Consider the following 53,899-nt stretch of genomic DNA (forward strand, 5'->3'; position numbering starts at 1 on the left):
GCGGGAGCGTCGGGGTTGTATAGGAGCCCGCCCCCCGCCGGTCTCAGTGGACTACCAGCAGCGCGAGAGCCCGCCGCCCTCCCACAAGTGACGGTGCTGGGCCGGCCCGTCGTCTACAGCCGGCCCAGTGCCAGTCGCACGTTTGATGTCACCTCGGCACATCACGATCCAACCTCGCCCACCCCGGCATCGGGGCCGCGACCTCGTCGACGGGCACGTCGGGGCGAGCACTTGGTGGCGTCTCTTATTCGTCACAGTCAAAGATCCCGTGGTGTCCCGGGCGCCCGTCACTGCGCGAGCAGAAGTCACACGGGGGCGCGTCTGTGATCGCATCTCCAAGCGACCCGCAGTGAACAGCTCTCGGCTCGTGCCATTCCAGCGCGCGACCGTCGCGACACGGTCACCTGCACGAGTGGGTGGAGCACCCGACTGGCCCTGCGGATCCACTCGCATGGCGTAGAGACCGCCGTCACGGCCACCTCTAGGTTCGAAGGTGCGGGTGAAATCACCAGGGACGACAGGCCGCTGGGATCACCCCATCAGCAAGGGGGAACTAATGCAGGTTCGAAAGTCCGTCGGCGCTGTTGCCGCCGTCGTCGCTCTGCTTCTCACATCGGCCGCCGGCGCGTCGGCTGCCCCGTCCACCGGTGCGCCGCCGACTGCCGGGCCGACGGTGGTCCCGAGCGAGCTCAAGGTCGGCGACATCCTGCCCGAGTCGGACGGCACGATCTCCGTCACGAGCGGGCCGGTGGGCGTCCCCGTGAACCCGGCGAGCGCTTCGCTCAACGCCGACGACCCCATCATCTCCCCCCTGTACACCCGCACGTGGGCGTTCACGGGCGACTTCAAGGCCTCGCTGCAGAGCTCGAAGTTCGACAACTCGAACAACGGAGAAATTCGGGTCGGTGGCGTGAACGTCACCAACTGCACGTCGGGGTACGGATCCATCAACATCCAGCTCATCCGCGTGAACTCGCTCAACGTGATCACGTGGACCGGCTCGAACGTCAACTTCCCGTGCAACGGGTCGTACGGCTACAGCTGGGGCGCCCAGCCCAACGCCGGCTACAAGCTCTACTTCTCCCGCACCGGGCCGACCGGAACCGACGAGAACACCAAGCACGTGACGGGCACGGTCTACTACGCCTGAGACCGCTGATAGGCCCCGTGGCGCCCCGGCTGCCCGTCCTGGAGACGGCGCAGCCGGGGCGTCACCGTCTTCAGGCCGATCTTGGCGCCGGCATAGGCGCCGAGCGTGTTCAGCAGCACGTCGTCGATCGTCGATGCTCGACCGCTGTTACTCACGTACTGCAGTACCTCGATGCCGACCGAGATCCCGGCGGCGAGCAGCACAACTTTCCAAGAGGGCCACGGCCGTCGTGCAAGGGCCGGCATCAGGATCCCGATCCAGGAGAGCAACAGAGCATTGCCGGTCAGCTGCACGAGGGTCGTCGCAGTGGGATCGGCCAGTGCGGCGAACGTAGAGAACGGGACGAGGTCGACCACACGCCCCCGGGCCAACATTGGGAACAACGTCAGTACGTAGACCGCGGCGGCGCACGTGCTCGCGAGGACCCACGCCACACCGCGCACCGTCGTTGTGGAGAATCGCCGCCCGCGGCGAGCAGCGATGACCGCGGCGACCACCGCGATGGTCGCCGCGACGAGCGCGATGAGCGCGAGCAACACGGCAAACCCGCCGTAGATGCGGATGTACTGAACCATCGATTCCCCCAGCTCGTCGGTGTCTGCCCAGCGTCCTCCCTGGGCACAGTCCAGCAGGCCACTTTCCTCGGTGTGTCCCCCGACTGCCCGGCACGAAGCCCGGTGCGGTTCCACTTTGACGTCGCACCCGAAGGCAAGTAGCCACCGTCGGGGGCCGCACCCACCTAGGCCGATAGCGGGGGCGGCGTCACTTCGACGACGGGGATGTCTGGACGGGCACCTGGCGGCGTCCCATATTCGCCGCCGACGGTATTCGTGGGGGTGCGCCTACCGGTGGGCTTACCGCGGTCGAAGATCGAGACGTCGCAGCAGCTGGGCGTTGAGCGCGACGACGATCGTGGAGATGGACATCAGGATCGCTCCGACTGACATCGGCATCACGAACCCGATCGGCGCCAGCACGCCGGCTGCGAGCGGGACGGCGACGAGGTTGTAGCCCGCTGCCCACCACAGGTTCTGCTTCATCTTGCGGTAGCTGGCGGCCGACAGGTCGATGACGGAGACCACGGAGCGCGGGTCGTCGCTGGCGAGGATGACGCCGGCGGAGGCGATAGCGACGTCGGTGCCGGCGCCGATCGCGATGCCGACGTCAGCCTGGGCGAGCGCAGGAGCGTCGTTGACGCCGTCGCCGACCATCGCGACGGTCTGACCCTCGCGCTGGAGCTCGGCGACCTTGGCGGACTTGTCCTCGGGGCGCACACCAGCGAAGACCCGGTCGATGCCGATCTCGGTGGCGACTGTGCGGGCGACGGCCTCGGCGTCGCCGGTGATCATGACAACGTCGACGCCGCGGTCGTGCAGCTCGCGGACGGCGGCGCGCGACTCCTCGCGGATCTCGTCGGCGAGCTTCAGGGCGCCGGCGAGGTGCCCGTCGACCAGGACGTGCAGGATGATCGCGCCCTCGGCGCGCCACTGCTCGACGCCGTCGAGCTCGGTGACGCCGTGCTCGTGGAGCAGGTTCGGGCCGCCGACCTCGACGGTGCGTCCGCTGACCCGGGCGCGGACGCCGACGGCCGGTGACGAGGTGAAGTCGGCGGCTGTCGGGACCGAGAGGTGCGCTGCGGCGGTGACGATGGCGCGGGCGAGCGGGTGCTCGCTGTCGGCTTCCGCCGCGGCGGCCATCGTCAGGACGTCGTCGTGCGGGAAGCCGGCGGCGGGGCGCACCTCGGTGACCGTGGGCTGGCCCTTGGTCAGGGTGCCGGTCTTGTCGAACACGACGGTGCCGACGGTTCGCATGCTCTCCAAGGCGAGGCGGTCCTTGACCAGGATGCCGCCGCGCGCGGCGCGCTCGGTGGCGATGGACACAACCAGGGGGATGGCCAGGCCGAGAGCGTGGGGGCAGGCGATCACCAGGACGGTGATGGTGCGGATCACGGCGTCGTCGGGCATCCCGACGATGGACCAGACGAGCGCGGTGACGGCGGCGGCGCCGAGTGCGAACCAGAACAGCAGGGCAGCGGCGCTGTCGGCCAGGCGCTGGGCGCGTGAGGACGAGCTCTGCGCCTCGAGGACGAGCCGCTGGATGCCCGCGAGGGCGGTGTCGTCACCGACGGCGGTCACGCGGAGCCGCAGTGCTGAGTCGGTCGCGACTGTGCCGGCGACGACCCGGTCCCCGGTGGCACGGCGCACGGTGCGGGACTCCCCGGTGACCATGGACTCGTCCATCTCGGCGGCGCCGTCGATGATCGCGCCGTCGGCGGGGACGCGAGCCCCGGGCCGCACGAGGACGATGTCGTCGACGGTGAGGTCAGCGGGGGCCACCCGCACGACGTCGTTGCCTTCGATGCGCTCGGCCTCGTCAGGCAAGAGCGCTGCCAGTGAGTCGAGGGCTGAGGTGGTCTGGGCGAGGGACCGCATCTCGATCCAGTGCCCGAGCAGCATGATCACGATGAGCAGCGCGAGCTCCCACCAGAAGTCGAGCTCGTGCGCGACGACCCCGAGGGTCGCAAGCCAGGAGGCGACGAACGCGACGCTGATCGCCAAAGCGATGAGCAGCATCATCCCGGGGCGCCGGGACCTCAGCTCCTCGGCGGCGCCGGTGAGGAAGGGCGCGCCGCCCCAGGCGAACATCACCGTGCCGAGCACGGGCGAGACCCATGACAGCCACACGAGGTCGGGCAGCTCGTAGCCGAGCAGCATCGCGAACATCCCGCTGGTCGCCACGACCGGGATCGCGAGCACGAGCATGACCCAGAACAGCCGCCGGAACTTCTCGACATGACCCGCGTGGCCGCCGTGCCCGGCGTGACCACCGTGTCCCGCGTGGGCGTCGTGGCCGGCGTGGGCGTCGTGGCCAGCGTCGGCGCCGTGCTCGGTGTGCGAGGTCTTCGGCTGGGGCGCGGTCATGACGTGCCCGTGGTGCTCGTCGTGCGGCAGGGCGGCCACGTCTTCCCGCATCCGCTGGGCTGCCTGCGGGTGTCCGGCGTGTCCGTCGCCCGGTGTCGCCGGGTGGTCCCCGGTGTGGTGGTCGCGGCTCATGTCAGTGGCCCCTCTCGTCGACGTGGTCCACGTGGTGCTTGTCCTCGACGCGCTGTAACCGCATACCCCCCGGGGGTATTCCCTCGGGTGGTGAAAGCGGGTCCAGGTCAGCTCACGTGGCCGAAGACGTTGTGCAGCTGAGCGATCCCGTGCAGCTGGCTCGATCGCCTCGCGTGGCGCCGGCGGGGTTCCTGCCACACCGGCATCGCCCGCGAGTGCCTCACGGCGTCAGGCGATCGCGGTGAGCAGGTCGCGGCACGCAGCCTCGCAGTCACGGCAAGCCTCGGCGCAGATGCGGCAGTGCTCGTGCATCCCGGCGTGCTGCTCGCACTCGTTCGCGCACGCGGTGCAGGCGGCGAGGCACGCCTCGAGGTGGACTCGGGTGATGTCAGCGTCGTCTCCGGTGTGCCGCGACAGGATGCGTGCGGTCGTGGCGCAGCTGTCCGCGCAGTCGAGGTTGGTGCGTACGCACCTGCGCAGCTCGGCGACCATCTCCTCGCCGAGGCAGGCGTCGGCGCATGCTGTGCACGCTTGGGAGCACGCCGTGAGCGTGTCGATCACGCGCGCGAGCAGCTCGGTGTCGAGGCTGATGGTGCCTGGATAGGTCCGGAGCATCTCGGTCGTCTTCATGGCAGTCCCCGTTCATCTCTCGCCGGCGGGGGTTCGTCGGCGTTTTCGACGCTAGAAGGGCGCCGTTGGCGCTGCACGCGCTGCGGGGCCGCCAACGGTGAAGTTTCGATCAAGCCTGGCGACCGGTCCTCTGCCGGAGCGGCGGCGGCTACTTGCCACCCGACAGCGCCATGCCGTCGCCCGTGGCGGTAGCGCTGCCATCTGCCCCGTGCTGCGCGCGTTCGTTGGTCCCGGGCGTGGGCGCTCCGGGTCCGTGGCCGTGCCCGCGGCCCATGACGAGCATCATCGCGGCCATGCCCAACGGGCAGGCGAGCAGGGCCGCCCACCGCAGGGCTGCTGCGAGATCGACGCCGAACGCGAGAAGCAACGCCAGGACTGCCGCTGCTCCGATGGCCATGTGCTTGAGGTGGTGCCTGATCACGGGGTGCTCCGTCTGCTCGGTGGGATCTGTGTCGTTCCCATGCTCGACGTGCTCGATGGAGGGAGCCGCTCCTTGCTGGTGAAGGGTCGATGAAGCGATCTGGCGTGCTGTGGACAAGGCAACGCCACCGGCACGGGGGATGCACCGGTGGCGTTGCGGTCGTGGCGGTGTCACATCTCGGCGAGCAGCTGCTCCATCGTGTCGATCTCAGCGGTCTGGTCGGCGACGATCTTGCCGGCCAGCTCGAGGGCGTCCTGGTTGAGGCCGTTGGCCTGCTCCTCCTCGGACATGGTGATCGCGCCCTGGTGGTGCACGATCATCATCTCGAGGAACATGCGGTCGAACTCGGAGCCGGCGTCCTCCAGTTGCTGCATCTGGTCGTCGTCGGCCATGCCGGTGTGCCCACCGGAGTGGTCCATGCCGTCCATGTCGTCCTCGGCGCTGGGCGACTCCTCGCCCCAGGTCTCCAGCCACGACGTCATCAGGTCGATCTCGGGCTGCTGCGCGAACTGGATGTCGCTGGCGAGCTGCTGCACCTCTTCGCTCTGCGCGCGGCCCTCGGCCAGGACGGCCATCTCCAGGGCGCCCTGGTGGTGCAGGATCATCATCTGCGCGAACTCGACGTCAGCGTCGTTGTGCTCCTCCGAGGTCGCGGCAGCGGACTCCGACTGGCTCGAGGTCGGCTGGTCCTCAGCTGTGTCTGCGCCGTTCGAGCAGGCGCTGAGCACGACTCCCAGAGCGAGCGACGCCGCCACGGCAGCGAACGCGCGGCTCTTCTTCGGGGACATGGGGTAACTCCTTTGGTCGGCTGTGATCGTCGCGACTCTCGTCAGGCGACGCTCTCGCTCGTCTCGGCGGCCGGGCTGGTCGTGGCGTCCTTGTCGTGGTCGGCGCACTGTTCTTGCCCGCCGCAGCAGTCCGTCATCTCGTCCTCGTCGGTCAGGGTGAACTGGCAGCACTGATCGCTCATGGTTGGTGTTCCTTCGGTTGGTCTTATGCGGGGAGGTTGGCCTGCGCCTGCTTGAGGAGCTCGTCGGGAGCGAGCCACATGGACGGGTAGTTGCCCGACCAGCGCCGGACCCCGTCGGCGTCGACGAGCACGAAGCTGTGGCCGGGAAGTCCTTCGTGCATCCCGGTGCCGAGGGTTCCGTACTGCTCGGACACGGTGCCGTCGTCCAGCAGGAACGGAGTCGTCACGCCGTAGGTGCTCATGTCCGCGGTGATCTGCTCGGCGGTGTTCATGACGATCGGCAGAACGGTGATGCCGGCCTCGGCGAACGCCGGGTCCTTCTCGATCTCGCCCATCTGCTGCAGGCAGGACCCGCACCCGGCGCCCTCGTTGAAGTAGAGGATGACCGGCGAGCCCCGGAAGTCGGAGAGGCGGACGGTGTCCCCGGCGGTGGTCTGCAGGGTGAAGTCGGGTGCGGGGCCGGCGTCTGTGGAGGTCACCTCGCGTGAAGTCAGCAGCGCCACGGTGACGACGGCAGCGACCAGGACGATCAGGAACGCGGAAGCGCTGGTCATGATGACCTTGCGTCGGCGTTCGTGCTGACGCTGGTCGTGGCGGACCTTGGCGAGGGCTGCGGCGCGCTGCTTACGGGCTGCCGTGGCGGACGTCATCGCGTTGCTCCTTCGTTGTGGTGCTCGTGGCAGCTCGCCTCGCTCGCGGGCGCACCGTCGGGCTCTGCTGCGTCGGGCCGCGCTCGGTGGGTGCGTCGACGCTCGGAGAGCGTCCCCCAGACGAACAGTGCTGCCACCGCCACCAGGGCGAGTCCGAGCAGCGGCTCGGGAACGGGCGCTGTCCAGTCCTCGAAGCGGGCGAAGATCTGCGTAAGGGTGCGCCCGATAGCCGCCTGCGCCTCGGTGCCGCGGGTCATGTCGGGGCTCCCGGCCAGGAGGATGACGGCGATGCCCATGACCGTGAACCCGATGGCAACAGCGATGTTCAGCGTGTTGGTGACCAGCGTCCGGCCGGCCACGCGCAGGCGCACGAGCCGCGGGTTCATCCACGTGCGGTCACGTAGGCGTGCCTTGTCCCAGACCAGCGCCATGACGAACAGGGGGAACACCATGCCGAAGACGTACGCGAGCCCGAGCAGCAGTCCCCCGGCGGCCGACCCGGAGAGCGCTGACAGGGTCATCACTCCAGCCAGGACGGGCGCGCAGCAGCTCGATGCGATCCCTGAGAACACGCCGAGCGCGAAGAAGCTGCCGGTGTCGCCACGTCGGGTGTCCGGTGTACGCAGTGCGCTGGGCAGCGACCACATGCGTCCCGACAGGGCGAGCGCCGCCAGACCCAGCATGAGCGCACCACCGGCGTAGTACAGCGGGGCGTGGTAGCGCGCGATCGCCCCGGCGACCATGCTGACGCCGAGCGTGATCGGGAGGAGCACGGTCGCCAGCCCGGCGGCGAACACGAAGGTGAGGGGCAGGAGCCGCCAGCGCCGGTTCTTGACCGCTCCGGCGAGATAGCTGGGCGCGAGGAATACGATGCAGCACGGCGCGAACAGCGCGACCCCGCCAGCGAAGAAGGCCGCGAGCACGCTTCCGGTGGTCAGGAGCTGCGAGCCCACGTCACTGCACCGCCACGAGCGGTACCACGACGCCTCTTTGGCGCAGGAGGTCGAGCAGGCGCCCCGCGCGCAACCGACCCGAGCTGACGAACTGCCCGTCCAGCAACACCAGCGGGCTCATCGGGGGCCGGTGTTCGGCGACCAAGCGCGCTCCTTCGTCGGAGCGGACCTCGAGGACGTCGATCGTCAGCGGCGTGTGCTCGCTGAGGCGCGCCAGGATCTGCAGAGCGTCGTCGCACAGGTGGCAAGCGGGAGATCGTACGACCGTGATGACGGGGAGGGCGTCGCTCAACGGGGCGCCGGGCGTGCTGGGCATGGTTCCACTTTCACGCCCGCTGCCTGCGCGATTGATCACGCGATCATGGAGTTTCGATGAAGTCCAGTCCGCTGGTCAGCCCTGGTGCAGTTCGGGCGGTGCGGCAGGCAGTGACACCGTGAACTGCGCCCCGCGGCCGGTGCCGTCGCTGCGCGCATGGATCGTGCCGCTGTGCGCCTGCACGAGGGCCCGGCAGATGGCGAGTCCCACACCGGATCCCCCGTGGCCCCGGTCACGGGCGCTGTCGACGCGGTAGAACCGCTCGAACACGTGGGGAAGGTGCTCGGCGGGGATGCCCTCGCCGGTGTCGTTGACGGTGAAGTCCACGGTCCCCGTCGGGGCGGTGGTAGCGCCGACGGTGACCTGCCCGTCGGGCGGGGTGTGTCGGATGGCGTTGACGATCAGGTTGTCGAGCACCTGGGCCATCCGGACCCGATCGACCCGTACTCGCGCCCGCTCGTGGACGTCGCCGGCCTGCAGGATGACGCCTGCCGCCTCGGCCTTCTTCCGTGCGGCGAGCACGGCAGCGTCGACGAGCTCGCCGGCGGCGACATCCGCTAGCTGCAGCTCCAGGTCGCCGCTCTCGGCGCGGGTGACCGCGGCCAGGTCTCGGGAGAGTCGGGTGAGCCGCTGGGCCTGATCGTTGAGGACCCCGATGGTCTCGGCGTCCATGACGCGCACGCCGTCCTCGATGGCCTCCATGTACGCCACGATCGTCGCGGCCGGGGTGCGCAGCTCGTGTGCGACGTCGGTCAGCAGCCGCTCGCGCAGGTGCGCGTCGCCCTCCAGGCGAGCGGCCATCGCGTTGAAGGAGTGCGCGAGCTCGTCGAACTCCAGGCCGATCCCGGGCAGCGGGACTCGCGCGTCGAAGCGACCCGCCCCGACCTGGTGGGCTGCCCGGGACATCTGCGCGACCGATCGCCCGATCCTGCGGGTCAGCACGACGCTGACGGCCAGGGCGGTGATACCGGCGACAACCATGGCCAGCGCGAGCGCGATCGTACTGGCGGACTGGAACGCCTCCTCGATGTGCAGGTCCGCGAGCTCGTGGTCCTGGATGTTCGCGCGGACGAGGTGCTCGTGGAACAGGGCTGGCCCGACGACGGTCGCGACCACCCACGCGGTGGTGGCCGCGGCGACCAGGACCAGGACGATCGAGATCAGCAGACGTCGGCCGAGACTTCCCGGGCCGACGGTGTCGCGGGCCCTCATCCCGGACCCATGCGATAGCCGATGCCGCGAACTGTCCGTACGAATCGCTGCTGCTGGGCGGTGTCACCGAGCTTGCGCCGCACGTGAAGGACGTGGACGTCGACGAGGTGCTCGTCGCCCACCCAGCCCTCGCCCCACACGGCGCGGATCAGCGCCGCGCGCGAGAACACCACCCCGGGGCGGGAGGCGAGCGCGGCGAGCACGTCGAACTCCAACCGGGTGAGCGAGATCGGTTCGCCGTCGACGTGGGCCTCGCGCGCGTCGAGGTTCAGGGTCAGACCGCCGACCACGACGGTGCGAGTCGCGTCGGGCACATCCGCGGGGACTGCCCCGGCCGAGCGCCGAGGTCGGCGCAGCATGACGCGGATGCGAGCCACGAGTTCGCGGGGGCTGAACGGCTTGGTCATGTAGTCGTCGGCTCCCACCGACAGCCCGATGAGCGTGTCGACCTCGTCGCTGCGCGCGGTGAGCATCACGACGTAGCAGTCGGAGAACGTGCGCAGCTGGCGGCAGACCTCCACACCGTCGATCCCGGGCAGGCCGAGGTCGAGGACGACGACGTCGGGGTCGACCTCCCGCAGCAGTGCAACGGCCGCGCTGCCGTCGTGGCACAGAGCGACCTCGAAGCCTTCCCGTTCCAGGTACCCACCGACAACCGAGGCGAGCGCCTGCTCGTCGTCCACGACGACCGCACGCAACGCGACAGCGGGTGGGGTCATGCGGACATTGTGCGGAGTCGCAGACGACAGCACGAGCGTTCGACGTGCCACTTCATCGAATCTTGATCGTCGGTCGCGGCCTGAGTCGGCTGCTTCTTCACTGAACTGCAACGGGAGTCATGCGCCGCGCTTCATCCGCGGGCAGGACGCTGACCAGGCCGTCGACCGGCGGTGTCACTCGACGAACGGAACCGACGTGCGCCCCGTGCTGTTCAGCTTGTTCGGCATCGACGTGCAGACCTACGGGGTCAGCAAGGCCGGTGCCGCGCTGCTCGCCGCCCATCTCCTGGGACGCGAGTTCACGCGTCTGGGACTCAAGCGCGAGTCAGCACATGCCCTGGTGTTCTGGGCGACGGTGTGGGGATTCGTGGGCGCGAAGGTGTACTTCGTGCTGGAGAACCTCGACGACCTGACGTGGCACCACCTGGGTGGCATGGGGTTCACCTGGTATGGCGGTCTCATCGCCGGGGTGATCGCTGCGCTCGTGGTGATCCGCCGCCACGGCCTTCCGCTCGGCACGACTGCCGGGGCTGCCGCCATCCCGCTCAGCGTGGCGTACGGCGTAGGTCGCCTCGGGTGCTTCTTCGCGGGGGACGGGACCTACGGCAAGCCGTCGGACCTGCCATGGGCGATGACGTTCGCTGACGGCGCGGTGCCCACGAACGTCCCGGTGCACCCGACCCAGCTGTACGAGACGCTCGCGGCGTTCGTGATCGCGGGTGTGCTGTGGTGGGCCCGCAAGCGCGTCCCGGGTTCAGCGTTGTTCGGGGCCTACCTGGTCCTGAGCGGGCTCGCGCGGTTCCAGGTCGAGTTCCTGCGGACCAACAGCCCGCTCGTCGCTTGGCTGACGCAGCCGCAGCTGTGGTCGCTGGCGAGCATCGGTGCAGGTCTGGTCGTCATCGTCCTCGTCGCCTCCAGACCACACGACGTCGGAGGGCACGCGATGTCCCCGGCGTCGTTCCCGAGCCGGACGGTCGACGCCTGAGCTCAGCCAGTCACACGCGCGTCAGGCGCCGTGGTGATGGCCGTGGCCTCCGTACCTGTGCCGGGGGCGTGGCACACCGTCCCCGGTGGCCGTGACCATCACCACGGCGATCGCCGTCGTGAGGGGGATCGCGAGCACCAGGCCGATGGAGGAAACGGCCGTGCGGACGATCTCCGCGGCGAACTGGCCGCTCGTGAGCGTGGAAGCCAGCGGAAGTTGGTAGATCAGCAGCAGCAGCAGGACGGGCAGCGACGCGCCCGTGTAGGCGAACGCGATGGTGTACACGGTCGAGGCGATGTGGTCACGGCCGATGCGCATCCCGCCGCGGAACAGCTCGGTTCGCGTCGCGGCCGGGGAGGCTGCCCTCAGCTCCCACACGGCCGACGCCTGCGTGATCGTGACGTCGTTGAGAACGCCTACCCGGCGAGGACGAGTCCGGCGAGGAAGAGGCTCCTGAGCGACACCGCGCCCACATCTCCAAGCAGCTGGGCGAGTCTGTAGTCGTCCTCGGTGGTGACTCCCGACAGATGTGCCCAGCGGGCGCCGGCCGCGCCGAGACCCGTCGTGAGCGCGAGCCCGGCGAGCGTGCCGATCAGCGCGGTCGAGGTCCGTAGCGACAGGCCGTGAGCCAGGTACAGCACTGCGGTCATGATCACAGTGGAGGCGGCCAGCGCCACGACCACGGCGTTCTCACCAGCGAGCAACGCTGGAAGGACGTACAACCCGATCACGACGAACGCCGCCCCGAGCCCGACGAGAGCCCTGAGACCACGCCGGCCGGCGACGGCAACGATCGACGCGCCGAAAGCGAGTGCCAGCGCGCCAAGTGGGATAGTGCGCTGGAAGTCGTGCCATGCCCACACCTCGCGGTCTGCATCGGTAGCGGGATACCACTCGAGGACTACGCGCGTACCGGCACGCACCTCCGCTGGGGTCAACGTGGCGGTCGCCCACACCCGCACGGTGCGTCCGGCCTCGGAGCCGGTGGTGACGTCCACCGTGACACGCATGCAGGTGACCGTCTCCGGGATGCTGCCGTCCGAGCGTTGGTCCTCGACGGTCCCCTCGCACCGTTCCTGCGAAGTGCTGGTGACCACGCCAGAGGGGTACTGCACCTCGACGGGTTCGATGATGCGAGCGGTCGGACGCCGCTCAGTCGGCCAGGTGATGATCATCGCTGCGACGGCCAGCACGAGCATCGGAACGAGGGCGCCGGAGACGATGAACGTCAGCCGGCCAGGACGACGGCCCAACACGGGGATCCCTTGCTCCTAGCGGGTGCAGCGCCTCAGGGCGCGGCAGCCAGCGCGCGACCAGAGGGCGCGGCGGCGGGCACACGGTAGGAACCAGGAGATCGGGGGACCCCATGTCGTTGGTCCCGACCGCCCGTATCTTGATCGAAACTTCATCGTTCAACCGTGGAGACTTGACGCCCCGACCGCAGTCTTGACGTCATGCGAGGCGTCGAAGGCGGTCACCGGTTGAGGGGCTCATGGGCATGTGGTGCCAGATGAGCTCCGCCGGGTGGCTCTTCATGACTACCGCGTGGCTAGCGGTCATAGCCCTGGCCGTGTGGGGCGTCTCGCGGCTGTTCCCTGCCCGTCGCTCCAGCAGCCCGCGCGCCGCCCTGGACGAGTGGCTTGCCTCGGGTGACATCGACACCGACCTCTACCGCCGGCTGCGAGCCGACATGGATGCTGCCGCGTCGAATCCGTCGAGCGGCCCGTGGTGAGCACGGCCAGGCGGTGGTCGTGGGTCACGGCCGCACACTCGCCCATGCTTGCTGCGGCTTCCGCGGCGGCCCTTCTCGTCACGGTGATGGTCGGTCCGTCCCTGCCTGCAAAGGCCGATCCACTCGACGCGAAGGAGCAGGCGGCACAGCAACGGGCTGCAGAAGCACAGCGACAGTACGAGCTGGCTCAGGAGTCCGTCGAGGACCTGTCCGCCGACCTCGCCCAGGCGGTCCTCGCTCTGGAGGAGACCAAGGCCCGTCTGCCCGCTGCCCAGGCCGCCCTCGACGCGGCGACCAGTGCAGCCGACGCCGCTCAACGTGACGCTGCCCGCGCGCAGTCGGAGCTGCAGGACGCGACCGATGTTCACGCGCAGCTCATCACCCGGATTGAGCAGGACTCCGCACGCGCCGACGACGTTCGCGCGACCGTGGCTAAGCTGGCGCGGGCGGCGTACCAGGGCGGGTCCCGTTCCACAGGTCTGGAGGTGGCCGTCGGCGCCTCGTCGATCGAGGACTTCATCGAGCGCGCGAGAACCGCTTCGACCGCGCAGCGGCTGCAGTCGCAGACGATGACCGAGCTGGCCGAGCTCGAGGCAGCCGGTCGCAGCAACGAGGTCAGGCTGGACTCGGTCGTCGCGTCGCTCGCCGAGCTGGAGGAGGCCGCAGCGGCAGAAGCCGAAGCCGCTCGAGTGGCCCTTGATGCTCAGCGTGAGCAGAGCGCGGCGCTGGAACGCGCTGTCGTCGAGCAGGCCGCTGCCACGCAGCGGATCGAGGGTCTGAAGGGCCAGGCACAGACCGAACAGGCGCAGGCGGATGCCGTGCGCGCCAGCGCGGATGCCGAGGTCGCGCGGATCGCAGCCGAACAAGAAGCTGCCGCCGCTCAGCAAGCTCGCCCCAGCAGCCCCGCCCAGCCCGCTCCTGCGGCGCCCGCACCTCCCGCTCCGGTCGCACCTCCGGCCGCGCCGCCGGCCGCGCCTCCAGCCGCACCAGCGAGCTCGTCCGGCGCGTTGTTCTCCAACCCGACGTCGATCCAGCCGATGTACGTCACGTCCAACTACGGCATGCGCCTGCACCCCATCCTCGGCTACTACCGGCTGCACGCCGGTATCGACCTGCGCACCTACTGCAACACCCCCCTCTACGCGCCCAGGGACGGCACCGTGCAGTGGTCGCAGTGGCGCAACGGATTCGGCAACCAGGTGATGCTCAACTACGGCACCGTCAACGGCCAGTCCCTCATGAGCTCCTCGAACCACCTGACGCGCTCGGTCGTGACCGCAGGGCAGGCCGTCACCCGAGGGCAGCTCATCGGGTACTCCGGGAACACCGGCCTGTCCGGCGCATGCCACCTGCACTTCGAGGTCTACATCGGCGGGAAGACCGTCGACCCAGCACCGCTCCTGGGGCTGCGATGACCGCGGAACAGCCCAGTCCGCACTCGCCAACACCGTCAGGAGGAACCATGGACGGCATCACCGGAACCACAGCCCGAATCGTGGAGATCCGCCAGCTCCTCGGCGGGTTCACCACCATGCGCACCGTCCCTTCCCAGGTCCGGTCCGGCGACGCGTTCGCCGCCGCGCTCGACGGCGCGGTCAACAAACTGGCACCGAACAGCCCGACTGGCACCCGGAACGCGCAAGGCGTCCCCTCCGATCTGGCCGAGTACGGCAACGGCCAGATCCCCCCGGACGCGTTGCGGGAGATCGGCGCCACCGGACACCGGCTCTGGGCGCCCGCCGGGCAGGCACTCGAGCGGCTCATGGCTGCCGCGGCGAGGGACGGCGTCGACTTCGGCATCACCGACTCCTACCGGTCCTACGACGCGCAGGTCGACGTCGCGCGCCGCAAGGGCCTGTACTCCCAGGGCGGCCTGGCCGCCAAGCCCGGAACCAGCCCGCACGGGTGGGGAGTCGCCGTGGACCTGGACCTGGACGACACCGCCCAGGCGTGGATGCGCACGAACGCCGGACGTTTCGGATTCGTCGAGGACACGCCCCGCGAACCGTGGCACTGGGTCTACAAGTCCTGACGCGCCCCCATCGACATCCCGACCAGAACGACGAACGGAGAACCAAAACTGCCCGACTGACGACGCACCCGGCGGCGGCCTGGCCAACGCACTACATCGACACGCTCACCAGATGAGCGACCGGGTGGACGCTGAGTCCTGCCACCACCCGGATCATGTGAACACGCATGGCAGGAACGGGGGAACCACCGATCTTCGGGCACGCACGTGCCCTCGGGGTGAAGCCGGTCCACGGACCGGCCGGGCGTCTCCCGCCCGAACCCGACAGCTCACCCCGCAGGCGTCAGGAGACCTTCATGCCTACACGCCACACGACCGCCGCGCGGCACCGCGCCGACGGCCGAGCACTCACCGTGCTCACCGACGTCCGCCTCACCGCGGCACACCAGCTCACCAGCACGACGCGTCGCACCGGCGCTGTCGTTGCCTCGTCCGGCCTCGCGGTGTCGTTCCTCGCGGCACCCGCGCTCGCCGACGACGAGGTGCGCACCACCGCCGTGGACGTCTCGGCGCTCACCGAGGCAGCCCGCGCGATCGTCGACGCCGCCCCGGTCGTCGCCGCGCCGGCGGAGGCCACCTGGACCTTCGAGAACCCGGGCGTCACCGCGGTGACCCCGCCGCCGCCCCCGCCTCCCGTGGTCGAGGAGGAGCCCGAGCCCGAGGAGGCGGCCAGTCGATCGCGCTGGGCGGAGCCCGAGGCACCCGCTGCCGAGCCGGCACCCGAGCCGGTCGGCGCTCCCGCGCCGGCGAGCGCGAACGGCAGCGCCATCGTCGAGATCGCCTCCAGCCTGGTCGGTATCCCCTATGTGTGGGGCGGCACGAACCCGGCCGGGTTCGACTGCTCGGGGTTCACCTCCTACGTCTACGCGCAGGTCGGGATCACGCTGCCGCGCACCTCAGGCGACCAGCGGTACGCGGGCGTGGAAGTGCCGCGGGACCAGGCCCAGCCGGGTGACCTGATCTGGTCCCCCGGGCACATCTCCATCTACGCCGGCGGCAATCTCCAGGTCGACGCACCGGTGCCGGGCAAGTCAATCCAGATCCGGGAGATCTGGCAGTCCAGCCCGAAGTTCATCCGGGTCGGGTAGCCGACAGCAGGGCGGCACCTCCTCGACTGCGCCGGAGTTTCCGGGACCGCGAACACCCACCGAGGTCGTGACGTGCGCTGGTGTCAGCCCAAGCGGAGGGCGCCCCGGGCCACGGGGCGCCCGCCGCCGGATCAGGTGCGCGGCGCTGAGCCCTTTCCGAGCGTGGCGCCGGCCTTCGACTGAGAGGACTTGCTCGAACCGCTCGACGCCAGGGCGCTTCCTGCCTTGGAGAGTGCGGCCTTGTACGGCTTCCCCATCGTGATCATCTCCCGCCGCATCTGGGCTGGGGCCAGAGTCTCGAATGAGTCAGACAGCTCCGTGCCGGCGGAACGACACATGCGCATGCGTATTCCCGGAGAACGCCGCCAGCCGCGCCCTGCACGCAACTGCCGGATCCGCGTGGTGGGGACCCGTGAACGACTGGTTCTCACGAGCCACGGCCCGCTCGCCGGGTCGTGGCTCGACGTCGTGCTGCTCGAGAAGCGGCTGTAGGTCGGCGGACTCGACCTCGGGTCTCACGGTCTCAGGCGGTCCCGAGGAGGTGCCCGATGGTTCCGGACTCGACGAGGATGAAGACACCGAGACCGATGAATACCACCGGGACGAGCCAGTGCTCGACGCGCTCCAGCGCCTCGGTCACCGCTTCCCGGGTTCCGACGAGGCCGGCGGTCAGGCACCAGACCGCGACCAGGCCGAGAAACACGATGATGGTGGTAATCGCGTCGCTGGTCGTCATCGTGCGGAACACCGGGGTGTAGATCGCGATGTTGTCACCGCCGTTGGCGATCGTGATGCCGGCGACTCCGAGCAGTCCGACGGCCCGTAGAGCGGACTCGGCCTCGTCGTCGTCGCGACCGCGCAGCGTGCGCACCAGCGCCACCACGCCGAGGGCCAGCGGGATGAGCCCCAGCAGGCCCACCCACTCGTCCGGGATGACGGTCAAGCCGAGCGCGGCCAGGAAGCTGGCCGCGACCAGGGCGATGAAGCCCAGGTACTGCCCCGCGACGATCTGCCAGCTGCGCATCCGGGTGCCACGTGCAGCGGCGGCGAACAGGATGGTGAGGACGACGATGTCGTCGAGGTTGGTGGCGATGAACAGGCCGGCCGCCGCGGCGATCGTGCTCAGCATGCGTCCTGCTCCTGCGCGTCGTCGCCGTAGGTCGAGCACAGGGCGACGGCGTTGCCCGTCGCGGCGAGCAGGACCTCGGCGGCGGCGAGCATGTCCAGCAGCTCGGGGTGCGCCAGGGAGTAGTGCACGCGCCGCCCGTCCATGCGGCCGGCGACCAGACCGCACTCGCGCAGGCAGGTCACGTGGGAGGACACCGTGGACTGCGCGAGCCCCAGGTCGTGGGTCAGCTCGGCGACACGGGCCTCACCGGTCGCCAGGCGGCGCACGATCGCGAGCCGGGCCGGGTCCGCCAGGGAACGGAAGAGGGCGACACCCGGGGCGATGCCTTGCGTGGAAGCGGCGGCGCGCTCGCTACTCTTGATCGACATGCGTCGATGATAACCGATGCGCATCGATCAAAAACAAGCGAGGGTGAGTCTCCGGCGGCCCGACACCGGTCTCGGGTCCCGAGTGGGTCACTGGTACACGTAGTTCGTGAAGTACACGGCGACGACCTCGCCCTCGTACGCCTCCTCCAGTTGCGCGGCGAGCTCGGACTTTAGTGCTTCGCGCCCCTCGGGTGTGCTGATCTCCGAGACCGGTCGCTGGGAGAACAGAGCGATCGCCCGGTCGAGAGCCTTCGACGGGTCCACGTCCTCCTCGACCTCCAGGGTCAGCTGCAGACCGAGACCGAGCCGCAGGTAGCGACCGTCTGCCAGGTTGATGCTGACGGGCTCGACGGTCTGGACCGCGCCGAGCTCGACCTCCGGTTCCGGTGCGGGTTCGGCACTCTCGGCCGGGCGCAGGAGGAACCAGGCGGCCGCGCCGAGCACGAGCACCGCGGCGATCGCGACGAGCACCGCCCGCCGTGTCTTCCGCGGCGCGGGCGCCGGGGCCGGTGCCGCACCCGCGTCGGGCGATGCCCCTGCCCCCGGCCGCTGTCCCCCGATCTTCTGCGACCCGCCGATGATCCGCTGTTCCGCCACGTCCGTCTCCTCGCTGCTCCCGACGCGCGATGCTCCGCGCGTGCAGGGACCGGATCGGCCGACGTCGGTCCGGCGGGAGGTGCGCGGCGATGAAGATCCGGCTAAGGACCGGGAGCGCTCAGGCAGGTTCGTCCGTGTCCGACGGGGCGCCGTCGCCGGCGGCTCGCCTGCGCAGCCGCAGCGCGAGCACGGTGAGCCCGGCCGCCGCGACGACGATCGCCACCAGGACGACCACGGAGGTCGGCCCCCACTGCCAGGACATGGGGGCGTCGGACGCGTCTAGCGCGGCTGCTGACGGCGTGCTTGTCTGAGCGGGGGCGGGCGGGGTCAGGTCCGCACCGGCCGTGGGCTCCGGGTGGGTCGGTGCCAGGTCGGGCTCGGTCGTCTGAGCCGATCCGGTGCCGTCGGTGGCCGTGAACGCCAGCTCGCCGGACAGCGGGTGCCCGTCGGCGGACGTGACGCGCCACTGGACGCTGTACGCGCCGGCGAGGCGATCCGCCCCGAGGGGCTGGGACACGGTGACGTCGGTGACGGTGGTCGCACCCTCGCTGACCGTCGACCCGTCGGGGCCGATCACGACGATCTCGGTGCCCAGGGACTGCGGAGGCTCGTTGAAGGACAACGTGACGCTGTCCGGGGCGACGTCGACGGTCGAGCCGTCGGCGGGATCGGACCCGGTCATCCCCGAGTGCGCCGAGGCCGGCGCCGCGGCCAGAGCGAGGGCGCCCAGGGCGATCAGCGAGACCAGTGCGGCGCGGGCGGGCAGAGGAGGCCGTCCGGTGTTCGTGGGGGTCTGGGTCATCGTGAGCCTTCCGGGTGATGCGTGGCTGCGCGCAGCGGGTTCGGCGTGGTGGGCGTGCTGGATGGGTCGATCAGGTCAGGTCGCGCCTGTCGCGGTCGGCGAGGCCTGAGAGGTAGGCGTTGTACGCGTCGAGCTCGACGTCGCCGTCGCGGTCCGCGCGCCGGTCACGCTGGAGTGCGCTGCGCGCCTCGTCGCGGTGCCAGCGGGACAGGACGATGAGCAGGACGATCAGCGTCGGCAGCTCGCCGTAGGACCACGCGAGCGCACCGGCGACCTCCTGGTCGCCGATCAGGTCGACGCCCCATCGCTCCGGCGGGTGCCCGAAGGCGGCCACGAGCGGGGTCGTGGCCATCATCACCACGACGCCGAAGAAGGCGTGGAGCGGCATCTCCACCGCGACGTCCAGGGCGCGCGCGGCGTGGCCCTGCCGGCGTGGCAGGGGATCCCGCGAGAGCACCGGGGCGGCGAACAGCACCCCGGCCACCAGGAGTGTCACCTCGAGCCCGGTGTGCCCGGCCCACGTCGTCAGCAGCGCGGTCGCGGCACCGGTCAGGTACAGCCCGTAGAAGGCGAGCAGGAACAGCGGCACCGTGACGGCCGGGTGCAGCGCGGCAGCCGCGACGCGTGAGCGCAGCGTCGATCGCGCGACCACCAGGACGGCTCGTCCGAGCCCGTGGTGCGGGACCGCGTGCAGCAGGAGCGTCCCGGGGCGCCCGAGAACCAGCAGCGGTGCGATGACCATCATCAGGGTGAGCTGCTGGAACATGAACACCGAGAACATCTCGTAGCCGTACCCCTCGATGCCGGTTCCGGTGAGAACCAGGAGCACCGCACAGCCACCGAGGAAGGCCGCGCTCCTGCCGACCGGCCAGCGGCGGCCCCGCCGCTGCATCCGGACCACGCCCGCGACGTAGAGGACCGCGAGCACGGCGGCGATCGAGGGGAGCAGCGGCACGGGTTGGAACCACGGCGAGAGGTACGCGGCGAGCGACGGCGCAGCGGTGGGCAGCTGCACCGGGCCCGGGAAGTCCGCGGGGAGCATCAGCGGCGGGTCACCGCCCGAGCAGCGGGGCGGGGTTCACGGTCGAGCCGTTGACGTAGACCTCGAAGTGCAGGTGGCACGCACCGGACAGGCCGGTGTTGCCGGAGTAGCCGATGAGGTCGCCCTGGCGTACCTGCTGGCCGGCCGAGACGGTGGACCGGGTCATGTGGTTGGAGCTGCTCATCATCGGCTGCCCGTTGACGGTGCCGTAGTTCAACATGACCTGGTTGCCGAAGCCGGTGCGCCACTGGGCCCACTGGACCGTCGCGTCACGTGGCGCGTAGAGCGGGGTGTTGCAGTAGGTCCGCAGGTCGATCCCGGCGTGCAGGCGCGTGTAGCCGAGGATCGGGTGCAGCCGCATGCCGTAGCTGGACGTCACGTACATCGGGCTGATCGAGGTCGGGTTGGCGAAGATCGCGCCGGACCCGGTGGACGGCGCGGGCGGGGCGGGCGGCGCGCCCGGGCCAGGAGCGGCAGGCCGGGCCGCGGCGGCGGCCTCGGCCTGCCGCCGCTGCTCGGCGATGATCCCCGCCAGCTCGCTCTCCAAGGCGCTGCGCTCACGCTCGGCCTGAGCCTGCTCGGCCTCCGCCTGGGACTTCATCCCGGCCAGCCGCTGCTGCGTGGTGCGTTGCTCGGTGATCAGCCGCTCGATCTCCTGCTCCCGGGTCGCGGCGGCAGCCCGGGCGGCGTCGGCGCGCACCACCTCGGCCTCGGCCTCCGCCTTGAGGTCGGCGATGCGGTCGGTGACGGCGCCCAGCCGGGCCTCGGCGTTGCGGGCGTCCCCGGTGAGGTTCGCGAGCTCCTGGAGCATCTCCTCTTGCGCGCGCTGCGCGGTCGCGGCGGCCTGGTAGCGGCGGTTGAAGTCCTCGAGGTTTTCGGCGTCGAGGACGACGGCGAGCGGGGAGACGTCACCACCGCTCTGATACGCCCTGCGGGCGAGCTGCCCGACGCTGGCGCGCACGTCCTGGCTCCGGGCGAAGGATTCGGCAACGTCCGCCGTGATGCTCTCCTGCTGCTCGGTGGCGTCGATCAACCGGGCCTCGACGAGCGCCGCCCGGCGCTCGGCGCCGGCGAGCTCGTCCTGCGCCGCGCGCAGCTCGGCCTGCGCGGCAGGCAGGCGCGCCTCGGTGGCCGCGAGGTCGGCGACGGCCTGGCCGAGCTCGGCCGACAGCCCCTCGACCGATGCCTGCAGGTCCTCCGAGCGCTGCTGGGCGGCGTCCGCGCGCTGCTGGGTCGACTGCCGGCGGTCGTCGAGGTCGTCGGCGGCTCCGGTGGCCGGTGTGGCAGCCAGCACGACAGCTCCGAGGACGAGCGTCACGGCGAGACGTCGCGGCGTGCGGCGGGTGCGGGAGGAGGGCGAGCGCATGCGGGTGTCCTGTCGTGGTGCGGGGCGCAGCCACGCTAAGACGGTGCCGAGGATGTTCCTGGGTGCCCGTGCGGGTCTTCAGCGTTCCTTCATCTGGCGCTGCGCCCGACGGGGAGGCGCACGGTGAACGTCGCACCCTGGTCCCGGCCGCCGCTGACCGCTTCCAGGGTGCCGTCGTGCGCCTCGACGAAGGCCTTGCTCACGGTGAGGCCGATGCCCGATCCGCCGTGGTCGCGGTCGCGGGCGGAGTCCGCGCGGTAGAACCGGTCGAACACGTGGGACAGGTGTTCGGCAGCGATGCCGTCGCCGGCGTCGTGGACGGCGAGCGTGACCGCGTCGCGCTCGGCCCGCACACGGAGCACGACGGTCGCGCCGCTGACGCTGTGCCGCAGTGCGTTGTCGAGCAGGTTCGCCAGCACCTGACCGATGCGGTCACGGTCGACCGACACCGGCGGGGTGCGCGGTGCCGCGTCGACCTGCAGCAGGACACCCTTGGCGGAGTAGGCGGGGTTCGCCGCCGCGGCAGCAGCCCGCGCGAGATCCTCGGGAGCAGCGTCGGCGAGGCGCAGCGGGAGCCTGCGTTCCTCGGCGAGCGAGACGGCAGTGACGTCCTCGGCGAGCCGGCTCAGCCGGTTCACCTGGTCTCGCAGCACCTGCAGCGTGTCCGCGTCGGGGGCGCGCACCCCGTCGTCGATCGAGTCGACGTACGCGGTCAGCGTCGCCAGCGGCGTCCGCATCTCGTGCGCGAGGTCGGCCAGCAGGCGCCTGCGCGTCGAGTCGACGTGCTCCAGGCGCTCGGACATCGCGTTCATCGTGGTCGCGAGCTCGTCGAACTCTGCGCCGAGGCCCGGGACCGGCACCCGCTGGTCGTAGCGGCCTCGGGCGACGTTGCCGGCGACCACGACGATCGGCCGCAGGGACCGGGTGACCCGCCCGGCGATCCACACGCTCAACACGGTCGAGACCAGCAGCGCCAGCAGCAGCGCGGCGGCCAGGGAGAAGCTCCCGGCGGTGCCGAACGCAGCCTCGGCGTGCTCCGTGGCGTCGTTCGGGTGGTTGCCGTGGTGCTGCAGCAGGTTGTCGTGGAAGATGCCCGGCCCGATCAGCCACGCGACCGCACCAGCGGTCAGGACGGTGACGAGGGTGACCGCCGACAGGGCGACGGCCAGACGCAGCGCGACGCCCCACCGCTGCCAGGGCGGACGGCTCATCCCTGCCCCAGCTGGTAGCCGATGCCGCGCACAGTGCGCACGAACCGCCCCGTCGCGGCGTCGTCTCCGAGCTTGCGGCGCAGGTGCAGCACGTGCACGTCGATCAGGCTCTCGTCGCCGAACCAGTTCTCCCCGCGCAGCGCCTCGATCAACGCCCGCCGGGGCATCGCGGTTCCGGCGTTCTCGATCAGGCAGGCCAACAGGTCGAACTCGGTCGGCGTCAGGTCGACCGGCTCGCCCTCGAGCACGGCCTGCCGGCTGCGCAGGTCGACGGTCAGCGCGCCGACGTCCCTGGTGGGTGGGGCCAGGGGGCCGGGCGTCCGCGCGCGACGCAGCAGCGTGCGGACCCGGGCCAGCAGCTCACGCGGCCGGAACGGCTTGGTCATGTAGTCGTCCGCGCCCGAGCGCAGCCCCTGCAGGACCTCCGCCTCGTCGGCGCGGGCGGTGAGCATGACGACGTACGCGTCGGAGAACTCCCGCAGGCGCCGGCACACCTCGATGCCGTCGACGGTGGGCAGGCCCAGGTCGAGCACCACGACGTGCGGAGCGGTGGAACGGGCCGCCTCAAGCGCGCGGGCTCCGTCGCCCACCACCTCGACGTCGTAGCCGTCCGCCCGCAGGTAGTCCGCGATGACCGCGGCGAGCACGCGCTCGTCCTCGACGACCAGGACGCGCACGGGGTCGGTCTCGGTGGCCATGCCCCACGGTCCCACGAGCGGCCGCCTGGTTCCCGATGCCGCAGCCGCACCCTGCCGCGCCCTTCATCGGATCTTCATCGCCCGATGAGCGCTGCCCCGACCACGCGGACGGACCGTGCGTCGACCCAGCGAGGCACCTGTGAGCGGTACCGGGCGTACGCGCCACCGAAGCGCTCCGTCAACGCCTGCTCCTCCGCCGCGATCTGCCCGACCGAGAGCACCGCGACGAACGCCGCGACCGGCGCCACCGCGCCTGGCGACCGCCGGGCCACCGCATGAGCGAGCAGGGCCCCCGCCATCCCGAGGTACATCGGGTTCCGGCTGACCTGGTTGGCGCCGGTGAGCACCAACGCGGTCGCCCTCGTGGGTGCCACCGGGTCGACGGTCGTGCGGGCACGCCGGAACTGCACGAGCGCGTCGCCCAGCAGCCAGCCCGCGGTGACCGCGACGGGTGCGCCGGCGACGAGCGAGCCCGCCGACGGTCGCGCACCGCGGGCGAGCGCCAGCTGGACGCCGAACGCGGCCACGGCGAGCACGGCCGGCGGGACCGCCGTGGCGGTCCGCCGGTTCACGCGTGCCCCAGGTGCTCGTGCGTGCGGTGCGATGCCGGTTCGATCTGGAACGTCGAGTGCTCCACGGAGATCGGGAAGTGGCTCGTCAGGCAGTCCTGGAGCTGGTCGAGGATCCGCGCGGTGTGCCCGTCGGAGAAGCACTCGTCGTCGACCGTGACGTGCGCGGTGATCACGGGCAGCCCGGTCGCCACGAGCGACGCGTGCAGGTCGTGCACGGCCCGCACGTGCTCCACACCGAGGAGGTGCTCGCGCACGGCGTCCAGGTCGAGCCCTCGCGGGGTGGACTCGAGGAGCACGGCGCTGGTCTCCAGCAGGAGCTTGATCGCGCGCGGCACGATCAGCGCCCCGATCAGCAGGCCGGCGACCGCGTCCGCCTGCTGCCAGCCGGTGGTCGCGATGACGATCGCCGCGACGATCACGCCGACCGAGCCCAGAGCGTCGTTCAGCACCTCCAGGAACGCAGCACGCAGGTTGAAGTTCGCGGACCTGCCACCGGCCAGCACCGCGATCGCGGTGACGTTCGCGACCAGGCCGATGATGCCGAACACGACCAGCTCGGTGGAGGGCACCTCCGGGGGGTCGAACAGCCGCTGCACGCCCTCGATCAGCACGTAGCCGCCGACCGCGAGCAGGACCGCGGACTGGGCCAGGGCCCCGAGCACCTCCGCCCGCCGGTAGCCCCACGTCCGCCGGGACGTCGCCGGCTTGAGCGACAGGTGCGCCGCGACCAGTGCCATCGCCAGACCGGCGGCGTCGGTCAGCATGTGCGCCGTGTCGACGAGCAGCGCGAGGCTGCCTGTCATCAGCGCACCCACCGCCTGCGCCACGAGCACCGTGGAGGTCAGGCCGAACGCGATCGCCAGCCGGCGCCGGTGGTCGCCGCCGCCCGCGGGCGCGTGACCGTGGTCGTGGCTCATCGGGCACCTCCCGCGACGTGCCCGCACGCATCCGGGCGCGACCCGCCCTGCAGGAGACCTTCCGCCGCCCCGAGCAGGGTCGCGAGCCGGCCGGGGTCGGCGATGGCGTAGAGGGAGGACCGCCCCCGCTGCCGGGTGGTGACCAGACCGCAGTCCCGCAAGCAGGCGAGGTGCACGCTGACGGTGCTCTGCGCCAACCCGAGGTGGTCGGTGAGCTCGCGCACCGAGTGCTCACCGGTGAACAGGTGCCGCAGCATCGTGAGCCGTGCCGGCTCGCCGAGCGCACGGAACAGAGCGGCAGTGGGCGCTGTCAGCGCCGCGTCGTCGACCGGGGGCGACTGGTTATCATCATCGTCGCGTGCGGATGTCATCGTCACGCACCGATGATAGGTCGAGCGGCTCGGGCTGCGACAGCCCCGCTGCCTTCTTCATCGAATCTCCATCTCCGTCGGCGGATGGGCCGTCCGCGCTCGCTTAGCGTGCGATGCCATGAAGACCGACGCCGCCAACCGCCCGCGCCCGCTCGACCCCCGCGTGCGCAGCGCCCTGATCGCGGGCGCACTCGTGGTGCTGTCGATCACGGGACTGCTGGTCTACGCCCTGGCCACCGGCCCCCGCGGACTGGTGCCGCAGCAGGACGACGGCGCCCTCCCGGCGACACGGACCAGTTCGCACGTGCTCGACGACGCCGGCCCGGACGCACCGACCCTCGTGGAGTTCATGGACTTCGAGTGCGAGGCGTGCGGCGCCTTCTACCCGGTCGTGGAGCAGATCCGCGAGCAGTACGCCGGGCAGATCAACTACGTGATCCGCTACTTCCCCATCGAGAGCCACGCCAACGCGATGAACGCCGCGCTGGCCGTGGAGGCCGCGGCGCAGCAGGGTCAGATCGAGGACATGTACCACCGCATGTTCGAGACCCAGACGCAGTGGGGCGAGCAGCAGGCCTCTCAGGCGGATCTGTTCCGTACGTTCGCCGAGGACCTGGACCTGGACCTCGCCGCCTACGACGAGGCCGTCGCCGACCCGGCGACCCTCGAGCGCGTCCAGCAGGACCTGGACGACGGGCAGGCGCTCGGCGTGCAGGGAACGCCGACGTTCTTCCTCGACGGGCAGCGCCTGGAGCTCAGCAGCGTGTCCGACCTGACTGACGCCCTCGACGACGCCCTGAACCAGGCGGGCGGCGCGTGACCGCTGTCGCCGCGACCGCGAGCACGGTCCTGTTCGAGAGCCGTACGGCTGAGCGCCGCCGCGCCCTGGTGCTCGCTGCGCTCGCCGCTGCGGGCCTGGCGGCCGCCATCGCCCTGCTCCTGGAGCGGTTCGCGGTCCTCGAGGACCCCGCCCACGTACCGACCTGCACGCTGAACCCGGTCCTGTCGTGCACCTCGGTGATGGCGTCCGAGCAGGCCTCCGTCTTCGGGTTCCCCAACCCGCTGATCGGGGTCGTGGGGTTCACCGTGGTCCTCACAGCGGCAGCGAGCATGCTCAGCGGCGCCCGGTTCGGTGAGTGGTTCTGGGTGGGGCTGCAGGTCGGCGTCACGTTCGGCGTGGTCTTCGTGCACTGGCTCGCGTTCCAGAGCCTCTACCGCATCGGCGCGCTCTGCCCCTACTGCCTCGTGGTGTGGGCGGTGACGATCCCGGTGTTCCTGTCCGTGACCCTGCGCAACCTCCAGCGGTGGCAGCTCTCGCTACCGGTGCCGGCGCGCGCGGTGCTCTCGGTGGCGCTCGACTACCGCTCGACCCTCCTGACCTGCTGGTACCTGGCCATCATCCTCCTCGCGCTCCAGCGGTTCTGGTCCTACTGGTCCACCCTGCTCCCGTGAGACACCTCCAGCACCTTCTCATTGATACAGCGATCGCTGTACTGTTCAGCACATGCTGACTAGTACGGTGCGAATCGAGGTCCTCACGCGGCTCGGTCGTGCGATGTCCGACCCGAGCCGCGCGCGCATCCTCACTGCACTGACCACCGGCCCGGCCTACCCGGCGGAGCTGGCCGGACACCTGGGCATGACCCGTTCCAACGTCTCGAACCACCTCGCGTGCCTGCGGGGTTGCGGCCTCGTGCTCGGCGAGCCCGAGGGTCGCCGCACCCGGTACGCGGTCGCCGACCCGCACCTGGCACAGGCGCTCAACTCGCTCGTCGACGTGGTGCTCGCGGTCGACGAGGGCGCGCCCTGCACCAGCGACTCGTGCGACGTGCCGGGTTGCTGCGCCGCGTGCGAGCCCGCGCAGACGGCGCAGCACCCTCGCACCGACGTAATGGCGGTGCGGGCGTGAGCCGCGAGTGCTGCGGCCCGGACGACGACGCCCCGGGCCTGCCGTTGACGATCGGCGCACCCCTGGCGGGCACCTCTCCTGCACCGCCGGACGCCGACGACTGCTGCGACCCCGCCCCTGCGCCGCAGGAGGACGACGAGGCGTTCGTCGCATGGTGGCGCGACCCCGCGCTGCGCCTACCGGCTGCTTCGGGGGTGCTGCTCGTGCTCGGGTACGGGTTCGAGTGGTCCGGAACGGACGCGGTCGCCGGCACGGTCGCGTTCGCGCTGGGGCTGGTGGCCGGCGCGTGGACCTTCGTCCCGGGAGCCCTGCGCAGGCTCGCCCGACGCCGCCTCGGTGTCGGGCTGCTGATGACGATCGCCGCCGCGGGTGCGGTGCTGCTGGGCCACGTCGCGGAGGCGGCGGCGCTGGCGTTCCTGTTCTCCATCGCCGAGGCGCTCGAGGACCGGGCGATGGATCGCGCCAAGCACGGCCTGCGTGCCCTGCTGACCCTCATCCCGGAGACCGCGCGCCTCTCCCGGCTCACCGGTGAGGTCGTCATCCCGGCGCGGGACGTCCGTGAGCTGGACGTCCTCGTCGTGCGGCCGGGCGAGCGGGTGGCCACCGACGCCGTGGTCGTGCACGGTCGCAGCTCCGTGGACACCTCGGCGGTGACCGGCGAGTCGATCCCGGTGGAGGTCGGTCCGGGCGACGCCGTCCCGGCCGGGGCTGTCAACGGCACGGGCGCCCTGGAGCTGGAGGCGACGGCCGACGGTCGGGACAACTCCCTGACCACGATCGTGCGGCTGGTCGAGGAAGCGCACGCCCGCAAGGGTCAGCGCGCACGTCTCGCCGACCGCATCGCCCGGCCGCTCGTGCCCGCCGTGCTCGTGATCGCCGCCGCGATCGCGGTCCTCGGGTCGCTGCTCGGAGACCCGTCGGTCTGGGTGGACCGGGCGCTCGTGGTCCTGGTCGCCGCCTCTCCGTGCGCCCTGGCGATCGCCGTGCCGGTCACCGTGATCTCGGCGATCGGCTCGGCGAGCAGGTTCGGTGTCGTGATCAAGTCCGGCGCGGCGTTCGAGCAGCTGGGCGCGCTGCGCACGGTCGCGCTGGACAAGACCGGCACGCTGACGGTGAACCGGCCGGAGGTCGTCGACACACGCACCGTCGAGGGCACGACGCCCGAGCAGGCGCTGACCTGGGCGGCCGCCGTGGAGGCACGCAGCTCCCACCCCCTCGCGCGGGCGCTGCTCGCGGCCGCTCCATCGGCCGGCACGGCGGACGAGGTTGTCGAGGAACCGGGTCACGGCGTCGGTGGGCTGGTCGACGGCGTGCGTGTCGAGGTCGGTTCTCCCCGGTGGCTCGACGCCACTCCGCTGACCGAGGCGCTGGACGGGATGGAGTCCGCCGGAATGACCACCGTCGTCGTCCGCGCCGACGGGCGGACCGTCGCGGTGATCGGGATCCGGGACGAGCTGCGTCCCGAGGCGGCCGCCGCGATCGCGGCACTGCATTCCGCGGGGCTGCGCACCACCATGCTGACCGGTGACAACAGCCGCACCGCGCACGCCCTGGCGGCGGCGGCCGGCATCGACGACGTGCGCGCAGAGCAGCGTCCCGAGGACAAGGCTGCCGCGGTCGTGGCGCTCGGGACCGGCACGGCCATGGTCGGCGACGGCGTGAACGACGCCCCCGCACTGGCAGCGGCCGACGTCGGCATCGCGATGGGTGCCACGGGCACCGCCGCGGCGGTGGAGTCCGCGGACGTCGCGTTCACGGGCAACGACCTGCGTCTGCTGCCGCGCGCGATCGCGCACGCCCGCCGGGGACGCCGGATCATGACCGGCAACATCGCCCTGGCTCTGCTCATCATCGTCGCGCTGTTCCCGTTGGCCCTGACCGGGACCCTCGGGCTCGCCGGTGTCGTCCTGGTGCACGAGATCGCCGAGGTGGTCGTGATCCTGAACGGCATCCGCGCCGCACGCGCTGCGGACCCGGGCCCCGGCGCCGGACGCGTTCCGGCGCCCGCCGTCGACGCCCACACAACGGCGGCGGCGTGAGGGGACCGGCCGCGACGTCGGTGGCTGCCGACGTCGGGTCGCTCTTCGCGACCACTGCGTTCTCGGGTCCGCTGCTCCTCGCCCTGCTGGTCTCGTTGCTGGCAGGCGCCGTGTCGTTCGCCTCGCCGTGCGTGCTGCCGCTGGTCCCCGGCTACCTGGGCTACCTCAGCGGGCTCACGGCACAGAGCGTGCAGCCGGTCGGTGCGCCGGCTACGCCCCGGCCCGCGGCCCGACAAGGGAGGAGGCGGCTCACGCTCGGTGTCGCGCTGTTCGTGCTGGGCTTCGCGCTCGTGTTCGTGACGTTCGGTGCTCTGGCGGGGTCGCTGGGGGCGGCGCTGCTGCGCTGGCAGGACCCGATCACCCGGGTGCTCGGCGTGGTCGTCGTCGTCATGGGCGTCGCGTTCCTCGGCGGCGTGCCGTTCCTGCAGCGCGAGGTCCGGGTGCACCGCCGTCCGCCCGCGACCTTGTGGGGCGCCCCGCTGCTGGGCGTGACGTTCGGACTCGGCTGGACACCGTGCATCGGCCCGACGTTGGCTGCCGTCATGGCGCTGTCGCTCGACGGCGGGTCGGCCACCCGGGGTGCGCTGCTGTCCACCGCCTACGCCCTCGGGCTCGGCATGCCGTTCGTGCTCCTCGCGCTGGGGCTCGGCCGCAGCACGCGCCTGCTCGAGGTCGTGCGCCGTCGGCGCCGGACGATCTCCCGGATCGGCGGCACGATGCTCGTCCTGATCGGCGTAGCGCTGGTCACCGGCCTGTGGGGTCGCTGGGCCCAGAGCCTGCAGGGACTGATCCTGATCTTCCAGCCCGTGGTCTGACCGCCGGCGTCAGAGGCCCGGGTACGAGTGCGACCGTGAAGTTCGCGAGCCAGCCGCTAGATCTGCAGCCACGTTTACGCAGCGTTCATCCTGCTGGCATCGATCTGTGCCAATATAGAGACATGTCGAAGCAAGCCTCTCTCAGGGACATCGTCATCGTCGGCTCCGGACCCGCCGGGTACACCGCCGCGATCTACGCGGCTCGCGCGGGCCTGTCCCCCTACGTGGTGGCCGGCTCCGTCACCGCGGGCGGTGCGCTGATGAACACCACCGACGTCGAGAACTTCCCCGGCTTCCCCGACGGGATCCTGGGCCCCGACCTCATGGACAACCTGCAGAAGCAGGCCGAGCGGTTCGGCGCCGAGGTGCTGTGGGACGACGCCGTCTCCCTCGACCTGGCCGGACCGGTCAAGACCATCGTCACCGGCGGCGGCGAGACCATCCGCGCTCGCGCCGTGATCCTGTCCACCGGCTCCGCGTACCGCGAGCTCGGCCTGGAGGACGAGAAGCGGCTCTCGGGCCGCGGCGTGTCGTGGTGCGCGACCTGCGACGGGTTCTTCTTCAAGGACCAGGACATCATCGTGGTCGGCGGCGGCGACTCCGCGGTCGAGGAGGCCACGTTCCTGACCCGGTTCGGCAAGTCCGTGACGATGGTGCACCGCCGCGACGAGCTGCGCGCCTCGAAGATCATGGCGGACCGCGCCAAGAACGACCCGAAGATCCGGTTCGCCTGGAACTCCGAGGTCGTCGGCATCCACGGCCAGGACAAGGTCACCGGCGTCACGCTGCGCGACACGATCACCGGCGAGACCCGCGAGCACGACGCGACCGGCATCTTCGTCGCGATCGGCCACGTCCCGCGCACCGAGCTGCTGGTCGGGCAGGTCGACCTGGACGAGAACGGCTACATCGTCGTCGAGGGCCGGTCCACCCGGACCAACCTGCCGGGCGTGTTCGCCGCGGGCGACGCGGTCGACCACACCTACCGCCAGGCGATCACGGCCGCGGGCTCCGGCTGCTCGGCCGCGCTCGACGCCCAGCACTACCTCGCCGCGCTCGGCGACGCCGACCCCGCCTCGCCGCCTGACATCCCCGAAGCCGTGGAACACGCGGACGTCGACTTGGCAGACACGCTGGCCGCCCAGGGCGCCGACACGGCCGCCGCGGCGGTGGCGCGGTGAGCGCGCAGACCCCCGACCTGACCGCGACGCGGGGTCGGCTGTCCACGCTCGACCGGTGGCTGCCGGCGTGGATCGGCCTCGCGATGGTCGCCGGCCTCGCGCTGGGCCGGTTCGTCCCCGTTCTGGGCGAGGCGCTGGCCGAGCTGGAGGTCGGCGGGATCTCCCTGCCGATCGCGCTCGGTCTGCTGGTGATGATGTACCCGGTGCTGGCCAAGGTGCGCTACGACCGGGTCGCCGCGGTGACCGGCGACAAGCGGCTGCTGGTCAGCTCGCTCGCGCTGAACTGGGTCGTCGGGCCCGCGCTGATGTTCGCGCTCGCCTGGGTGTTCCTGCCCGACCTGCCGGAGTACCGGACCGGGCTGATCATCGTCGGCCTGGCCCGGTGCATCGCGATGGTCGTGATCTGGAACGACCTGGCGTGCGGCGACCGCGAGGCCGCCGCCGTCCTGGTCGCGATCAACTCGGTGTTCCAGGTCGTGGCGTTCTCGCTGCTCGGCTGGTTCTACCTGACCGTGCTGCCCGGCTGGCTGGGCCTCGACTCCGCCGGGCTCGACGTGTCAATCGGGCAGATCGCGGTCAACGTCCTGGTGTTCCTCGGCGTCCCGCTCGCCGCCGGGTTCGCGTCGCGGTGGATCGGCGAGCGCACCCGCGGCCGCGACTGGTACGAGGAGCGGTTCATCCCGCGCATCGGCCCCTGGGCGCTGTACGGGTTGCTGTTCACCATCGTGCTCCTCTTCGCCCTGCAGGGCGACGCCGTGACGTCCCGCCCGCTCGACGTGGCGCGGATCGCCCTGCCGCTGCTCGTGTACTTCGCGGTCATGTGGGGCGTCGGCATGCTGACCGGCCGGGGCCTGGGACTCGGGTACGCACGCTCCACCACGCTGGCGTTCACCGCGGCGGGCAACAACTTCGAGCTCGCGATCGCCGTCGCCATCGGCACGTTCGGCGCCACCTCCGGGCAGGCGCTCGCCGGTGTCGTCGGCCCGCTCATCGAGGTCCCGGTCCTCGTCGGGCTGGTCTACGTCTCGTTGTGGGCCGGCCGACGCTGGTTCACCGACACCGCTCCTCCCGTTCCCGCCGCCGCACCGCAGGAGGTTCGCTCATGACCGCCACGACTCCCACCGCCCCGCCCGTCGACGAGGCGTGCCAGCCGTCCCCTGCCGACCACGCGATGGGACTGGACGCCGCCACCCAGGTTGCCGGCACGCTCAAGGCCCTGGGCGACCCGCTGCGGCTGCGGATGCTCTCGCTCATCGCGACGTCGCCGTCGGGTGAGGCGTGCGTCTGCGACCTGGCCACGGTCGCCGAGGTCTCCCAGCCGACGGTCTCCCACCACCTCAAGCTGCTCAAAGACGTCGGCCTGCTCACCTCCGAGCGGCGCGGCACTTGGGTCTACTACCGGGTGCAGCCCGCCCTGCGCGGCGCGGTCACGACCCTGCTGGACTCGTTCGCGCCGGTGGCGGCCGAGGCGGCGCACCTCTCACCCCTCACGGGCCTGACCGACGCCGAGACCGCCCTGGCACGGATCGCCGACCGGCTGGTCGCCGCGTTCCCCGACCGCGACCCCGCGGCGGTCCTGACGGTCGTCCGCGAGTCCTACACCGGCCTGGCCCGGTCCTCGGCGGTCCGCTCCCACCTCGTGGTGAACACCGAGCGGTTCGCCCGGCAGCGCCTGGCCGATGCCGAGCGGGCGATCACGTCCGCCGCCGCCCACCGCCCGCAGGTGCTGTTCGTCTGCGTCGCCAACGCCGGCCGCTCCCAGCTCGCAGCCGCCCTGCTGCACCACTACGCCGGTGACCAGGTCGTCGTGCGGTCCGCCGGTTCCGCGCCGGCCGGTGAGGTGCATCCCGGGGTCCGGCCGTTGCTCGAGGAGCTGTCCGCCGACGCCGAGGCGTTCCCCAAGCCCCTCACCGACGACGCCGTCCGCGCAGCGGACGTTGTCATCACCATGGGCTGCGGTGACACCTGCCCGATCCTGCCGGGCAAGCGCTACGAGGACTGGGTCGTCGGCGACCCCGCCCTCGCCTCCGAGACCGGTGTGCGCGCCATCCGCGACGAGATCGACCGCCGCGTGCGCGCCCTGCTCGCCGACCTGCTGCCCGACCTCCCCGTCCCCGCCTGATCCCCTGAGGAGAACCCGATGAGCGAGACCACGAAGCCCTCCGCCCTGTTCGTCTGCGTGCACAACGCCGGCCGCTCCCAGATGGCCGCCGGCTACCTGCGCCACCTGTCCGGCGGCGCCGTCGAGGTCCGGTCCGCCGGCTCGATGCCTGCGGACCAGATCAACCCGATCGCGGTCGAGGCGATGCTCGAGGAGGGCATCGACATCCGCACCGAGCGCCCGAAGGTGCTCACCACCGACGCCGTGCAGGCCTCCGACGTGGTCATCACCATGGGCTGCGGCGACGTCTGCCCGATCTTCCCCGGCAAGCGCTACGAGGACTGGGCCCTGGAGGACCCGGCCGGCCAGGGCATCGAGTCCGTGCGCCCGATCCGCGACGAGATCCGCCGCCGCATCGAGGTGCTGCTGGACGAGCTCGGCGTCCAGCAGGTCGCCTGATCCTCAGGACCGGTCAAGAAGGCGCAGGTACGCTCCATGGGTGCCGACCTCCGCAGCAGACGAGCGGCGCACCGACTCCGGTGCGCCGCCGCTGCGCACTGTCCGGTTGGTGCTCGCCCGCGAGGAGGCCGAGCGCACCGCGAGCGTGCTGCGGGCGGTGTCCGACCCCACTCGCCTGCAGCTGCTGAGCGTGGTGCACCACAGCCCCGACGGGCGCGCCCGGGTCAAGGACCTGGCGGCGGCGCTCGAGCTGCGTTCTCCGACGATCAGCCACCACGTGTCGATGCTGGTCGAGGCGGGCGTGCTCGCCCGGGAGCCGGTGGGACGCGAGGCGTGGTTCAGTATCGTCCCCGACCGTCTCGCCGCGATCGCGGACCTCTTGCGCTGACCATCGCTCCAACCGACCTCAGGTCGTGGTTGCGGTGACGACTGCCGCTGACCAGGCGCTCGTCCTGGGCGACCCTGACGCGCTCCAGGTCCTCACGCTGGTCATGACCGATGCGCGCGGTGGCGCCGGCCCTGGTGAGCTCGTCGGACCCGGTGTCTCTTCCCGGACGGTGCAGGCGTGCCTGGACCGTCTGCTGACCGTCGGACTCGTCGAGCAGACCGGTGCGGGTGCAGGCGGCCGGTACACCGCCACCGCTGATGCGTACATGCGATTCGGGTCCGTCGTGGAGCCCGCTGCACCGCCCGGGCCCGCGACGGTCCGCACGCACGCCGCGGCGCTCGACCGGGTCGCGGCCGACCTCGCCGGTACCTTCCGTGGGGTCTTCAGCGAGCAGACCGTGGCCCGGTACGTCCACGACAGCTACGACCTGCTCGCGCGCCGGGCGAGGGTGGCGCAGCACCTGCCTGTCCTGGCTGCGCGGTTCGCGAGCGACCGCCTGAGCTCGCTCGCCCGCGGCGAGGGCAGGGTCCCCCGTCGCGGTTCGGAGGTTCTGTTCGTGTGCATCCGCAATGCCGCCAGATCGCAGATCGCGGCGGCTGCGCTGCGCCACCACGCCGGTGAGACCGTCGCCGTGCGCACCGCCGGCTCGGCACCGGCGGCGGCGGTCGACCCGGCGGTCGTGGCGGCGATCACCCGCCGGGGCTGGTCGATGGCGCTGGAGTTCCCCAAGCCGCTGACGGACGACGTGGTGCGAGCGGCGGACTACGTCGTCAGCCTCGGGTGCGGCGACGCGTGCCCGGTCTACCCAGGGCGGCACTACCTGGACTGGGACGTCCTCGACCCGGCCGTGGAGGGCGTCGACATCGAGGCGGTGGTGACCGACCTCGAGCGGCGCGTGCTGGGGCTGCTCACGCAGATCGACTCGCGGCCCCCGAGCCGCTGAGCGCGGTCACCTCCAGCCGGTACCCGAGTCCACGCACCGTTCCGATCGCTGCCGGGGCACCTGCTCGGGTGAAGTGCCGGCGCAGGCGCGCGACCGCGGCTACCAGGTTGCCGTCCTGGTCGGAGGTGGACGGCCACAGGCGCCACAGCTGCTCGCGCGGTACCACCCGGCCCGGGCTCTGCACCAGGGCGAGCAGGAGGTTCATCTCACGGCGGGCCAGCCCCAAGGGGATCCCGCTCCAGGTCGCCTCGTACGCGCCGGGGTCGACGACCAGGTCACCTGCCGACAGCACGGGCCCGCCGGGCGGCCGCGCCGGCCACACCTCGCCCAGGCGCGCCAGGACGTCGTCGAGCTCCAGCGGCAGGCGCAGCACGGGCAGCGCACCAGCGAGCACCGCGTCCGCCGGCGGGAGCCCGCCCGCCGGGTCCCACGCCAGCAGCACCGGCAGCGCCAGCTCGGCGCGCAGCGCCTGGACCACCGGACCAACCCCCGGCTGGTCGTCGTCCGCGAGCAGCACGGCGACCTGCACCGGCCGCACGGCGAACCGCACGAGCGCGGCGATCGGGTCGGCGCACCGAAGAACCACCAGGTCGACCCCCGCGAGCTCGCGGGCGAGGCCGTCGTCCAGGGCGTGTCCCGGGTCGATCACGCCGACCGTCCCGGCCGCGCCCTCGCGCCGCCAGGCGCGCACGGCGTCCTCGGCTCGGCGGGACTGCGGCGTGCTGAGCCGCCGCGTCGTCGTGGCACTCATGGTCCCCTCCGGGGTCTCAGCCGAACCGGCCGCTGATGTAGTCCTCGGTGCGCTGGTCGGCCGGCTTCTCGAACAGCCGGGCTGTCGTGTCGAACTCGACCAGCACTCCGTGCCGCTCACCGGCATCGTCGACGTCGGCGGTGAAGAAGGCGGTCCGATCGGCGACGCGCGCCGCCTGCTGCATGTTGTGCGTGACGATGACGATCGTGTAGCGCTCGCGCAGCTCGGCCATCAGGTTCTCGATCCGGAGCGTCGCGATCGGGTCGAGCGCGGAGCAGGGCTCGTCCATGAGGATCACGTCGGGCTCGACTGCGATGGTGCGGGCGATGCACAGCCGCTGCTGCTGGCCGCCCGACAGCCCGTAGGCGCTCTGCTTGAGCTTGTCCTTGACCTCGTCCCACAGTGCCGCGCGGGTCAGCGCCTCCTCGACCAGGTCGTCCATCGACGACGGCCGCATCCCGGTGACGCGAGGGCCGTAGGCGACGTTGTCGTAGATCGACTTCGGGAACGGGTTCGGCTTCTGGAACACCATCCCGATCCGACGACGGACCTCGATCGGGTCCACGCCCTTCGCGTAGAGGTCCTGCCCGTGGTAGCGCACCGAGCCTGCGACCCGTGCTGAGTCCACCAGGTCGTTCATCCGGTTCAGGGACCGCAGGATGGTGGACTTCCCGCACCCGGAGGGGCCGATGAGCGCGGTGATCTCGTTGAGCCCGAAGGTCAGGGAGACGCCCCGGACGGCCTGGTAGGGGCCGTAGTACACGCTGACGTCCTCGCACTCGAGGACCGGGGACGGTGTCTCGGGGATCTCGCGGTGCACGCCGGCGCGCGGTCGGGCGTCCAGGGAGCCGGTGTCGTCGGGGTGCACGTCACGCCCGGTGGTGGTGCTCGTCATGTCGGGGTCCTCGGGGAGCGGGGTCACCAGCGGCGCTGGGACCGGTTGCGGATGATGATCGCCAGGGCATTCATCGCGAGCAGGATCACCACGAGCAGCACCGAGGCGGCGGCGGCCAGCTCGCGGAACCCTGCCTGAGGGCTGTTGGTCCAGCCGAAGATCTGGATGGGCATGGTGGTGAAGCCGCTGAGCAGACCGTTCGGGTCGAAGGAGATGAACACCAGAGCACCGAGCAGCAGCAAGGGTGCGGCCTCGCCCAGTGCGCGGGACAGCGCCAGGATCGTGCCGGTGGAGATGCCGGGGACCGCGGCCGGCAACGTCACACGCCACGTGGTCTGCAGCTCTGTGGCACCGAGGGCGAGGGAGGCCTGGCGCTGCTCGCGGGGGACGGCGCGCAGCGCTTCGCGGGTCGAGATGATGATGACGGGGAGGATCAGCAGGGCCAGCGCGAGCGCACCGCCGATCACGATGTTCTTGTTCTGCACCCCGATGAGCGACAGGGTCCCGATCGCGAGCATCCCGTAGATGATCGAGGGGATCGCCGAGAGGTTCTGGATGTTAAGCTCCAGCAGCCGGTTGAAGCGGCTGTGCCGGTCCGCGAACTCCTCCAGGTGCACCGCGGCCGCGATCCCGAGCGGCACCGCGAGCACCGCCGTCGTGCCGATCACCCACAGGGAGCCCAGGATGGCCGGCCGCGCACCGGCCTCCTCCGGCCGGGACGACGGGTACTCCGTGAGCAGCGTCGAGTCGAGGCGGTCCCCCGCTTCGACGATCGTGCTGACCAGGAGCGTCACCAACGTCGCGAACGCGACGAGCAGGCTCGCCCAGAGCAGGACCAGGAACAGCGTCGCGCCCGGGCTGCGTTCCCGGGAGCGCTGCCCGGTGGGCAGTGGCCGGGTGGCGGGCGTGGTGGTGGCGGTCATCAGTACTCCTGCCGGAACCGGCGCACGAGGCGGATGCTGATCAGGTTCACGACGAACGTCAGCAGGAACAGCAGCAGCCCGACCGCGAACAAGGTGTCGTACTCGAGGGATCCGACCCGGGAATCTCCGAGCGCCATGCGGGCGATGAACCCGGTCATGGTGGCGCCCTCCATGGTGGGGTCGGTGACCATCTGGGGTCGGGCACCGGCGGCGATCGCGACGATCATGGTCTCGCCGATCGCCCGCGAGATGCCCAGGACCACTGCGGCGACGATCCCGGACAGCGCGGCGGGGAAGACGACCCGCAGCGTCGTCTGCATCCGGTTGGAGCCGAGCGCTGCGGAGCCTTCACGGAGCGCGTTGGGCACGGCGCTCATCGCGTCCTCGGACAGGGAGGCGACGGTCGGGATGATCATCACGCCCATCACCAGCCCTGCGGCCAGGATGGAGAACGTCCCGACGTCGATCCCGAGCCAATCGCGCAGGGCCGGGCCGACGAAGCTCAGCGCGAAGAACCCGAAGACGACCGTCGGGACACCGGCGAGCAGTTCGAGGATCGGCTTGAGGACCTTGCGCACCCGGGGTCGGGCGTACTCGGCGAGGTAGGCGGCCGCACCGAGCCCGCAGGGCACTGCCACGGCCAACGCGATCACGGTGGTCCATGCCGTGGCGGTGATGAGCGGCAGCACCCCGAACGAGGGGTCGGCGAACTGCGGCGCCCAGCGGGTCCCGGTCAAGAACTCCACGACCGACACCTGCTGGAAGAAGCCGATGGCCGGAACGAGCAGGGAGATGACGATGCCGGCGGTAATGAGCACCGACAGCCCCGCCGCCGCCCGCAGCAGGAGGCGGATCACGGTCTCGCCGCGGCGCGAGCGCACCTGGCTCAGGTCCCGATCGGCGCGCAGGCCGGAGCGGCCCTGCTCGGCAGGGCCGCTCCGGAGGTGCTGCGTGGTGGTCATGTCAGCCGACCAGCGCGGCCAGCTCGTCCTGGGCGGTCTGACGCTGCTCGTCGGTCAGCGGGACGAACAGGGCGTCCGTGGCGGCCTGCTCGCTGTTCTCGACGTAGAAGTCCACGAAGTCGCGCAGGGCCTCGTTCTCGGTGTACTTGGCGTTGTTCACGTAGATGAACAGCGGGCGGCCGAGCGGGACGTAGGTGCCGTCCTGGACGGTCTCGGTGGACGGGACCACGCAGCCGTCTCCGCCGTCGACGCCGACGAGCTTGATCTGGTCGGCGTACTCCTCCGCGTAGGACAGGCCGAAGAAGCCCGTGCCGCCGGTGGCGCCGGTGACACCCTGGACCGTCAGGTTGTCGTCCTCCGACGGGGAGTAGTCGGCGCGGATCGCGCCCTCCTCGCCGTTGATCGCCTCAGTGAAGTAGTCGAACGTGCCCGAGTCGGTCCCGGCGCCGTACAGCTCCAGCGGCTCGTCCGGGAAGGACGGGTCGACCTGCTGCCACGAGGTGATCTCACCTTCGGACTCCGGGCCCCAGATGGTGGCCAGCTGCTCGACCGTCAGGCAGTCCACCCAGTCGTTCTCGGGGTTCACGACGACAGACAGCCCGTCGTTCGCGACGACGATCTCGGTGTACTCGATGCCGGCGTCGGCGCAGGCCTGGATCTCTTCGTCCTTGATCGGGCGCGAGGCGTCGGAGATGTCGGTCTCATCAGCGCAGAAGCGCTTGAACCCGCCACCGGTGCCCGAGGTCGCCACCGTGACGTTCACACCCGGCTGCTCGTCCCGATACAGGGTCGCGGCAGCCGAGCTCAGCGGCTCGACCGTCGAGGAGCCGTCGATGACGACCTCGCCGCTCAGGCCGCTGCCTCCCGAGCCGGACTGCTCGGAGGTGGAACCGGACTGCTGGCCGCCGCACGCGGTCAGCGCGAGGACGAGGGCCGCTGCACCGGCAACGGCGGCAGGGAGCTGGCGCGGGTTGGACACGTCGGATCCTGTCTGATGGAGGGCACGGGTCCCGAGCGGGACGAATCGATAGAAGCTCGTCTACACGAATTCCCGGTGAACTCGCGGTAAACGATCACTGATAAGTAGACGTCGGTCTAACGTTGCGTGCGGGGCCCCGAGCCAGCACCACGCCACCTGCGGTTCATCGACGTCGTGTTGACTGCGCGCAGAAGCTCCAACGCAGAAGGGAACGTCCATGCACCTGGTCGTCGTCGGCGGATCAGACGCGGGGATCAGCGCGGCGCTGCGCGCACGCGAGCTCGATCCGCGGGCCGAGGTGACCGTCGTGGTCGCCGACGCCTACCCGAACTACTCGATCTGCGGGATCCCGTACTACATCTCCGGTGACGTGCCGGACTGGCACGACCTGGCGCACCGCACCCGCGAGCAGCTCGAGGGTGCGGGGATCGACCTGCTGCTGGACACCGTCGCCACCCGGATCGATGCTGAGGGGCGACGGCTCCAGGTGCTCGGCGCCGGCGGTGGCGAGCGCTGGCTGGACTACGACGCCCTCGTCGTGGGGACCGGCGCGGTCCCGGTCCGCCCGCCGATCGACGGCCTGGACGTCCTGGGCGCCGCGGACGGGGTGCACCTGCTGCACACCATGGGCGACACCTTCGCCCTGACGGACTCGCTCGACGCAGCCGCGGTGCGGTCGGCGCTGATCGTCGGCGCGGGGTACGTCGGCGTGGAGATGGCGGAGGGCCTCACCGCCCGCGGCATCCGCGTCACGCAGGTGGAGGCGCTGCCCGAGGTGCTGCCGACGGTGGACCCCGAGCTCGGCGCGCTCATCCGGGCCGAGCTGGTCCGGAACGGCGTGGAGGTCCGCACCGCGACCACCGTCACGCGCGTGCAGCGATCGACGGATGGTGGCGCGCGGCTGCACGTGGCGGCCACCGGCCCGGACGGGGACACGTCCTGGGACGTCGACCTGGTGCTCGTGGTGGTCGGCGTGCGGCCGGACACGGGCCTGCTGGTCGGCGCCGGAGCCGCGACCGGCCCGCGGGGTGCGGTGCTCGTCGACTCGGACATGTCGACCGGACTGCCGCAGGTCTGGGCCGCCGGCGACTGCGTGGTCACCCATCACCGGGTGCTCGGCACCAGCTACTTGCCGCTGGGCACCACCGCCCACAAGCAGGGGCGGGTCGCCGGGGAGAACGCCGTCGGCGGCCGGGCGCGCTTCGCCGGCAGCGTCGGCACGCAGGTCGTCAAGGTGTTCGACCTGGTCGCGGCCCGCACGGGCCTGCGGGAACACGAGGCGACCGCCGCCGGGTTCACCCCGGCGACCACGGCCAGCGCGCCGGACGACCACAAGCGGTACTACCCGGGCGCGGCACCGATCCACATCCGAGTCACGGGCGACGCGACTACGGGCCGCCTGCTCGGCGCCCAGCTCGTCGGGACCCGCGCGACCCAGACCGCCAAGCGGGTGGACACGTTCGCCACGGCGCTGTTCCACGAGATGGACGTCGCCGGCATGGCCGACCTGGACCTGGCCTACACCCCGCCGCTCGGGTCACCCTGGGACGCGGTGCAGGTCGCGTCGCAGGCGTGGGTCGCTGAGCACCGGGTCGACGCCGAGCGCGCCTCGCTCGGGCGCGACGCCGCCCCCCGGAAGCCGGCGGTGCTGTTCGTCTGCGTGCACAACGCCGGTCGGTCCCAGCTGGCCGCGGGGTTGGCCGCGGCGTACGCCGGGGACCGCGTGACCGTGCTGTCCGCAGGAACCAAACCGGACGAGGCGGTGTCCTCGACGGTGCTCGAGTCGCTCGACGAGCTCGGCATCGACCGCCGCGATCAGACTCCCCGCCTGATCACCGCCGAGATCGCCGCGCAGGCCGACGTCATCGTCGCACTCAAGCCGGGACTGGACCTTCCCGACCACCCGCACGTCGAGACCTGGTCGCTCCCGGACCCGGCAGGGTGGACCCTCGACGGCATCCGCAGCCTGCGGGACCACATCGACCAGCGGGTCCGCACCCTGGTGGACAAGCTGCTGACCGACTGACGCAGCGACGGCGGCGCACCCCGCGAGGGGTGCGCCGCCGTCGATCTGCAGGTCACGTAGCGCGGCAGATCACGCGGCGCAGCAGACCGCCGTGGGCGTAGCACGGGCCGGGACCCGGGCCCGAAGCCTCTCGACCGCGTCGCGCAGGCGGTGGACCGCCCGGACGACGCAGCCCGGGCAGTCCTGGGCAGAGCGACGCAGCTCGAGCTCCCGGGCCAGTTCCCGTTCGTGCTGCTGATGGATCGTCAGGTACACCTCGGGGTCCATCACGCCTCCTCGGATGCGGGCTTGCGGGCGCGGACGATCGCACCGTGCATCCCGTCCGCCACGGCGTGCGTGAACTCGACCTCGGCGTCGGCGAACCCGGCAGCGGCGAGACCGTCCAGGTACTCGGTGCGGGACAGCGCCCCGGCGATGCACCCGACGTAGGAACCGCGCTCGGCGCGCTCCTCGGGGGTCAGGTGGTCCTCGGCGACCACGTCGGAGATCCCCACGCGCCCGCCGGGCACCAGCACCCGGAACGCCTCGGACAGCACTGCGGGCTTGTCGGTGGACAGGTTGACCACGCAGTTGGAGATCACGACGTCCACCGCGGCGTCGTCGAGCGGGAGGTCCTCGATCGTGCCCTTGCGGAACTCGACGTTCGCCGCTCCCGCCTTCGCGGCGTTGGCGCGGGCCAGGTCGAGCATCTCGTCGGTCATATCGACGCCGTAGGCGAAGCCCGTGGGCCCAACGCGGCGCGCGGACAGCAGCACGTCGATCCCGCCGCCGGACCCGAGGTCCAGGACGCGCTCGCCCTCGCGCAGCTCGGCCACCATCAGCGGGTTCCCGCACCCCAGCGACGCGGCCAGGGCCTCGGCGGGCACCGCGGCCGCGTCCTCGGCGCCGTACAGCGTCGCGCCGAACCGCGCGTCGATCACCAGGTCCTGCGGCCCGCAGTCGCCACCGCCGCAGCAGCCGGCGTCACCGCTGCCCTGCACCGCCGCCAGCGCGTACCGGGACCGGACCTGCTCACGGATGTCCTGCACCATCACTCCTCCAAGGGATCGATCCCCGTCGATGTGATGAGACTGACACCAGACATCGACGGCTGTCAACATCGACAACGGTCGATGTGTGGGCGAGGATGTCGTCATGGCTCTGGACCTGCTCCCGATCAGCACCGCGACGTCGGCCGCCTGCTGCAGCCCGGTCACCGGCAGCACCATGTCCGCCGACGACGCCGACCGGACCGCCCGCACGCTGAAGGCGCTGGCCGACCCGGCCCGGCTCCGGCTGCTGTCGATTATCGCCGCGCACGACGGCGGCGAGGCGTGCGTCTGCGACCTGACCGAGCCGGTGGGACTCTCCCAGCCGACCGTGTCGCACCACCTCAAGGTGCTCACCGAGGCCGGGTTCGTCACCCGCGAGAAGCGCGGGGTCTGGGCGTACTACACGCTGGTGCCCGACGCTGTGCGGGCGCTCACCGCGCACCTCGGCGAGCACCTGCTCGACCGTTCTGCCGCATGACCAACGCGTCCACGGGCGTCACCGTCGCCCCGATGCACGGCGGGCACGCCGCCGCAGTCTTGGACATCTACGCCGCCGGCATCGCGACCGGCACGGCGACCTTCCAGGCCCAGCCGCCCACCTGGGACGACTTCGACGCCGGCCACTTGGCTGAGCACCGCTTCGTCGCCCTCGACGGGGACAACGTCCTCGGCTGGGTCGCTGTCTCCCCCGTCTCGGGACGTTGCGTCTACGCCGGCGTCGTCGAGCACTCGGTCTACGTCGCACCCGAAGCTCGTGGCCGCGGTGTGGGGCGCGACCTGCTCGATCACCTGCTGGAGTCGGCCCGGGCTGGCGGAATCTGGACCGTCCAGTCCGGTGTCTTCCCGCAGAACCTCGCCAGTCTCGCCCTGCACGAGGCGGCCGGATTCCGTGTCGTGGGCACGCGCGAGCGGCTCGGCCTGATGGAACACGGGCCGCATGCCGGCACGTGGCTCGACGTGGTCCTGCTGGAGAAGCGCCTGTAGCGCTGGGGTGCCGCACCGCCGAGCCCTCGGCGAGCCTGATGCCTAGCCAGGCGCGTCACGGTCGCTTATCGCGCTGAGGTACCCCTGCCAGTCGCGTCCCGCGCGCCGGGCCCAGCCGGTCGAGGCAGCAATGCTCAGCCCGAACAGATCGCTGATCACCGATGCCGGTAGGTCGCTGGCCAGGGAGATCAGTGCCGCGTTGCGCGCGCGGCGCACCGTCAGCCCGTAGCGGCGCATGCGGGTGACGAGCCCCGTGTAGCTGATGTGGCCCGAGGTGCCGCGGCCGGGGAAGAGCCAGGGAGGCTGCGAGGAACGGGCCGGGATCAGGGGCACCCCTCGCGAGCTGGTCTGGTGCGGGAGTCGCGCGAGCAGCCGCCCCAGCGCCGGGGGTACGAGCACGACGGGCCCACCGACAGCGATCGAGAAGCCCGTGGGGTAGGGCATGACGCCTGGGTGGTGGACGTGATCGCTGGTGAGCTCCACGACGCGGGCCAATGGGATCCCGTACAGCAGCAGCAGCGCTCCAGCTGTGCGGACGTCGTCGGGGATCGTCGGGTCTGTCAGGCACCTGCGGACCTGCGCCCAGCGTTCGTCCTCGGTCATCGAGACGTCCGGGTCCTGACGCTGAACGTGCGTCACGTGCAGCGGGGACGCAAGCCGGCGCCGGGCCGCCCAGTGAAGGAAGTCCGCCGTCGCGATGCGGCGGTCGTGCGATGCGCCGGTGAGCCACCGGTCGAGCGTGGCCTGGTCCAACTCAGCGAGGGCGGTGCCTCGCGCGTCGAGCCAGGTCAGCAGTTGCGCGACGCGCTCGAGGCGCTGCCACGCGGCTCGGAACTGGCTGTAGGTGAAGGTGCCGGTGCGCTCGTAGCGTCGACGAGCTCGGCGCAGCAGCGACCAGGAACCGTAGGCTCGGATGACCTGGCGGGTGGGACCGGGCAGGTCGGCCGCGACGCGCTCCAGCGTGGCGTCGAGTCGCTCGATCGGGTCGTGGCGCCCGGGGAGCACGCCGATGTCGACAAGCGTGCGGCGCAGGGACCACACCTCGCGCTCGTCATACGCGTCCAGCGCGGCGTGGTCGATCGTGACGTTCTGAGCAAGGAGATCGCGCACGACGCGTGCTCCCCCGCGGGGGTTGGTCAGCCACTTCATCACCGAGCGAGGCCGGCGACTGTTCGCAAGTGCCTCGACCAGGACCCAAGCAGGTTCACTCAGCGCCGGTTGCCCGAAGGCACTGCTGAGCTGGTCGCGCAGGGCACAGCGCACGCAGAGCTTCGCCTTGTACGGCTCCTCGCCGCCTCCGCAGCGGATGCAAACGTAGGCGTAGCGCCGGCTCCCCGAGCACGGCCCGCACAGGGTGCGCTTCGTCGACGTGGAGCTAGAGGTCGCGGCGATCAGCACACGCGCGTTGCCGCAGGAGGCGCAGGTGCCCGGGTGGGTGCGAGCCGACGCGTAGCACGACCGGCAGACAGGACCCACCGGCCACCTGGCCGCCGCAGCGGCAGTGGACCCGCAGATCGCGCAGTGCGTCCGCGGGGCTTGGTAAGGGTGGCGCACCTCGCCGGGCACGTGGGCTCAGTCGAGGTTCGGCCGGCGGATCCGAGTGCGCTGGACCGCAGGGCCGGCGCCGCCGGGCCCCCGGGAGCCGTTCCCCGCCTTTGCGACGGTGGCGTCGACGGCGACGACGGAGATCAGGTCGTTCGGGGTGCAGTCGAGGATGTCGCACAGGGCAGCGAGGGTGTCCGTGCTGAGGCGTTGCGGGGGTGCCGTCACGAGGCGGTAGACCTGCTCGCGTGACAGGTGCACGCCACGTTCGGCGAGTTGAGGTACCAGGTCGGTGGTGGCGAACATCCCCCGCTCCGCCATGCGTAGGCGCAGGTTCCACTCGATGCCCATCTTCTTGATCACGAGCTTCCTTCCTCGGCGTTGTCGCGCCACAGGTCCGGCTGATGGGCAGTGATCGCCCGGCGCAGCAGGGTGTTGCGGTAGGCATCGGAGACGCCGGTGTAGATCGCTGTCGTGGCTGCGTAGGCGTGGCCCACCTGCTCTTGAACGAACCGCTCGGGATAGTCGAACTCGACCAGGTGGGTCACGTACGAGTGCCGCAGACAGTGCAGATCCAAGCTCCTGTCCAATCCCGCAGCGTCCCTCGCTTCGGCGAACGCCGCGTTGATGCCCCGCCAGTCAAGGCGGCTGCGCCGCTCAGTCACCCACAGAGCCGGGTGCTTCCCGGGATCGAAGCGAGGGCGTACCTCGTCGATCCACTGCCGCAGAACGGGCACGATCCAGTCCATCTCCGGCACGAGCATCACGGTGCGACGTCGCGGCGGCCCGCCGCGCTGCGACTTGCCCCAACGGACCATCACCGCACCGCACCGCCCGAACGCACGGACCTTCGGGTTGGCGCGCAGATCCACCAGATCCAGGCCCCATGCCTCCCTCCGGCGCAGGCCGAACGCGTACACCGTCTTCAGCAGCGCGGCGTCTCGCTGAGCTGCCAGCGCGCCTTTGCGTCGGCGCACCCGGGCGTGCTCCACGAGGTCGTCCGCGGCGTCGAACAGCAGCTGAACCTCCTCGTAGTTCAGAGGGCGCCGCCCGGGGCGACCCTCGTACACCGAGCTGTGTACGACGGTGTTCCACTCGTCGAGCACCTGCTGCGGCACCTGGCCGAACCGGTCGGCGCAGACGTCGCGCCAGCCGTAGCGCGGGTCAGTCACGTACTCGAGGAACAAGCGCAGGTCACCCGTGTAGGAGCGAGCGGTCGACACCGCGATCGGCGCGCGGCCTGAGGACTGCCCGCTGATGAACGCCTCCACCTCCGCTGCCGTCCACTGCCACGGGTAGAGGTTCGAGAACTCGACCATCCGCCGCACCATGCTCAGCCGCCGTCGCACCGTGTCCGACTTGAGGAACCGAACCTTCTGCTGCCGTTCCCAGCCCTGCAGCATCGCGGCGAGGACCGCCGACTCGGGGTCGATCAACCCGACGCCGTCGACGAGCACCAGGTGCGCCGCACCTGGTAGGTCGAGTCGCCGCCCCATGGTCACCGTTGCATCAAACACAACATCGATGCGCAAGCACAAGAGGCACTGGCCAATGGCCGCGCCGCGCGATGGACTGGGGGTCGGAGCCGCTGAAGTCAGGCGGTAGCCGGGGGTGCCGAGACCTCGTCAGGATGCAACTCTGGACGAACACGGACGTAGCGCACGGGGTGGCGCCAGCTGGTCCCGGACCAGGCGATGTCGGCGGACACCTCGATGACGAGGGGTTCGATCAGCGTGAGGGTGACGGGTTCGCGGCCGGCGCCGAAGCCGTGGACGGCGGAGGCGGGGACGACGGCCGGCCAGGGGTGGTCTGGGCCGGCGGGGCGTAGCTGGGCGGTGAGGTCGCAGGCGGCGAGAGCGCCGAGCGGGACGGTGCGGCCGACGATGCGCAGGGGCGTCGGTGCTCGGGGAGAGCGTCGTCGGTGGTGACCAGGTGCCGGCGAGCTCCGCGAGCACGGCGCACCGCTCGGCCAGCGGTCGGGCGCGCAAGTTCCGGCCGGCGTGCTCGAGGACGTCAAACGCGACGTAACTCGCGGGCTGTTCGCACGCTAGGCGCGAGGCGGCGCGAGGGCTGGCGACCTGACGCTGCAGTGCCGAGAAACGCCAGGGCGCCGGTCGTGGTCGACCACACGACGGCCTCCCCGTCGAGCACCGTGCCGGCGGGCAGCTGGTCGACGGCGCCGGCCGCCAGGCCCGGCAGCGCGGCGGTGAGGCGCCGAGAGTAGTTGCGGGCACCGGCGTCGTCGACGACCAGGACGGCGCGGTAGCCGTCCCACTTCGCTTCCCGCGTGTCTACGCCGCGCAGCGAGCTGGTTCGGCGATGGTCTCCGCGACGCGCGCCAGCACGACGTCGACGAACTGGCTCGAGTCGCCGGACGACAGGCGGGAGCGTCGTGGGCGGGGCATCGCTCCAGAATCAGGCTCCCGCTTTCGCCGCTCGGCATGCGCCCACGACGACCGCTACGCGAGTTCCGGCTGACGGAGAGCGCCCCACTCTCGACGCGTGCATGCCGCGAGGATGGCGAGACTGAGTGCCGCTAGGGCGAGTACCGCTACTTGATAGGGCACGTCGCCGGCCGAGAGGACCAGCCGGATCGCGACACCCGCTCCTGCGACGACGAGGGTCGACACAGCGGCGATGAGATCGGATCGCCAGGAGAACGCGATGACGGCGGCCAGGGCGGCGACGAACGCGGGACCTAAGAAGTACGCGATGGGCAGCATCGCGTAGCTAACCAGAACCAGAGCCGCGCCAAGCAGCAGCGCGCCTGTGACTCTGCGCGACGTCCGTCGACGCTGGATCGCCGCGACCACGACTACTGCGAGAGCTGCGAACAGTGCGATGACCCTATGCGTAGCACCGTCGGCGCGAGTCATGTTGAGCGCTGCTCCCAGTCCGACTGCCACGGCGACGACGAGAGCTATCGGAAGGCGCCCCAATCGGGCGCCCCCCCGCTCACCTGACACAGGCTCGTTGAACGGGCGAGGCATCGGCATCTCTCCATACTCACACAGGAACAGCAGACGTGGAAGAGGCTGCCCTCGCACACGGGAGGGTCGAATGTCAAGGTTCAGATGGGTTTCAGATTCGCCCACCTACACACTGCTGCCGCGCTACGGTCAAGTTGCGGCTACCGGCCGCGATTGCGTCCATACCAGGGGGTATTCCATGCGTGTCAAGAGGTCACTTTTCGCCGTGCTCGCGGTTGTATCCGCATCGTTCCTCGCGTCGTCGCCAGCGATCGCGGCCGACGGCGCGACGTCCACGGCAACGGAGGTCAGCATCGTCCAGCTGGCTGACGGCACCGAGCTAGAGATGTGGGGGGAGACGCCGAGCGGTCGAGTGATCCCGCTCGAGACGGAGACCAACGCGGACGGTGACGTCCACACGATGGACGCGCTCGGATGCACCGCCGCGCCAGGCGGTATCGGTGCGCAGAACTGCGTGACGGTGATCAACTCGAGCCCGCTGGGCGGGACCGGGTTCGCATACGCGATCTCAAGCTACATTTCGGCTAGCGACAACGTTTGCTCCAAGACGGCGCAGTTCAAGTACACCGATCGCACCGCCAACCCCAACAAGACGGCGACGGTCTCGGGCAGCGCGTGCAGCTACGGCGGCGGCGATCTCAGGTGGGACCCCGCAGACTTCCACCTCCAGCACGGCTCGGACTTCTGCGCGCGGCAGAAGAACTCGGCTACCGGCGGGGTCTACGCGAACTACGCCTGCGTGCGGATCAGCGCGTAGCGAGTGGATTGACCCCAGGAGGCACCGGTGCCTCCTGGGGTCAATCCATCCAACGCATGTAGTCATCGTGTTCGGGAGCTCGGTGGGCCGCGACCGGTCCATTACCCCCGCGGCTCCCGCTCGGCCCGTTCGACGGTGCGGCAAACGGCTGCGCGCGAGATTCCGAACGGCTGGGCGAACTCCCGTCGTTCCTCTCGCCCGCCTCGAACACCTTGACCAGGTGCTGGGCCCGCGCCGACGCGAGTTTTGGTCCGCCGCCGCGCCGGCCGCAGGCTTTGGCCGCAGCCATGCCGTCGCGGGCGCGCGCGAACAGCCGGCTGACGGGGCATGAGGCCGCCGACCTGAAGCATGCACCCCGTGCCCGTGAGCAGCGCACCAGCACGCGCCGCGCCTCTGCGGTGCACCCGCGGCCCGTCCTGTGACGCTCACGTTGGACCTTGTCCACCCTAGCGGCCGCCGATGACGGAGTCGCCAGGCTGATTGCTTCATCGGACGTGGCCGTCCCAACCGATCGCGTTCGACGCTCCCTAGCCGCCAACAACGACCGCCCGGCGAGCTGGCCTGCGCCGGACGCCGAGGGGGTGGGTGGCCCTGCCGATGAGCGTCGACGTCCTGAATCGTCTGCCTGGGCGGACCGAGTGACACGTGTTCCCCGCACCTCTCGGCTGTAGGCGTTGGCGCCTAGAATCGTGGGCATGGCCGTTGAGAAGCGCGAGCAGGTCTTCATCAGTTCCACCTTCAAGGACTTGGTTGATGAGCGTCGCGCCGTCACTCAGACCCTCCTCGAAGCCGACTGCATCCCTTCCGGCATGGAGCTGTTCCCCGCGTCTGACAGCGAGAAGTGGGATCTAATAAAGGGCGTTATCGACCTCTGCGACTATTACGTCGTGATCGTTGGCGGGCGCTACGGCAGTGTGGACGACGCCGAGCAGCTCTCATACACGGAGATGGAGTTCGACTACGCCGTGAGGACCAAGAAGCCGATCATGGGATTTTTGCACGGCAGCCCCGGAAAGTTGCCTGGTGACAAACTCGACCTCGACAAGCACCTGCGTGAGAAGCTGGACGCGTTCCGCGACAAGATCGAGAAGAGGATGGTCAAGTACTGGCACGAGCCAGGCGATCTACCAGGTCAAGTCGCGCTCGCCATCATGCAGATTCGCAAGTCACACCCGGCTGTCGGATGGATCCGGGCCAGTGAAGCCATGACGCCCGGGGTTAAGGCCGAACTGGCCGAGCTGAGGGCAAGGGTGCGCGAACTTACGGCGGACCTCCACGATGAACAGCGGCAGAAGGCCTCGGCGGTGGACCCCTCCGACCTCGTTCAGGGCGACGACTCCGCTCCGCTCGAATGCACGATCGAATTTCAGTGGCAGTGGAGGATCGACGCCGAGGAGGCGTACGTGACAAACCGGCAACGCGCGCTCTGGACGGTCAACCCAACGTGGAATGATGTCCTCAAGCACGTAGGACCTGAACTCATGGATGAGGCCTCCGAGGAGTACCTACGCAAGCGGTTGTCCTCTCTGTGCGACGGGCTCGCTCGGCGTGACTTGCTGAAGGACGACGACAGCGGTGACGACGGCGCCGATGCAGCAGAGGACACCGACGCAGAATCCCACGACGACTCCGAAGACAATGGGGCCGAGGACAACCGTGTCGGGCGGATCTACGACGTCGACGTCACCATCGATAGCTTCAACGATGTGAAGGTTCAGTTCTCCGCTCTCGGGCTTATCGAGAAGGGCACCAAGCGTCGTCCAGGCAGTGACACGAGCACATACTGGCGCCTGACGGAGCGCGGGGAGCAGCAGTTGCTGCGACTGAGGGCGCTCCGCAAGCCGGTGCCGGTGGAGACCGGGCGCGACCCGTCCGAAGGGGCGATGTAGTCGAGCCGAACGGATCCTTCGACGTGGCCACGCCCCGGAGCACACGGGATAGCTCCGGGGCGTGGTCGCACTCCGACAGCACCCGTTGCCCCGCTGGTCGGGCACTGGTCGTCGTCAGGGCAGCGTCGCCGGTCGGCGCCGACCTGGCCTCACTACTGCCCCCAGGTAGGCGGTACGGGCGCTGACACGATTCAGCGAGTCGCAGCTGTCGTCTAAGGAGAACGGTGGCCGATCCCTTCCAGCCGCCCGTCGACCGAGGCCCCGTCTCGGCGCCGGCCGACCCGCACCCGCCGACGTTCCAGACACCCACCCCCGCGCCGACGTACTACCAGCCGACGTCCGGCCACCAGGCGCCGCTCCGGGGCCTGTGCCCTAGCAGCAGCAGTCGGGCCCGCGGGCCGCGCACCTCGCGCCGGCACCGGTGCCGATGTACCACCAGCTGCCGCCGGCGACGGTCTCGCACATGCTGTCGCTCATCGCCCTGCCCCTGGCCGTGATCACCATCGTGTTCGTGCCGCTCCTGTTCGGCGGGGCCGCGATCATCCTGTTCAGCGTCGGCAAGTCGGTCGCAAGAAACCGCTCGGGACCGTCGCGTTCATCATCTCGATCGTGCTGACGATGGTCGGAGTCGCCCTCAGCGATCATCGTCGCAACCTTCGTCACAAGCATGGGAACCCCGCTGCTCTGAGTCGAAGACCACTGGCGCAGTCGAACGCGTGTTCGATACTTGGTGAGTGATCGACCGAGTCCCGATGCGCGAGATGGCCCGCCAGGTGCCGGCCAGGGCGTACGCCGGCGCCCGCGTCACCCGCCCTGACGAGGCTCCGCAGGTGCGGGCGTGGATCGTGGACGCGCACGGTCGGGACGTCCAGGTCGACGGCGAGGCCGTCGCCTGGACGGACCGAGTCGTCCACGTGCACTACGTCGACGACCACGGCCGCGAGGGCTGGGCCTGGGTCTGGGCGTCCGCGGTTACCCGCCGGTGAGCCTGCCGCAGCGCGTTCCCGGTGGGCAGTCGCGGATCGCCGCGGCGGTGACGCTGCGGAACCAGCACCCCGTCCCACCGGGTGTTCATCACGACGTGGAGCAGCCCGTCCCCGTGACCGCACGGCTGCACTGGGAGACGGGCACCGAGACGATCGAGACCCTCGCCCTGGAGTGGACCCGCACCCTGGTGCGCATCCGCATCATCGACTGCGCGTCATGACCGGCGCCGTCTGGATCCGCGCCGCTGATGTGCAGCGGCAGCCGCAGGCGGCCTAGACGTCGCGGTCGTGGTTGGTCTGCCACCAGAGCAGGTCACGTCGGTACGTCTCCTGCGCCTCTTCCCAGGTCGTTCCAGCGGGGTAGGCGAACGGGTGGTGCCCGTACTCCAGGCAGGATGACGAGATGGTCACCCCGTCCGCTAACGGCGATCCCTGCCGGCAGTTGACGCACAGCGGTTCCGTGGGCGGCTGGTCCGGCTCAGAGGTCAGACGCTCGTACCGGTCCGTGCCCGCGGCCGCGAGCAGGACCGCCTTCTGCAGCTGCGGCAGGAGCGCACGACACTCCTCAGCGCTGAGCCGGTACAGCCCAGGAAGGTCGACCGGGACCTGCTCGAGGACCGCCTGCGTGACGTGTGCCAGGACGGCGAACAGCCGGTCACCGAACAGCGCTGCGTCGCTGTCGTCTGCTCCGAGACGACGCAGTCGAACGCGGCCATGGCCGGGGTCGTCGACGGAGATCTCGAACCCCTCCCAGCCGTCGGGGTCGGTGTAGAACGTCACAGCCACCCGTCGAACCTCCCCCGCTGCATCACGGAAGCACACCGGCCTGGTCGGATCACTAGCGAACGCATCATCACGACGGCCGGCGCCGCGCCGGCGGGCGGCCCGCGTCACCGTTCGAGTCGTTGTTCATGCTGTCCTCCGGAGCTGGGTAGGGCGGGCACTTCACGTGCGGTCGAGGTGGGCTACTTCAGCTGGTCGTTGCTGAACCGCCGGCGTGCCATCTCACGGCTGATCCCGACGCACCAGCCGATGACCGACCAGGAGGCGCCGGCCGCGACGAGCTGCTGGACGATCGAGCGTTGCCGGTCCTTGGCGGCGTCCTCGTCCCGGCGCGCGCTGCGCAGGTCGTTCACCAGGTCGGCCACGTCCTTCGGGAGGGTCACGCCGCTCGCGTCGACGACGCGCGTCTCGTCACCGAACTGCCTGATCTCGAACCGTGCGCGTCCGCCCTGCGGCATCGCGATACTCCCGTCCCGGACGTCTGCTGCGACGCCCAGCATGTCGGTCCGCAGGTCATGACGTCCACGCGGCTCCCCAGCGCCGGCCGGCTCAGCGTGCGTCTGCACGTCACGGCTCGGCAGGAGCGTTCGGCGCGTTCGCGAGCTCGAGCAGCACGTCGGCGTGGCACGCGGTCCCGGGCTTTCACCAGCACGCCAGGTCCCGCCCGGTCAGGTCCTGTAGGTGTCCGAGCAGCCAGTCGAAGCGGTCGTCGGCGTCTTCGGTGTCCAGCAACCGGTGGCCGGTGGTGTGGCTGTTGCGGGTCGCGACCCAGGTCCGGAACATTCTCACGGCCTGGTCCTGCCCGTACCGCGACACCGGGAACGGGTTCCCCCATCGCGTCGGGCGCGCGACGATCACCGCGGTGGGATGCTCGTGGCGCCAGCCACCGGCCCGGCGCGTCATCTGGACCCGGACCGGCGCGACGTCGCCGGGGAGCGTCATCGGGTACGACCACCGGGCACCGGACCGCGGGACGCGGCCTCCCGGCGCTCGCGCAGCGTCCTGCGTTGCCCGGCGGTGAGGCCGACGTGGCCCCACACGCGCCGGTGATGACCGCCGCCACGTATGACGACGTGCCCAGGCACAGGGCAGTGCACGCCGCCGTCGCAGTTCTCCCGCAGCCGCTTGCGGCGACCGGCCCTACGAGCTTGCTCCGTGGTCAGCGGACCTGCTCCTTCGTCGTCGGCGAGCGCGGCGGCCGCGGCGCGCACGGTCATGACGAGGTGCCGTCGAGGTGCAGCTCAAGGCGTGCGGTCTTGGCGACACATCGAGTCCACTGCCCCAGCACGGTGCGGGGCATGGCCCGCCGGGGCAGGCGTGCCGCGGCGCGGACTGCTCGCAGTCGCGGGGCCGCCGGGGTGCCACGAGGGTCGACGACCAGAAGCCCCCAGCCGTCAGGAAGGTCGTCGCCGACGATCCCCGCATCTGGGACAACGAGCCACCACCGGTCGCAGTACCGCGACCAGCCCTCCGCCTTGGCCGGGTCGCGCAGCTCGGCCAGCAGGTCGGCGCGGGACACCTTGACCTCGAACCCGTGCAGGTCGGTCCGCCCGTACGTGTCCAGGACGAGGTAGTCCGCGAT

64 protein-coding genes and 1 riboswitch (1 of these 65 cut by a window edge) are annotated in these 53,899 nt (G+C 70.9%); of the genes, 24 read left to right on the top strand and 40 right to left on the bottom strand.

Annotated features, from left to right (window positions below):
• Positions 1-673 precede the first annotated feature (673 nt).
• On the top strand, positions 674-1,150 hold the full coding sequence (locus KJP73_RS05850) for a hypothetical protein (RefSeq protein WP_213281862.1): 477 nt from the start codon (positions 674-676) through the stop codon (positions 1,148-1,150).
• Here KJP73_RS05850 and KJP73_RS05855 read toward each other — a convergent pair.
• The 11 genes from KJP73_RS05855 to KJP73_RS05905 all read right to left on the bottom strand — a co-directional run bounded on the left by KJP73_RS05855 (position 1,141) and on the right by KJP73_RS05905 (position 10,074).
• The gene (locus tag KJP73_RS05855; RefSeq protein ID WP_213281863.1) at positions 1,141-1,725 is read right to left on the bottom strand and encodes a VanZ family protein; all 585 of its coding nucleotides are present in this window, start codon (positions 1,723-1,725) and stop codon (positions 1,141-1,143) included. The two genes, KJP73_RS05850 and KJP73_RS05855, sit on opposite strands and share 10 nt — an antisense overlap.
• 279 nt (positions 1,726-2,004) lie before the next feature.
• A complete protein-coding gene (locus KJP73_RS05860; protein ID WP_213281864.1) occupies positions 2,005-4,203 on the bottom strand; it encodes a heavy metal translocating P-type ATPase in 2,199 nt (732 codons plus the stop codon).
• Between the two features lie 228 nt (positions 4,204-4,431).
• On the bottom strand, positions 4,432-4,833 hold the full coding sequence (locus KJP73_RS05865; RefSeq protein ID WP_213281865.1) for a four-helix bundle copper-binding protein: 402 nt from the start codon (positions 4,831-4,833) through the stop codon (positions 4,432-4,434).
• Between the two features lie 148 nt (positions 4,834-4,981).
• Complete coding sequence (locus tag KJP73_RS05870; RefSeq protein WP_213281866.1) at positions 4,982-5,254, bottom strand: DUF2933 domain-containing protein; 273 nt, start codon at positions 5,252-5,254, stop codon at positions 4,982-4,984.
• A gap of 170 nt (positions 5,255-5,424) precedes the next feature.
• Positions 5,425-6,042, bottom strand: a complete 618-nt coding sequence (locus KJP73_RS05875) for a DUF305 domain-containing protein (RefSeq protein ID WP_213281867.1) — start codon at positions 6,040-6,042, stop codon at positions 5,425-5,427.
• 41 nt (positions 6,043-6,083) lie between these two features.
• Positions 6,084-6,224 (bottom strand): hypothetical protein, encoded by a 141-nt coding sequence (locus KJP73_RS05880; protein ID WP_213281868.1) that lies wholly within the window; start codon positions 6,222-6,224, stop codon positions 6,084-6,086.
• A 23-nt stretch (positions 6,225-6,247) separates the two neighbouring features.
• Positions 6,248-6,778: a peroxiredoxin family protein gene (locus KJP73_RS05885; protein WP_249669140.1), complete on the bottom strand. Its 531-nt coding sequence runs from the start codon at positions 6,776-6,778 to the stop codon at positions 6,248-6,250.
• A gap of 92 nt (positions 6,779-6,870) precedes the next feature.
• The gene (locus KJP73_RS05890; protein ID WP_213281870.1) at positions 6,871-7,827 is read right to left on the bottom strand and encodes a cytochrome c biogenesis CcdA family protein; all 957 of its coding nucleotides are present in this window, start codon (positions 7,825-7,827) and stop codon (positions 6,871-6,873) included.
• A 1-nt stretch (position 7,828) separates the two neighbouring features.
• Complete coding sequence (locus KJP73_RS05895; protein WP_213281871.1) at positions 7,829-8,143, bottom strand: glutaredoxin; 315 nt, start codon at positions 8,141-8,143, stop codon at positions 7,829-7,831.
• 75 nt (positions 8,144-8,218) lie between these two features.
• Positions 8,219-9,355, bottom strand: a complete 1,137-nt coding sequence (locus tag KJP73_RS05900; protein ID WP_213281872.1) for a sensor histidine kinase — start codon at positions 9,353-9,355, stop codon at positions 8,219-8,221.
• Complete coding sequence (locus KJP73_RS05905; protein WP_213281873.1) at positions 9,352-10,074, bottom strand: response regulator transcription factor; 723 nt, start codon at positions 10,072-10,074, stop codon at positions 9,352-9,354. The genes KJP73_RS05900 and KJP73_RS05905 overlap by 4 nt, the downstream gene beginning before the upstream one ends.
• Before the next feature lie 205 nt (positions 10,075-10,279).
• On the opposite strand from KJP73_RS05905, the gene KJP73_RS05910 reads away from it, so the two are divergent.
• Entirely contained in the window at positions 10,280-11,059 is a 780-nt protein-coding gene (locus tag KJP73_RS05910) for a prolipoprotein diacylglyceryl transferase (RefSeq protein ID WP_249669141.1), read from the top strand.
• A 21-nt stretch (positions 11,060-11,080) separates the two neighbouring features.
• Here KJP73_RS05910 and KJP73_RS19480 read toward each other — a convergent pair whose 3' ends face one another.
• Together KJP73_RS19480 and KJP73_RS19485 are read right to left on the bottom strand one after the other, a co-directional pair.
• Positions 11,081-11,437, bottom strand: a complete 357-nt coding sequence (locus KJP73_RS19480) for a YibE/F family protein (RefSeq protein WP_282945822.1) — start codon at positions 11,435-11,437, stop codon at positions 11,081-11,083.
• 38 nt (positions 11,438-11,475) lie between these two features.
• Positions 11,476-12,258 (bottom strand): YibE/F family protein, encoded by a 783-nt coding sequence (locus KJP73_RS19485; protein ID WP_283770219.1) that lies wholly within the window; start codon positions 12,256-12,258, stop codon positions 11,476-11,478.
• A gap of 577 nt (positions 12,259-12,835) precedes the next feature.
• Between KJP73_RS19485 and KJP73_RS05920 the strand changes: the two genes are divergently transcribed.
• The 3 genes from KJP73_RS05920 to KJP73_RS05930 all read left to right on the top strand — a co-directional run bounded on the left by KJP73_RS05920 (position 12,836) and on the right by KJP73_RS05930 (position 15,911).
• Positions 12,836-14,206 carry a M23 family metallopeptidase gene (locus KJP73_RS05920; RefSeq protein ID WP_213281875.1) on the top strand — a complete coding sequence of 457 codons (1,371 nt, stop codon included), beginning with the start codon at positions 12,836-12,838 and terminating at the stop codon, positions 14,204-14,206.
• A gap of 47 nt (positions 14,207-14,253) precedes the next feature.
• Positions 14,254-14,823: a M15 family metallopeptidase gene (locus KJP73_RS05925; protein ID WP_213281876.1), complete on the top strand. Its 570-nt coding sequence runs from the start codon at positions 14,254-14,256 to the stop codon at positions 14,821-14,823.
• A gap of 129 nt (positions 14,824-14,952) precedes the next feature.
• Positions 14,953-15,114: riboswitch (cyclic di-AMP (ydaO/yuaA leader) on the top strand.
• Positions 15,115-15,119: 5 nt separating this feature from the next.
• Positions 15,120-15,911, top strand: coding sequence for a C40 family peptidase (locus tag KJP73_RS05930; protein WP_213281877.1), 792 nt, complete (start codon positions 15,120-15,122; stop codon positions 15,909-15,911).
• A 523-nt stretch (positions 15,912-16,434) separates the two neighbouring features.
• On the opposite strand, the gene KJP73_RS05935 is transcribed toward KJP73_RS05930, so the two are convergent.
• From KJP73_RS05935 to KJP73_RS05985, 11 genes are all read right to left on the bottom strand, one after another.
• Positions 16,435-17,040 (bottom strand): cadmium resistance transporter, encoded by a 606-nt coding sequence (locus tag KJP73_RS05935; RefSeq protein WP_213281878.1) that lies wholly within the window; start codon positions 17,038-17,040, stop codon positions 16,435-16,437.
• Positions 17,034-17,408: an ArsR/SmtB family transcription factor gene (locus tag KJP73_RS05940; RefSeq protein WP_213281879.1), complete on the bottom strand. Its 375-nt coding sequence runs from the start codon at positions 17,406-17,408 to the stop codon at positions 17,034-17,036. The genes KJP73_RS05935 and KJP73_RS05940 overlap by 7 nt, the downstream gene beginning before the upstream one ends.
• Positions 17,409-17,495: 87 nt before the next feature.
• Positions 17,496-18,005 (bottom strand): flagellar basal body-associated FliL family protein, encoded by a 510-nt coding sequence (locus KJP73_RS05945; RefSeq protein ID WP_213281880.1) that lies wholly within the window; start codon positions 18,003-18,005, stop codon positions 17,496-17,498.
• Between the two features lie 118 nt (positions 18,006-18,123).
• A complete protein-coding gene (locus KJP73_RS05950; protein ID WP_213281881.1) occupies positions 18,124-18,807 on the bottom strand; it encodes a copper resistance CopC family protein in 684 nt (227 codons plus the stop codon).
• Between the two features lie 70 nt (positions 18,808-18,877).
• Positions 18,878-19,849, bottom strand: a complete 972-nt coding sequence (locus tag KJP73_RS05955) for a cytochrome c oxidase assembly protein (protein ID WP_213281882.1) — start codon at positions 19,847-19,849, stop codon at positions 18,878-18,880.
• A gap of 10 nt (positions 19,850-19,859) precedes the next feature.
• Positions 19,860-21,215, bottom strand: coding sequence for a M23 family metallopeptidase (locus tag KJP73_RS05960; RefSeq protein ID WP_213281883.1), 1,356 nt, complete (start codon positions 21,213-21,215; stop codon positions 19,860-19,862).
• 89 nt (positions 21,216-21,304) lie between these two features.
• Positions 21,305-22,426 (bottom strand): HAMP domain-containing sensor histidine kinase, encoded by a 1,122-nt coding sequence (locus tag KJP73_RS05965; protein WP_213281884.1) that lies wholly within the window; start codon positions 22,424-22,426, stop codon positions 21,305-21,307.
• The gene (locus tag KJP73_RS05970; protein WP_213281885.1) at positions 22,423-23,124 is read right to left on the bottom strand and encodes a response regulator transcription factor; all 702 of its coding nucleotides are present in this window, start codon (positions 23,122-23,124) and stop codon (positions 22,423-22,425) included. Before KJP73_RS05970 ends, KJP73_RS05965 begins: the two co-directional genes overlap by 4 nt.
• A 74-nt stretch (positions 23,125-23,198) precedes the next feature.
• On the bottom strand, positions 23,199-23,696 hold the full coding sequence (locus tag KJP73_RS05975; protein ID WP_213281886.1) for a methyltransferase family protein: 498 nt from the start codon (positions 23,694-23,696) through the stop codon (positions 23,199-23,201).
• Positions 23,693-24,613: a cation diffusion facilitator family transporter gene (locus KJP73_RS05980; protein ID WP_213281887.1), complete on the bottom strand. Its 921-nt coding sequence runs from the start codon at positions 24,611-24,613 to the stop codon at positions 23,693-23,695. The genes KJP73_RS05975 and KJP73_RS05980 overlap by 4 nt, the downstream gene beginning before the upstream one ends.
• On the bottom strand, positions 24,610-24,984 hold the full coding sequence (locus tag KJP73_RS05985; RefSeq protein WP_213281923.1) for an ArsR/SmtB family transcription factor: 375 nt from the start codon (positions 24,982-24,984) through the stop codon (positions 24,610-24,612). Before KJP73_RS05985 ends, KJP73_RS05980 begins: the two co-directional genes overlap by 4 nt.
• A 118-nt stretch (positions 24,985-25,102) precedes the next feature.
• On the opposite strand from KJP73_RS05985, the gene KJP73_RS05990 reads away from it, so the two are divergent.
• From KJP73_RS05990 to KJP73_RS06040, 11 genes are all read left to right on the top strand, one after another.
• Positions 25,103-25,804, top strand: a complete 702-nt coding sequence (locus KJP73_RS05990; RefSeq protein ID WP_213281888.1) for a DsbA family protein — start codon at positions 25,103-25,105, stop codon at positions 25,802-25,804.
• Complete coding sequence (locus tag KJP73_RS05995) at positions 25,801-26,436, top strand: vitamin K epoxide reductase family protein (RefSeq protein WP_249669142.1); 636 nt, start codon at positions 25,801-25,803, stop codon at positions 26,434-26,436. Before KJP73_RS05990 ends, KJP73_RS05995 begins: the two co-directional genes overlap by 4 nt.
• A 52-nt stretch (positions 26,437-26,488) precedes the next feature.
• The gene (gene cmtR, locus KJP73_RS06000; protein WP_213281889.1) at positions 26,489-26,893 is read left to right on the top strand and encodes a Cd(II)/Pb(II)-sensing metalloregulatory transcriptional regulator CmtR; all 405 of its coding nucleotides are present in this window, start codon (positions 26,489-26,491) and stop codon (positions 26,891-26,893) included.
• Entirely contained in the window at positions 26,890-28,932 is a 2,043-nt protein-coding gene (locus KJP73_RS06005; protein ID WP_213281890.1) for a heavy metal translocating P-type ATPase, read from the top strand. The genes cmtR and KJP73_RS06005 overlap by 4 nt, the downstream gene beginning before the upstream one ends.
• The gene (locus KJP73_RS06010; protein WP_213281891.1) at positions 28,929-29,747 is read left to right on the top strand and encodes a cytochrome c biogenesis CcdA family protein; all 819 of its coding nucleotides are present in this window, start codon (positions 28,929-28,931) and stop codon (positions 29,745-29,747) included. The genes KJP73_RS06005 and KJP73_RS06010 overlap by 4 nt, the downstream gene beginning before the upstream one ends.
• A gap of 122 nt (positions 29,748-29,869) precedes the next feature.
• A complete protein-coding gene (gene trxB, locus KJP73_RS06015) occupies positions 29,870-30,928 on the top strand; it encodes a thioredoxin-disulfide reductase (RefSeq protein ID WP_213281892.1) in 1,059 nt (352 codons plus the stop codon).
• Entirely contained in the window at positions 30,925-32,034 is a 1,110-nt protein-coding gene (gene arsB, locus KJP73_RS06020) for an ACR3 family arsenite efflux transporter (protein ID WP_213281893.1), read from the top strand. Before trxB ends, arsB begins: the two co-directional genes overlap by 4 nt.
• Positions 32,031-33,050 carry a metalloregulator ArsR/SmtB family transcription factor gene (locus KJP73_RS06025; RefSeq protein ID WP_213281894.1) on the top strand — a complete coding sequence of 340 codons (1,020 nt, stop codon included), beginning with the start codon at positions 32,031-32,033 and terminating at the stop codon, positions 33,048-33,050. Before arsB ends, KJP73_RS06025 begins: the two co-directional genes overlap by 4 nt.
• A gap of 18 nt (positions 33,051-33,068) precedes the next feature.
• Positions 33,069-33,488 (top strand): arsenate reductase ArsC, encoded by a 420-nt coding sequence (locus tag KJP73_RS06030; RefSeq protein WP_213281895.1) that lies wholly within the window; start codon positions 33,069-33,071, stop codon positions 33,486-33,488.
• Between the two features lie 40 nt (positions 33,489-33,528).
• Positions 33,529-33,876 carry an ArsR/SmtB family transcription factor gene (locus tag KJP73_RS06035; RefSeq protein ID WP_213281896.1) on the top strand — a complete coding sequence of 116 codons (348 nt, stop codon included), beginning with the start codon at positions 33,529-33,531 and terminating at the stop codon, positions 33,874-33,876.
• 34 nt (positions 33,877-33,910) lie between these two features.
• On the top strand, positions 33,911-34,819 hold the full coding sequence (locus KJP73_RS06040; protein ID WP_213281897.1) for a three-helix bundle dimerization domain-containing protein: 909 nt from the start codon (positions 33,911-33,913) through the stop codon (positions 34,817-34,819).
• On the opposite strand, the gene KJP73_RS06045 is transcribed toward KJP73_RS06040, so the two are convergent.
• The 5 genes from KJP73_RS06045 to KJP73_RS06065 all read right to left on the bottom strand — a co-directional run bounded on the left by KJP73_RS06045 (position 34,785) and on the right by KJP73_RS06065 (position 39,329).
• Entirely contained in the window at positions 34,785-35,570 is a 786-nt protein-coding gene (locus tag KJP73_RS06045) for a winged helix-turn-helix transcriptional regulator (RefSeq protein WP_213281898.1), read from the bottom strand. The two genes, KJP73_RS06040 and KJP73_RS06045, sit on opposite strands and share 35 nt — an antisense overlap.
• 16 nt (positions 35,571-35,586) lie before the next feature.
• Entirely contained in the window at positions 35,587-36,378 is a 792-nt protein-coding gene (gene pstB / locus KJP73_RS06050; RefSeq protein ID WP_249669149.1) for a phosphate ABC transporter ATP-binding protein PstB, read from the bottom strand.
• A gap of 110 nt (positions 36,379-36,488) precedes the next feature.
• A complete protein-coding gene (pstA, locus tag KJP73_RS06055) occupies positions 36,489-37,388 on the bottom strand; it encodes a phosphate ABC transporter permease PstA (protein WP_213281900.1) in 900 nt (299 codons plus the stop codon).
• Positions 37,388-38,350 carry a phosphate ABC transporter permease subunit PstC gene (gene pstC, locus KJP73_RS06060; RefSeq protein ID WP_213281901.1) on the bottom strand — a complete coding sequence of 321 codons (963 nt, stop codon included), beginning with the start codon at positions 38,348-38,350 and terminating at the stop codon, positions 37,388-37,390. Before pstC ends, pstA begins: the two co-directional genes overlap by 1 nt.
• A gap of 1 nt (position 38,351) precedes the next feature.
• The gene (locus KJP73_RS06065; protein ID WP_213281902.1) at positions 38,352-39,329 is read right to left on the bottom strand and encodes a PstS family phosphate ABC transporter substrate-binding protein; all 978 of its coding nucleotides are present in this window, start codon (positions 39,327-39,329) and stop codon (positions 38,352-38,354) included.
• Between the two features lie 217 nt (positions 39,330-39,546).
• Between KJP73_RS06065 and KJP73_RS06070 the strand changes: the two genes are divergently transcribed.
• A complete protein-coding gene (locus KJP73_RS06070; protein ID WP_249669143.1) occupies positions 39,547-41,355 on the top strand; it encodes an FAD-dependent oxidoreductase in 1,809 nt (602 codons plus the stop codon).
• A gap of 69 nt (positions 41,356-41,424) precedes the next feature.
• Here KJP73_RS06070 and KJP73_RS06075 read toward each other — a convergent pair whose 3' ends face one another.
• Entirely contained in the window at positions 41,425-41,622 is a 198-nt protein-coding gene (locus KJP73_RS06075) for a hypothetical protein (protein ID WP_213281903.1), read from the bottom strand.
• Complete coding sequence (arsM, locus tag KJP73_RS06080; protein ID WP_213281904.1) at positions 41,622-42,386, bottom strand: arsenite methyltransferase; 765 nt, start codon at positions 42,384-42,386, stop codon at positions 41,622-41,624. Before arsM ends, KJP73_RS06075 begins: the two co-directional genes overlap by 1 nt.
• A gap of 103 nt (positions 42,387-42,489) precedes the next feature.
• Here arsM and KJP73_RS06085 point away from each other — a divergent pair, with 103 nt between their 5' ends.
• Positions 42,490-42,864 (top strand): ArsR/SmtB family transcription factor, encoded by a 375-nt coding sequence (locus KJP73_RS06085; protein ID WP_213281905.1) that lies wholly within the window; start codon positions 42,490-42,492, stop codon positions 42,862-42,864.
• A complete protein-coding gene (locus tag KJP73_RS06090; RefSeq protein ID WP_433995149.1) occupies positions 42,861-43,370 on the top strand; it encodes an N-acetyltransferase family protein in 510 nt (169 codons plus the stop codon). The genes KJP73_RS06085 and KJP73_RS06090 overlap by 4 nt, the downstream gene beginning before the upstream one ends.
• A 42-nt stretch (positions 43,371-43,412) precedes the next feature.
• Here the strand turns inward: KJP73_RS06090 and KJP73_RS06095 are convergent, their stop codons facing one another.
• The 5 genes from KJP73_RS06095 to KJP73_RS06110 all read right to left on the bottom strand — a co-directional run bounded on the left by KJP73_RS06095 (position 43,413) and on the right by KJP73_RS06110 (position 47,818).
• Positions 43,413-44,768: a hypothetical protein gene (locus KJP73_RS06095; RefSeq protein ID WP_213281906.1), complete on the bottom strand. Its 1,356-nt coding sequence runs from the start codon at positions 44,766-44,768 to the stop codon at positions 43,413-43,415.
• Between the two features lie 174 nt (positions 44,769-44,942).
• Positions 44,943-45,275 carry a helix-turn-helix domain-containing protein gene (locus tag KJP73_RS06100; protein ID WP_146840797.1) on the bottom strand — a complete coding sequence of 111 codons (333 nt, stop codon included), beginning with the start codon at positions 45,273-45,275 and terminating at the stop codon, positions 44,943-44,945.
• Positions 45,272-46,444 carry a tyrosine-type recombinase/integrase gene (locus KJP73_RS06105; RefSeq protein WP_249669145.1) on the bottom strand — a complete coding sequence of 391 codons (1,173 nt, stop codon included), beginning with the start codon at positions 46,442-46,444 and terminating at the stop codon, positions 45,272-45,274. Before KJP73_RS06105 ends, KJP73_RS06100 begins: the two co-directional genes overlap by 4 nt.
• A gap of 481 nt (positions 46,445-46,925) precedes the next feature.
• A complete protein-coding gene (locus KJP73_RS19620; RefSeq protein WP_349628289.1) occupies positions 46,926-47,216 on the bottom strand; it encodes a hypothetical protein in 291 nt (96 codons plus the stop codon).
• 155 nt (positions 47,217-47,371) lie between these two features.
• Positions 47,372-47,818 (bottom strand): hypothetical protein, encoded by a 447-nt coding sequence (locus tag KJP73_RS06110; RefSeq protein ID WP_213281907.1) that lies wholly within the window; start codon positions 47,816-47,818, stop codon positions 47,372-47,374.
• Between the two features lie 262 nt (positions 47,819-48,080).
• On the opposite strand from KJP73_RS06110, the gene KJP73_RS06115 reads away from it, so the two are divergent.
• The 5 genes from KJP73_RS06115 (at position 48,081) to KJP73_RS19495 (ending at position 51,755) form a co-directional block, all read left to right on the top strand.
• Positions 48,081-48,659: a hypothetical protein gene (locus tag KJP73_RS06115; protein WP_213281908.1), complete on the top strand. Its 579-nt coding sequence runs from the start codon at positions 48,081-48,083 to the stop codon at positions 48,657-48,659.
• A gap of 695 nt (positions 48,660-49,354) precedes the next feature.
• Positions 49,355-50,548 (top strand): DUF4062 domain-containing protein, encoded by a 1,194-nt coding sequence (locus KJP73_RS06120; protein ID WP_213281909.1) that lies wholly within the window; start codon positions 49,355-49,357, stop codon positions 50,546-50,548.
• 463 nt (positions 50,549-51,011) lie between these two features.
• Positions 51,012-51,164, top strand: a complete 153-nt coding sequence (locus KJP73_RS06125) for a hypothetical protein (protein WP_213281910.1) — start codon at positions 51,012-51,014, stop codon at positions 51,162-51,164.
• Positions 51,165-51,282: 118 nt separating this feature from the next.
• A complete protein-coding gene (locus tag KJP73_RS06130) occupies positions 51,283-51,534 on the top strand; it encodes a hypothetical protein (protein ID WP_213281911.1) in 252 nt (83 codons plus the stop codon).
• A gap of 95 nt (positions 51,535-51,629) precedes the next feature.
• Positions 51,630-51,755: a hypothetical protein gene (locus KJP73_RS19495; RefSeq protein WP_283770220.1), complete on the top strand. Its 126-nt coding sequence runs from the start codon at positions 51,630-51,632 to the stop codon at positions 51,753-51,755.
• A 52-nt stretch (positions 51,756-51,807) separates the two neighbouring features.
• Here KJP73_RS19495 and KJP73_RS06135 read toward each other — a convergent pair whose 3' ends face one another.
• The 4 genes from KJP73_RS06135 to KJP73_RS06150 all read right to left on the bottom strand — a co-directional run.
• Entirely contained in the window at positions 51,808-52,320 is a 513-nt protein-coding gene (locus KJP73_RS06135) for a hypothetical protein (protein WP_213281912.1), read from the bottom strand.
• A gap of 179 nt (positions 52,321-52,499) precedes the next feature.
• Positions 52,500-52,775, bottom strand: a complete 276-nt coding sequence (locus tag KJP73_RS06140) for a hypothetical protein (protein WP_213281913.1) — start codon at positions 52,773-52,775, stop codon at positions 52,500-52,502.
• Between the two features lie 184 nt (positions 52,776-52,959).
• On the bottom strand, positions 52,960-53,259 hold the full coding sequence (locus KJP73_RS06145) for a DUF4326 domain-containing protein (protein ID WP_213281914.1): 300 nt from the start codon (positions 53,257-53,259) through the stop codon (positions 52,960-52,962).
• Positions 53,260-53,530: 271 nt separating this feature from the next.
• A protein-coding gene (locus KJP73_RS06150; RefSeq protein WP_213281915.1) for a hypothetical protein crosses the window boundary here: on the bottom strand, positions 53,531-53,899 show its 3' portion. It continues 180 nt past the right edge of the window; the window shows 369 of its 549 coding nt (coding positions 181-549); its start codon lies off the right edge, out of view; its stop codon occupies positions 53,531-53,533.

The organism is Cellulomonas hominis (assembly GCF_901521055.1).
In the GTDB taxonomy this organism is placed as follows: Bacteria; Actinomycetota; Actinomycetes; order Actinomycetales; family Cellulomonadaceae; genus Cellulomonas; species Cellulomonas endometrii.

What these genes read in the sequence shown, in the direction of transcription:
- KJP73_RS06090 (WP_433995149.1), top strand. Translation starts at nt 42,861, where the DNA reads ATGACCAACGCGTCCACGGGCGTCACCGTCGCCCCGATGCACGGCGGG.
- KJP73_RS06030 (WP_213281895.1), top strand. Translation starts at nt 33,069, where the DNA reads ATGAGCGAGACCACGAAGCCCTCCGCCCTGTTCGTCTGCGTGCACAAC.
- KJP73_RS05905 (WP_213281873.1), bottom strand. Translation starts at nt 10,074, where the DNA reads ATGACCCCACCCGCTGTCGCGTTGCGTGCGGTCGTCGTGGACGACGAG.
- KJP73_RS06075 (WP_213281903.1), bottom strand. Translation starts at nt 41,622, where the DNA reads ATGGACCCCGAGGTGTACCTGACGATCCATCAGCAGCACGAACGGGAA.
- KJP73_RS05855 (WP_213281863.1), bottom strand. Translation starts at nt 1,725, where the DNA reads ATGGTTCAGTACATCCGCATCTACGGCGGGTTTGCCGTGTTGCTCGCG.
- KJP73_RS05880 (WP_213281868.1), bottom strand. Translation starts at nt 6,224, where the DNA reads ATGAGCGATCAGTGCTGCCAGTTCACCCTGACCGACGAGGACGAGATG.
- KJP73_RS05900 (WP_213281872.1), bottom strand. Translation starts at nt 9,355, where the DNA reads ATGAGGGCCCGCGACACCGTCGGCCCGGGAAGTCTCGGCCGACGTCTG.
- KJP73_RS06115 (WP_213281908.1), top strand. Translation starts at nt 48,081, where the DNA reads ATGCGTGTCAAGAGGTCACTTTTCGCCGTGCTCGCGGTTGTATCCGCA.
- KJP73_RS05865 (WP_213281865.1), bottom strand. Translation starts at nt 4,833, where the DNA reads ATGAAGACGACCGAGATGCTCCGGACCTATCCAGGCACCATCAGCCTC.
- KJP73_RS05985 (WP_213281923.1), bottom strand. Translation starts at nt 24,984, where the DNA reads ATGACATCCGCACGCGACGATGATGATAACCAGTCGCCCCCGGTCGAC.
- KJP73_RS05895 (WP_213281871.1), bottom strand. Translation starts at nt 8,143, where the DNA reads ATGCCCAGCACGCCCGGCGCCCCGTTGAGCGACGCCCTCCCCGTCATC.
- cmtR (WP_213281889.1), top strand. Translation starts at nt 26,489, where the DNA reads ATGCTGACTAGTACGGTGCGAATCGAGGTCCTCACGCGGCTCGGTCGT.
- KJP73_RS05930 (WP_213281877.1), top strand. Translation starts at nt 15,120, where the DNA reads ATGCCTACACGCCACACGACCGCCGCGCGGCACCGCGCCGACGGCCGA.
- KJP73_RS06025 (WP_213281894.1), top strand. Translation starts at nt 32,031, where the DNA reads ATGACCGCCACGACTCCCACCGCCCCGCCCGTCGACGAGGCGTGCCAG.
- KJP73_RS06085 (WP_213281905.1), top strand. Translation starts at nt 42,490, where the DNA reads ATGGCTCTGGACCTGCTCCCGATCAGCACCGCGACGTCGGCCGCCTGC.
- pstA (WP_213281900.1), bottom strand. Translation starts at nt 37,388, where the DNA reads ATGACCGCCACCACCACGCCCGCCACCCGGCCACTGCCCACCGGGCAG.
- KJP73_RS05970 (WP_213281885.1), bottom strand. Translation starts at nt 23,124, where the DNA reads ATGGCCACCGAGACCGACCCCGTGCGCGTCCTGGTCGTCGAGGACGAG.
- KJP73_RS06140 (WP_213281913.1), bottom strand. Translation starts at nt 52,775, where the DNA reads ATGCCGCAGGGCGGACGCGCACGGTTCGAGATCAGGCAGTTCGGTGAC.
- KJP73_RS05980 (WP_213281887.1), bottom strand. Translation starts at nt 24,613, where the DNA reads ATGAGCCACGACCACGGTCACGCGCCCGCGGGCGGCGGCGACCACCGG.
- pstC (WP_213281901.1), bottom strand. Translation starts at nt 38,350, where the DNA reads ATGACCACCACGCAGCACCTCCGGAGCGGCCCTGCCGAGCAGGGCCGC.
- KJP73_RS05940 (WP_213281879.1), bottom strand. Translation starts at nt 17,408, where the DNA reads ATGTCGATCAAGAGTAGCGAGCGCGCCGCCGCTTCCACGCAAGGCATC.
- KJP73_RS06045 (WP_213281898.1), bottom strand. Translation starts at nt 35,570, where the DNA reads ATGAGTGCCACGACGACGCGGCGGCTCAGCACGCCGCAGTCCCGCCGA.
- KJP73_RS05920 (WP_213281875.1), top strand. Translation starts at nt 12,836, where the DNA reads ATGCTTGCTGCGGCTTCCGCGGCGGCCCTTCTCGTCACGGTGATGGTC.
- KJP73_RS05950 (WP_213281881.1), bottom strand. Translation starts at nt 18,807, where the DNA reads ATGACCCAGACCCCCACGAACACCGGACGGCCTCCTCTGCCCGCCCGC.
- KJP73_RS06070 (WP_249669143.1), top strand. Translation starts at nt 39,547, where the DNA reads ATGCACCTGGTCGTCGTCGGCGGATCAGACGCGGGGATCAGCGCGGCG.
- KJP73_RS05965 (WP_213281884.1), bottom strand. Translation starts at nt 22,426, where the DNA reads ATGAGCCGTCCGCCCTGGCAGCGGTGGGGCGTCGCGCTGCGTCTGGCC.
- KJP73_RS05860 (WP_213281864.1), bottom strand. Translation starts at nt 4,203, where the DNA reads ATGAGCCGCGACCACCACACCGGGGACCACCCGGCGACACCGGGCGAC.
- KJP73_RS05875 (WP_213281867.1), bottom strand. Translation starts at nt 6,042, where the DNA reads ATGTCCCCGAAGAAGAGCCGCGCGTTCGCTGCCGTGGCGGCGTCGCTC.
- KJP73_RS05955 (WP_213281882.1), bottom strand. Translation starts at nt 19,849, where the DNA reads ATGCTCCCCGCGGACTTCCCGGGCCCGGTGCAGCTGCCCACCGCTGCG.
- KJP73_RS05925 (WP_213281876.1), top strand. Translation starts at nt 14,254, where the DNA reads ATGGACGGCATCACCGGAACCACAGCCCGAATCGTGGAGATCCGCCAG.
- arsM (WP_213281904.1), bottom strand. Translation starts at nt 42,386, where the DNA reads ATGGTGCAGGACATCCGTGAGCAGGTCCGGTCCCGGTACGCGCTGGCG.
- KJP73_RS05935 (WP_213281878.1), bottom strand. Translation starts at nt 17,040, where the DNA reads ATGCTGAGCACGATCGCCGCGGCGGCCGGCCTGTTCATCGCCACCAAC.
- KJP73_RS05960 (WP_213281883.1), bottom strand. Translation starts at nt 21,215, where the DNA reads ATGCGCTCGCCCTCCTCCCGCACCCGCCGCACGCCGCGACGTCTCGCC.
- trxB (WP_213281892.1), top strand. Translation starts at nt 29,870, where the DNA reads ATGTCGAAGCAAGCCTCTCTCAGGGACATCGTCATCGTCGGCTCCGGA.
- KJP73_RS05885 (WP_249669140.1), bottom strand. Translation starts at nt 6,778, where the DNA reads ATGACCAGCGCTTCCGCGTTCCTGATCGTCCTGGTCGCTGCCGTCGTC.
- KJP73_RS19485 (WP_283770219.1), bottom strand. Translation starts at nt 12,258, where the DNA reads ATGCTCGTGCTGGCCGTCGCAGCGATGATCATCACCTGGCCGACTGAG.
- KJP73_RS06125 (WP_213281910.1), top strand. Translation starts at nt 51,012, where the DNA reads ATGCTGTCGCTCATCGCCCTGCCCCTGGCCGTGATCACCATCGTGTTC.
- KJP73_RS06120 (WP_213281909.1), top strand. Translation starts at nt 49,355, where the DNA reads ATGGCCGTTGAGAAGCGCGAGCAGGTCTTCATCAGTTCCACCTTCAAG.
- KJP73_RS05990 (WP_213281888.1), top strand. Translation starts at nt 25,103, where the DNA reads ATGAAGACCGACGCCGCCAACCGCCCGCGCCCGCTCGACCCCCGCGTG.
- KJP73_RS06145 (WP_213281914.1), bottom strand. Translation starts at nt 53,259, where the DNA reads ATGACGCTCCCCGGCGACGTCGCGCCGGTCCGGGTCCAGATGACGCGC.